The organism is Paenibacillus sp. VT-400, assembly GCF_001029205.1.
GTDB classification, from domain to species: Bacteria; Bacillota; Bacilli; order Paenibacillales; family Paenibacillaceae; genus Paenibacillus; species Paenibacillus amylolyticus.
The window spans coordinates 173,015-230,685 of record NZ_LELF01000038.1 but is presented as its reverse complement, the minus strand read 5'-3'; the positions used below and the strand labels follow the sequence as shown (position 1 = coordinate 230,685).

General features: G+C 46.4%; 50 protein-coding genes and 2 riboswitches (2 of these 52 running past the window's edge). Of the genes, 43 read left to right on the top strand and 7 right to left on the bottom strand.

The genetic code is table 11. The features are described 5' to 3' along the window. A riboswitch (TPP riboswitch) is annotated at positions 1-23 on the bottom strand (it extends 90 nt beyond the left edge of the window). A gap of 145 nt (positions 24-168) precedes the next feature. Both EL84_RS01120 and EL84_RS01115 read right to left on the bottom strand, forming a co-directional pair. Continuing rightward, positions 169-924, bottom strand: a complete 756-nt coding sequence (locus EL84_RS01120; protein WP_047840372.1) for an NAD-dependent epimerase/dehydratase family protein — start codon at positions 922-924, stop codon at positions 169-171. A 17-nt stretch (positions 925-941) separates the two neighbouring features. Then, a complete protein-coding gene (locus EL84_RS01115) occupies positions 942-1,328 on the bottom strand; it encodes a VOC family protein (protein ID WP_047840371.1) in 387 nt (128 codons plus the stop codon). A gap of 174 nt (positions 1,329-1,502) precedes the next feature. Between EL84_RS01115 and EL84_RS01110 the strand changes: the two genes are divergently transcribed. After that, positions 1,503-2,012, top strand: a complete 510-nt coding sequence (locus EL84_RS01110) for a hypothetical protein (RefSeq protein WP_371129103.1) — start codon at positions 1,503-1,505, stop codon at positions 2,010-2,012. Positions 2,013-2,442: 430 nt separating this feature from the next. Here the strand turns inward: EL84_RS01110 and EL84_RS01105 are convergent, their stop codons facing one another. After that, a complete protein-coding gene (locus tag EL84_RS01105; protein WP_047840369.1) occupies positions 2,443-3,678 on the bottom strand; it encodes an MFS transporter in 1,236 nt (411 codons plus the stop codon). 387 nt (positions 3,679-4,065) lie between these two features. On the opposite strand from EL84_RS01105, the gene serS reads away from it, so the two are divergent. From serS to sdaAA, 31 genes are all read left to right on the top strand, one after another. Continuing rightward, on the top strand, positions 4,066-5,364 hold the full coding sequence (gene serS / locus EL84_RS01100; RefSeq protein ID WP_047840368.1) for a serine--tRNA ligase: 1,299 nt from the start codon (positions 4,066-4,068) through the stop codon (positions 5,362-5,364). 272 nt (positions 5,365-5,636) lie between these two features. After that, on the top strand, positions 5,637-6,743 hold the full coding sequence (locus EL84_RS01095; RefSeq protein ID WP_047840367.1) for an Ig-like domain-containing protein: 1,107 nt from the start codon (positions 5,637-5,639) through the stop codon (positions 6,741-6,743). 384 nt (positions 6,744-7,127) lie between these two features. After that, positions 7,128-7,679: a GrpB family protein gene (locus EL84_RS01090; protein ID WP_047840366.1), complete on the top strand. Its 552-nt coding sequence runs from the start codon at positions 7,128-7,130 to the stop codon at positions 7,677-7,679. 4 nt (positions 7,680-7,683) lie between these two features. Continuing rightward, positions 7,684-8,091 carry a DUF2809 domain-containing protein gene (locus EL84_RS01085; RefSeq protein WP_047840365.1) on the top strand — a complete coding sequence of 136 codons (408 nt, stop codon included), beginning with the start codon at positions 7,684-7,686 and terminating at the stop codon, positions 8,089-8,091. A 28-nt stretch (positions 8,092-8,119) separates the two neighbouring features. Then, positions 8,120-8,677: a GNAT family N-acetyltransferase gene (locus EL84_RS01080; protein WP_047840364.1), complete on the top strand. Its 558-nt coding sequence runs from the start codon at positions 8,120-8,122 to the stop codon at positions 8,675-8,677. A gap of 51 nt (positions 8,678-8,728) precedes the next feature. Then, on the top strand, positions 8,729-9,058 hold the full coding sequence (locus EL84_RS01075) for a DUF952 domain-containing protein (RefSeq protein WP_036673184.1): 330 nt from the start codon (positions 8,729-8,731) through the stop codon (positions 9,056-9,058). 68 nt (positions 9,059-9,126) lie between these two features. Beyond that, positions 9,127-9,717 carry a DUF1572 family protein gene (locus EL84_RS01070; protein ID WP_047840363.1) on the top strand — a complete coding sequence of 197 codons (591 nt, stop codon included), beginning with the start codon at positions 9,127-9,129 and terminating at the stop codon, positions 9,715-9,717. Next, positions 9,714-10,292 carry a histidine phosphatase family protein gene (locus tag EL84_RS01065; RefSeq protein WP_047840362.1) on the top strand — a complete coding sequence of 193 codons (579 nt, stop codon included), beginning with the start codon at positions 9,714-9,716 and terminating at the stop codon, positions 10,290-10,292. Before EL84_RS01070 ends, EL84_RS01065 begins: the two co-directional genes overlap by 4 nt. Positions 10,293-10,365: 73 nt before the next feature. Then, positions 10,366-11,082, top strand: a complete 717-nt coding sequence (gene pxpB / locus EL84_RS01060; protein WP_047840361.1) for a 5-oxoprolinase subunit PxpB — start codon at positions 10,366-10,368, stop codon at positions 11,080-11,082. Then, the gene (locus EL84_RS01055; RefSeq protein WP_047840360.1) at positions 11,079-12,110 is read left to right on the top strand and encodes a biotin-dependent carboxyltransferase family protein; all 1,032 of its coding nucleotides are present in this window, start codon (positions 11,079-11,081) and stop codon (positions 12,108-12,110) included. The genes pxpB and EL84_RS01055 overlap by 4 nt, the downstream gene beginning before the upstream one ends. Then, positions 12,110-12,883, top strand: coding sequence for a LamB/YcsF family protein (locus EL84_RS01050; protein WP_047840359.1), 774 nt, complete (start codon positions 12,110-12,112; stop codon positions 12,881-12,883). The genes EL84_RS01055 and EL84_RS01050 overlap by 1 nt, the downstream gene beginning before the upstream one ends. A gap of 86 nt (positions 12,884-12,969) precedes the next feature. Beyond that, a complete protein-coding gene (locus EL84_RS01045) occupies positions 12,970-13,428 on the top strand; it encodes an NUDIX domain-containing protein (protein ID WP_047840358.1) in 459 nt (152 codons plus the stop codon). 682 nt (positions 13,429-14,110) lie between these two features. Continuing rightward, positions 14,111-14,527 carry a pyridoxamine 5'-phosphate oxidase family protein gene (locus EL84_RS01040; protein ID WP_047840357.1) on the top strand — a complete coding sequence of 139 codons (417 nt, stop codon included), beginning with the start codon at positions 14,111-14,113 and terminating at the stop codon, positions 14,525-14,527. 477 nt (positions 14,528-15,004) lie between these two features. After that, entirely contained in the window at positions 15,005-17,278 is a 2,274-nt protein-coding gene (locus tag EL84_RS01035; RefSeq protein WP_082218784.1) for a bifunctional 2',3'-cyclic-nucleotide 2'-phosphodiesterase/3'-nucleotidase, read from the top strand. A 212-nt stretch (positions 17,279-17,490) separates the two neighbouring features. Next, positions 17,491-18,552 (top strand): EAL domain-containing protein, encoded by a 1,062-nt coding sequence (locus tag EL84_RS01030; RefSeq protein WP_047840356.1) that lies wholly within the window; start codon positions 17,491-17,493, stop codon positions 18,550-18,552. A 170-nt stretch (positions 18,553-18,722) separates the two neighbouring features. After that, positions 18,723-20,810: a methyl-accepting chemotaxis protein gene (locus EL84_RS01025; RefSeq protein WP_053061339.1), complete on the top strand. Its 2,088-nt coding sequence runs from the start codon at positions 18,723-18,725 to the stop codon at positions 20,808-20,810. Between the two features lie 186 nt (positions 20,811-20,996). Beyond that, entirely contained in the window at positions 20,997-22,289 is a 1,293-nt protein-coding gene (locus EL84_RS01020) for an arsenic transporter (RefSeq protein ID WP_047840355.1), read from the top strand. A gap of 299 nt (positions 22,290-22,588) precedes the next feature. Further along, the gene (locus EL84_RS01015; protein ID WP_047840354.1) at positions 22,589-24,454 is read left to right on the top strand and encodes a BglG family transcription antiterminator; all 1,866 of its coding nucleotides are present in this window, start codon (positions 22,589-22,591) and stop codon (positions 24,452-24,454) included. A gap of 17 nt (positions 24,455-24,471) precedes the next feature. Continuing rightward, positions 24,472-25,350, top strand: a complete 879-nt coding sequence (locus tag EL84_RS01010; RefSeq protein ID WP_036616777.1) for a ketose-bisphosphate aldolase — start codon at positions 24,472-24,474, stop codon at positions 25,348-25,350. 15 nt (positions 25,351-25,365) lie between these two features. After that, positions 25,366-27,291 (top strand): PTS fructose transporter subunit IIABC, encoded by a 1,926-nt coding sequence (locus EL84_RS01005; RefSeq protein WP_047840353.1) that lies wholly within the window; start codon positions 25,366-25,368, stop codon positions 27,289-27,291. 504 nt (positions 27,292-27,795) lie between these two features. Further along, entirely contained in the window at positions 27,796-28,722 is a 927-nt protein-coding gene (locus EL84_RS01000; RefSeq protein ID WP_047840352.1) for a phosphate ABC transporter substrate-binding protein PstS family protein, read from the top strand. Between the two features lie 115 nt (positions 28,723-28,837). Continuing rightward, positions 28,838-29,773 carry a phosphate ABC transporter permease subunit PstC gene (gene pstC / locus EL84_RS00995; RefSeq protein WP_017690972.1) on the top strand — a complete coding sequence of 312 codons (936 nt, stop codon included), beginning with the start codon at positions 28,838-28,840 and terminating at the stop codon, positions 29,771-29,773. A gap of 2 nt (positions 29,774-29,775) precedes the next feature. Continuing rightward, positions 29,776-30,663, top strand: coding sequence for a phosphate ABC transporter permease PstA (pstA, locus tag EL84_RS00990; protein WP_026081329.1), 888 nt, complete (start codon positions 29,776-29,778; stop codon positions 30,661-30,663). A gap of 12 nt (positions 30,664-30,675) precedes the next feature. Next, on the top strand, positions 30,676-31,431 hold the full coding sequence (pstB, locus tag EL84_RS00985; RefSeq protein WP_036616781.1) for a phosphate ABC transporter ATP-binding protein PstB: 756 nt from the start codon (positions 30,676-30,678) through the stop codon (positions 31,429-31,431). A 182-nt stretch (positions 31,432-31,613) separates the two neighbouring features. Continuing rightward, positions 31,614-32,645: a phosphotransferase enzyme family protein gene (locus tag EL84_RS00980; protein WP_053061338.1), complete on the top strand. Its 1,032-nt coding sequence runs from the start codon at positions 31,614-31,616 to the stop codon at positions 32,643-32,645. 192 nt (positions 32,646-32,837) lie between these two features. Continuing rightward, positions 32,838-33,548 (top strand): response regulator transcription factor, encoded by a 711-nt coding sequence (locus EL84_RS00975; protein WP_047840351.1) that lies wholly within the window; start codon positions 32,838-32,840, stop codon positions 33,546-33,548. Beyond that, on the top strand, positions 33,545-35,035 hold the full coding sequence (locus EL84_RS00970) for a sensor histidine kinase (RefSeq protein WP_047840350.1): 1,491 nt from the start codon (positions 33,545-33,547) through the stop codon (positions 35,033-35,035). Before EL84_RS00975 ends, EL84_RS00970 begins: the two co-directional genes overlap by 4 nt. A gap of 1 nt (position 35,036) precedes the next feature. Next, a complete protein-coding gene (locus EL84_RS00965; protein WP_047840349.1) occupies positions 35,037-36,131 on the top strand; it encodes a LolA family protein in 1,095 nt (364 codons plus the stop codon). A gap of 208 nt (positions 36,132-36,339) precedes the next feature. Further along, complete coding sequence (locus tag EL84_RS31945; protein ID WP_053061337.1) at positions 36,340-37,311, top strand: hypothetical protein; 972 nt, start codon at positions 36,340-36,342, stop codon at positions 37,309-37,311. Between the two features lie 134 nt (positions 37,312-37,445). Further along, positions 37,446-37,570: riboswitch (glycine riboswitch) on the top strand. Positions 37,571-37,850: 280 nt separating this feature from the next. Then, positions 37,851-38,540, top strand: coding sequence for an L-serine ammonia-lyase, iron-sulfur-dependent subunit beta (sdaAB, locus tag EL84_RS00955; protein ID WP_036607511.1), 690 nt, complete (start codon positions 37,851-37,853; stop codon positions 38,538-38,540). Further along, positions 38,530-39,507: an L-serine ammonia-lyase, iron-sulfur-dependent, subunit alpha gene (sdaAA, locus tag EL84_RS00950; RefSeq protein WP_047840348.1), complete on the top strand. Its 978-nt coding sequence runs from the start codon at positions 38,530-38,532 to the stop codon at positions 39,505-39,507. The genes sdaAB and sdaAA overlap by 11 nt, the downstream gene beginning before the upstream one ends. Positions 39,508-39,690: 183 nt before the next feature. On the opposite strand, the gene EL84_RS00945 is transcribed toward sdaAA, so the two are convergent. Next, positions 39,691-41,451, bottom strand: coding sequence for an alpha-glycosidase (locus EL84_RS00945; protein WP_047840347.1), 1,761 nt, complete (start codon positions 41,449-41,451; stop codon positions 39,691-39,693). Positions 41,452-41,678: 227 nt separating this feature from the next. Here EL84_RS00945 and EL84_RS00940 point away from each other — a divergent pair, with 227 nt between their 5' ends. The 5 genes from EL84_RS00940 to EL84_RS00920 all read left to right on the top strand — a co-directional run bounded on the left by EL84_RS00940 (position 41,679) and on the right by EL84_RS00920 (position 46,365). Beyond that, entirely contained in the window at positions 41,679-42,362 is a 684-nt protein-coding gene (locus tag EL84_RS00940) for a response regulator transcription factor (protein WP_047840346.1), read from the top strand. Positions 42,363-42,406: 44 nt separating this feature from the next. Further along, complete coding sequence (locus EL84_RS00935; protein WP_235431469.1) at positions 42,407-43,921, top strand: sensor histidine kinase; 1,515 nt, start codon at positions 42,407-42,409, stop codon at positions 43,919-43,921. Between the two features lie 80 nt (positions 43,922-44,001). Further along, positions 44,002-44,916, top strand: a complete 915-nt coding sequence (locus tag EL84_RS00930; protein WP_047840345.1) for an ABC transporter ATP-binding protein — start codon at positions 44,002-44,004, stop codon at positions 44,914-44,916. Next, positions 44,913-45,629, top strand: coding sequence for an ABC transporter permease (locus tag EL84_RS00925; RefSeq protein ID WP_047840344.1), 717 nt, complete (start codon positions 44,913-44,915; stop codon positions 45,627-45,629). Before EL84_RS00930 ends, EL84_RS00925 begins: the two co-directional genes overlap by 4 nt. Before the next feature lies 1 nt (position 45,630). After that, on the top strand, positions 45,631-46,365 hold the full coding sequence (locus tag EL84_RS00920) for an ABC transporter permease (RefSeq protein WP_047840343.1): 735 nt from the start codon (positions 45,631-45,633) through the stop codon (positions 46,363-46,365). A 93-nt stretch (positions 46,366-46,458) separates the two neighbouring features. Here EL84_RS00920 and EL84_RS00915 read toward each other — a convergent pair whose 3' ends face one another. Next, entirely contained in the window at positions 46,459-47,019 is a 561-nt protein-coding gene (locus EL84_RS00915; RefSeq protein ID WP_152682940.1) for an acyltransferase, read from the bottom strand. Between the two features lie 679 nt (positions 47,020-47,698). Here EL84_RS00915 and EL84_RS00910 point away from each other — a divergent pair. Further along, on the top strand, positions 47,699-50,407 hold the full coding sequence (locus EL84_RS00910) for a PAS domain S-box protein (RefSeq protein ID WP_047840342.1): 2,709 nt from the start codon (positions 47,699-47,701) through the stop codon (positions 50,405-50,407). A 164-nt stretch (positions 50,408-50,571) separates the two neighbouring features. Here EL84_RS00910 and EL84_RS00905 read toward each other — a convergent pair whose 3' ends face one another. Then, on the bottom strand, positions 50,572-51,525 hold the full coding sequence (locus EL84_RS00905; protein WP_036607494.1) for an L-lactate dehydrogenase: 954 nt from the start codon (positions 51,523-51,525) through the stop codon (positions 50,572-50,574). A 545-nt stretch (positions 51,526-52,070) separates the two neighbouring features. Here EL84_RS00905 and EL84_RS00900 point away from each other — a divergent pair. The 4 genes from EL84_RS00900 (at position 52,071) to EL84_RS00885 (ending at position 56,283) form a co-directional block, all read left to right on the top strand. Further along, the gene (locus EL84_RS00900; protein WP_053061335.1) at positions 52,071-52,757 is read left to right on the top strand and encodes a hypothetical protein; all 687 of its coding nucleotides are present in this window, start codon (positions 52,071-52,073) and stop codon (positions 52,755-52,757) included. 135 nt (positions 52,758-52,892) lie between these two features. Beyond that, positions 52,893-53,714 (top strand): serine/threonine protein kinase, encoded by an 822-nt coding sequence (locus tag EL84_RS00895; protein WP_161799397.1) that lies wholly within the window; start codon positions 52,893-52,895, stop codon positions 53,712-53,714. A gap of 634 nt (positions 53,715-54,348) precedes the next feature. Beyond that, the gene (gene map / locus EL84_RS00890) at positions 54,349-55,095 is read left to right on the top strand and encodes a type I methionyl aminopeptidase (protein WP_036607489.1); all 747 of its coding nucleotides are present in this window, start codon (positions 54,349-54,351) and stop codon (positions 55,093-55,095) included. Positions 55,096-55,269: 174 nt separating this feature from the next. Beyond that, positions 55,270-56,283, top strand: a complete 1,014-nt coding sequence (locus EL84_RS00885; RefSeq protein WP_036607487.1) for an NADP-dependent oxidoreductase — start codon at positions 55,270-55,272, stop codon at positions 56,281-56,283. Between the two features lie 120 nt (positions 56,284-56,403). On the opposite strand, the gene EL84_RS00880 is transcribed toward EL84_RS00885, so the two are convergent. Continuing rightward, entirely contained in the window at positions 56,404-56,889 is a 486-nt protein-coding gene (locus EL84_RS00880; RefSeq protein ID WP_036607484.1) for a CcdC family protein, read from the bottom strand. 217 nt (positions 56,890-57,106) lie between these two features. On the opposite strand from EL84_RS00880, the gene EL84_RS00875 reads away from it, so the two are divergent. After that, a protein-coding gene (locus EL84_RS00875) for a HEAT repeat domain-containing protein (protein WP_047840341.1) crosses the window boundary here: on the top strand, positions 57,107-57,671 show its 5' end (the start). The gene runs 590 nt beyond the window's last position; only the first 565 of its 1,155 coding nucleotides appear in the window; the start codon lies at positions 57,107-57,109; its stop codon lies off the right edge, out of view.

Here is a 57,671-nt window from a genome sequence, read left to right as displayed (position 1 = left end):
TTCCGACTCCCCTGGGAAACTATGAAGTTACGGGCATTACTAGGTGTAATTATAGGCCAGCGGGTGGAACGTGTCCAGTCAGGAACTGGATGGGGACACGTATGAACTTATCAAACAGGCCGTTATACATATGTATAACAGCCTGTTTAGATGTGTTATTTTCAATAATTATCGTGGCGAATCATATAAGGCAATCTGGCTGAGTGCAAAAGCATCGGATTTTGGGTCATAGCCTACCTGTTTCTGAGTGGTTTCCAGATTCAATCGTTTAAACCGATTATTCGAGATCCCATGCAGTATGGTGAAGGGCTCCAGATTGGTAGCTGTAATTGCTTTGAACATCAAATCACACAAGTCAGCCGGACTAATATACGCGCTCATATCCCTTGCTTCCAGCGCTGGTCCGTCCGGTTGAAAATCATCATATGCACCTATACGTATTGCTACACTTTGTAAACCTTCGGTATACGCAAAATAGGAAGCGAGCGATTCTCCGAAACATTTGCTAACCCCGTACAAATTCCGTGGGCGTGTTGGCATGTCCGGATAGACTTGAGCATCAATGGGATACCCCTCAATCGTCTGTGCACTGCTCGCCAGAATGACTCTTTGCACACCTTGCTCCTTAGCTGCACGGAATACATTAAATGTACCTTTGATATTGATGTCCAACAACGATTCATAGAATCCGGCATGCGGGGAAGGGTCTCCCGCCAGATGTACTACCACATCCATGCCTTCGCAAGCATGCTGACAGGCTTCAGGGTCTGTCACATCCAGTGTCATGATCTCATGGTCGGTTTCTTGATACGTATGCAGTCTGTCGATATTCAAATCCGTTAGTCGCAGGTGATATGCTTCTGACAAGTGTTGGGACAAGTCCCGGCCAATTTTCCCGGCTGCGCCGGTAATTAAAATGTTCATGAAATCAACTCCAATTCTTAGCGCTGGAAGAACTCAATCCATTCCTTTTCAGGTCCATAGATGAAGAAATAGCGGTAACCGTTAGGCAGTGTAATAATCTCTCCATCAATAAATACGGCTTTGGTGGCTTGGATGCGTTTGTACTCAGAATCAAGATCATCTACATGGATCGCAAAATGGTGTACCGTACCTTCGGAAGGCAGCTTGTCGCTGTAACCTTGAATTAACTCAATCTCAGTCTCATTACTTCCATTGAAGCCAAGGAAGGCGAGCTGAATGACGCCGTTGGTATGGGTTACCCGGTCTTTCAATTCAAGACCAACAATCTCCGTATAGAAACGCAGCGTGGTCTCCAGATCACGCACAGCAATGCCGACGTGGTCAATGCGTTTTTGAAAACTCATAATCCAAATCCTCCTTATACTATGAATCTTTCTACCATTTTAAGGGATATCATAGGGCTGTACTACATGGTTGTCAAATCCGGTTTTAATTTGGAAAAATTATAATTGTTCACAGAATGTTCACTTATGTGGTGGGTTTCCTCATCTCTATAATTACGAAGGTAAACAGAGAGGATGAGAGAATTGCCAACAAGCAAGAAGGAACAAATTATTTTCGGATTAATGATGTGTACAGGAATGGTCTTGGTCATGATGTTCTTCAATCTATGGCACAGTGGGTTACTCGGCAAAATGTCCCCGCTTGAGATACTGCTTCAATTCATATTATGTTTTGTCATCGCGTTTCTGGTGGAGTCTTTCATTGTTGGCCCTGTGGCGAGAAAGATTGCATTTTCTATGCCCTTCGACAAGTCCAATAAGATTCTAGGTGTGCTGGCTATGTCATTTTTTATGGTGATTGGCATGGTTCTGATCATGTCTTTGTATGGAATGATCTCGGCATATCTCGCTGATCAATTAAGTGGGTCATCCGTACTCCGTACGTATCTCCATACAATCGCTCGTAACTTCAGCCTGGCGCTTCCATATCAATTGATCATTTTGGGACCACTCGTACGATATGTATTCGGTAAATTCATCAAGGATAACGGGCCCGTAATGCCTGTCGTTAACAAAAGTGTGTGATTCAGATGGGGCTAAAGTATTTCCTGGGCAATCTTGTGCAAATGAATAGATATTATTCTCACCTTTAATGAAAGGTGAGAGAGAGGCAAAAATAGGGCGCTTGCCACGATGATTACAGCGCTAACGAATCGAGAACACCTTATTAGGCCAGTTTTTAGGGAATGAAAAATCTAACGAATCTCAGCGGCGTTATTATGTCAAAAAACTGCAACGAGACCTTGAATTTGAAAATAATTATCTATAATAACGTCTCCAGGATTCGTTAGATTTCAAATATCCTGAAATGCAGATAAATAGCGTGTGCTAGGTTCGTTAGAACAGAGTAACGCTACAAAAAAATGTCCACTGTCAGGTCATGACAGTAGACATTTCAATCTCAATCTCAATAATAGGTAATTCTAATTCTCAGGACTGCATCGAAACATAACTGTTAAGTCGCAGAATTTGCTATATGTTTGTTCTGCCATTGATACGTGATCACGCTAATAACAAGCAGGCCAACCGCAAAGATGGCAAGCATCCATGCAGATTGATTAACTGCCAGATGATCCAGACTCCATCCCGTGGTCAAAGGCAGAATGGCACCGCCAACCCCACCTGAGGCAATCAAAATGCTGGGTGTGGATTCTTCGGTTCCGGGCAGCAGTTTGCTGGCGAAGACAAGGGCAATGGAGAAAATGCCTGACATCGCAAGCCCAAGCAGCAAGATGATGAGAAATGCAGACCAGATTTGGTTTGTAAATGGAAATACCATTAACAAGAGAACAGATGCGAGACAACTGTACAGTACATAGACGCGGTATTGGAATTTCTCTGCGACATACCCGGCGAAGAGTCGTCCCACAGACATGGCAATCCAGAAACAGGTGACACTAAGCGCTGCTCCGGCTTCCTTCATGTTCATTTTCTCAATCAGAATCGCTGGCATGAAGTTCGCAAGACTCATCTCTGTGCCAACATATAGGAAGAAGAACAGAACGAATAATACCAGAAGAGTCCTGTTACGGCCACGATAGGTTGGACTGGGTGTACTTGCAGATGCGGGATGCATCTCACCCGATGTCCTTGCGGTGTGGGCATGTACTGAACCGTTATTTGAACTCCGTCGCTCCAGAAATTTATCCAGCTCTCCAAATGATCCTTTCGCCCAGAAAACAAAGGTCAGCGCTGCACAGATCGCAACAACGAGAAAGGACAAACGCCAGTATCCGGCAGCAATCAGACCGCTGGCCATGAGCGGCATGACCATCGCTCCGATCCCGAATAATACTTCCAGTCGACTCATGGCAACGGCTGTATTGTCTTTGATTGCAGCGATGATAATGGTGCCAATAACAGCTTCAACCATTCCGAATCCGAAGCCGGCAGCGGGTGCAATGACGAACATCCAGCCCCATGGTGGCAACAGCATGTAGGATAATTCGGCAATACAGAGTAAAGCTGTGGCGATTAACAGGCCCCCCCGTTTACCAAAGCGTCTGTTCAGCCATGGAGATAACAATACACCACCGAGGAATCCGGCAAATTGAGCAAAGATCAGCGTCCCGCCCTGACTATAATCTTTGCCGTAATGTTCAAGTGCAACCGGCAGAATGGAACCGAGCACAACGTGGGCAAGTCCAATCAGGAAATAGGACAGACATCCGATCCAAAGTAATTTTTTCATAAAGAACTCCTTCTACTTATATACATAATTGACGATCACAATAAAGCGCAATCTTGAAGACAAAGTCTATCATAACAGGACGTGTTAAGTTGTGCCATGAATTCCTGATCGATACAAAAGGTTGCAATCTGGTCCGGCGTTCGTATATACTGAGACACAACAATTACAGATCGGACCATGCCGTTGAAGAGAATCCAACTCGGAGGCGTTTTCGCCAGGGGAGCGATATTTCCCTAAGTTAACCGGAACCGCCCGTTATCGCGGACCAAGAGGCTGAAAGCAGGATATCCTGATTCAGCAAGTTGGGTGGCACCGCGAGCAGAGCGCTCCTCGTCCCAAGGGATGAGGGCGCTCTTTGTATTTTTACAGCCAAAGGAGACGGTGACCATGTTAGAAATGAAGTGGATTCGTGCACATGCAGAAGAGGTTCAGGCCGCAGCAGACGGGAAAAAAATCAAGATCAACATTCGCACATTGCTGGAGCGGGATGAGGAACGCAGAGCACTTTTACAGGAATCGGAAGAAGGACGCAGATTGCGCAATACGTTATCCGCGGACATTGGCAGACTCATGCAAGCCGGGAATCGGGAACAGGCCGAGGGTTTGCGGGCTCAGGTGAAACAGATCAATGAACAGTTGGAACAGGTGGAAGCGAGGCTCGCCCCTGTGCAGGAGGAAGTAACCAAGCTGCAATGGCTGGTACCCAATATCGTATCCCCGGATACCCCCAATGGCTCGTCGGATGCGGATAATGTAGAGCTGCGACGTGTGGGAGAGGTGCCAACGTTCGAGTATAATACCAAAGATCACGTAGAACTTGGGGAGTTGCATGATCTGATCGATATTCCCCGTGGAGTTAAGATTGGTGGTACGCGAAGCTATGTATTAAAAGGCGCTGGCCTGTTATTACATCGGGCAGTACAGCAACTTGCGCTTGATCTGCTGCTGAAGCACGGCTTCACACCGATGGAGGTACCGCTGATGGTCAGGGAGGACGCACTGGTGAACACCGGATTCTTCCCAACAGGTCGAGATCAGGTCTATGAACTTGAAGGGGAGAACAAGTGGCTGGTGGGAACTTCTGAAGTGCCGCTGGTCTCGTATTATGCGGATGAGATTGTTGATGTTCAAGAGCCTGTGAAGTTGGCCGCGGTATCGACGTGTTTCCGCAGTGAGGTTGGCTCCGGCGGACGGGATGTGCGCGGATTGTATCGTGTGCACCAATTTGCCAAAGTTGAGCAGGTCATTCTCTGTGCCCCTGATGCAGAAGAATCGGAGCGCATGTTGCAAGAGATTACGGGACACGCCGAAGAATTGCTGCAATTACTGGAACTGCCGTATCGTGTTGTCGCTGTATGTACCGGAGATATGTCGCAGAAAACGTATAAACAGTATGACATCGAGACCTGGATGCCAAGCCGCGTTGCATATGGAGAAACGCATTCGTCGTCGAATCTGCATGATTTTCAGGCGCGCCGTTCGAATATTCGTTGCCTGGATGCCGAAGGCAAGTTGGCCTATTGTCACACGCTCAATAATACGGCGGTGGCATCGCCGCGTATCCTGATTCCGTTGCTTGAGAATCATCAGCAGGAGGATGGAAGCATTCGCATTCCGGTAGCCCTGCGGCCCTATATGGGCGGGGCCGAGAGCTTGATTTTGCCAGAGCAGGACGAAGTGAAGTAGAGAGGTTAGGTAACGCTTTAGTAATTCAAAAAGGGGATGTTCCAAACGGCATGTTGCATGTGACGATGGGCATCCCCTTTTAAACTGAAATAGTATTTACATAAACCAAGCTCCTACTATGTCGGGCTAAATTCAAAAGTTTTTATAACGATTACACGCTGATCTCATGAATTGTTCCAAGACTCTCACTCACGTTATTCAACTTTATGCAATTCGTATCCGATATAATATAATAGAAGTAAAATATTGGATTATGGGAGATGGATATAGAAATGAGTAGAATCAAACTGGCGCTTCGAGGCACACTTGCTCTAATTATGGCATTAACAATACTGGTCCCTTCGTTGGCCTTGGCGGCTACCGGTGACGTGAAATCGATTGAAATAACCAATAGCAGCCCGCAGAAGATGAGTGTTTCCGAAACAGCTGCGCTTCAGGTGATGGCAACGGTAGAAGGTTTTGATAACAAGCAGGATGTTACCGAAGGCGTGACTTGGTCCACCAGTAATGCAGCAGTCGCTACGATGGTGAAAGGCAAAGTCAAGGCTGTGGCCGCGGGCGAAGCAACGATTTTTGCAGAAGTAGACGGGTCTAAAGCCCAGTTGGTTGTCCAAGTGCAGGAGAAGATCAAAAGCATCAAAGCTTCACCGAAATCCTACAGTTTTGTTAAAGGCAGTGAAAGCACCCTTCCGAAAGTAAGTATTACCCGTGCGAATGGTAAGGAAGAGGATGTGACGTCTGAGATTGTGTGGTCCGTATCCACTTCTTCGGCTGTGCTGGAAAACGGTAAAATCAAAGGCGTTACACCTGGCAGAGTATTGCTGCAAGGCAAATATGGAACAACGATTGTGAAAGTCCCCGTTGCTGTGACGGATGAAATTACCAAAGTTGAAGTCACTCCTGCCACAATGCAGCTGAACATCAAGAAGTCCAAGGCGTTGAAGGTCATCGGGACCTACGCAAATGGCAAAACGATCAACCTTTCGAAACAGATCGTATGGACCTCTTCCAATACAAATGTAGCTATCGTGAAAAATGGAACCGTTAAGACGCTGACCGAGGGACAAGCCACCTTGACAGGAACTTATCAAAATCAGACAATAAAGGCAGAGGTTACCGTTGTACCTTTGCTCAAAAAGTTGATTACAGGCCAGAAAAAACTGGTTTTGTCCCCACAGGGAAGTACAACGCTGAGTGTGATGGCCCAGTATGATACGGGCAAGACCACTGTTGTGACCAACAGTGCGGTGTGGAGCAGCACAAAGCCGGGCGTAGCGACAGTAACAAATGGCAAGATCGTGGCTGTAGGCAAAGGGAAAACGTCCATCACGGCCAAGTGGGGCAACAAAAAAGTGACGATCCCTGTTACGGTAAAATAAATCTTCATATAATCAAGCATCTTGCATGAATCAAAAGTTAGTTTCAGTACATGACACGTTAAAATCATCAATATCATCAAGGTAACAGACAACTAGGGGCGTAGACATACGCTCCTTTTTTGGATATATAGAAATATGTATCTGAAATGCCTTCTGCTTTAACAACTATATAAGGGGATTGGATGGGAGGAATATGAAAGCTTCGATTATAAGCTCAGACTCTAACTCTAGTGATCTGGCTTACCTGAAATATCTTCTTTTATCCCTAAGTTCCACACTTACATTTCAACGGAGTACTACGATTAAGCGCATGAAGCAACGCACCTATCAAAAATACAGAGAAGGTTACCATTTAAAATGTCATGGTGAAGAGGAGATACCTGAATGAAAGATCCAATGCAACCGGAAAATTGGCCTGCCTGGGCGACAGAGTCGGTAGAGATTGCTCCGGCCAACCCCAATTGGGATGCGCAGGCTCAGGATGAAATCCGGCAACTCAAACGTCTTCTAGAGCAGTTTAATATTCATCAATTCGAACATATCGGAAGCACGTCCATTCCAGGGTTACCCGCCAAGCCCATTATTGATCTGATGGCAGAGGTACAGTCATGGGATGACATGGATCTGATCGCGGATCAGCTGAATCCGTTGGGCTGGAACTACGTTCCGCCTGAACTGGATGGACGGGAGTACAGACGATTCTGGGTCAGGGTTAAGGATGGCAAGAGAGCTGTACACCTTCATCTGATGCGCCCGGGAGAAGAACGCTGGGATCGTCAAATTCGGTTTCGGGATGTGCTGAGAAAACGCCCAGATCTGGTGGAAGCTTACGCCGTCCTGAAGACAAAGCTTGCTGATGAGAACAAGGAAGATAGGGAATCGTATACCGCTGCCAAAACGCAATTTATTTTACAAGTGCTTGATGAAGGCGTGTGATTGATTGAAAAGCGTACTTATCAAAGACAGGCTGATCTATTTCTTCGCAGTCATGATGACCATGGCGGCAGGACTCGCATCCAGACACTTTGGTGATCGATTGCCGGATTGGGTGCATGAACATTTCGGAGATGCATGTTGGGCGGGCATGATTTATTTCGGAGTACGCATGGTGTGGCCTCATCGCAGCTTGGTATGGGCGATGTGTTTGAGCTGCGTATTCAGCTGGATGATTGAGTTCTCGCAGTTGATTCAGACGCCTTGGCTGATTGAGGTACGCTTTACCGTATTAGGTGCTCTTATTTTGGGACATGGTTTTCTGGGGATCGATCTGATTCGATATACGGTCGGTATTCTGTGCATGGTTATGATAGATCGTTATTTCCTGAGAAATAAGATGGCTGGATCATGAACTCAAGTGAATCATGGAGGTGTGCTGCATGAATGTAGAAAAACTTTTTGCCGAATTGCCCGAATTCGAAACACAGCGGTTAAAACTGAGGCGGCTTACGATGGATGATCTTGATGAATATTATGCGTTTGCCTCTGATCCGCGAGTGAGTCAGCAAAGCTTGTGGAACTGCCATGAGACGGTGGAGGATTCAATTCAATATATTCAGCGGGTGCTGGATAATTATGAACGGAAAACGGTACATATCTGGGCTTTTGTTTTAAAGGAAACAGGGACCTTGATCGGGAGAGGTGGCATTTTTCATCTCAACGAACCCATGCAGAGTGCTGAACTAGGGTACGCGATAGCCAGCAGTCACTGGGGTAAGGGGCTCGCAGCAGAAGCGATGCAACCTATCGTGGATTATTGCTTTCAGGAACTGGACTGCAATCGGTTGGATGGGAAATGTAATGCAGGCAACATAGGCTCTGCACGCGTAATGGAGAAGCTGGGCATGTCGTACGAAGGTTTGTTACGCAAACAGTTGAAGGTCAAAGGTGTATTTACAGATCAAAAATTGTACTCCCGTATCCGGGATGATCTATAATACTTCCAATGACACATAGGGTACATCGCAGAAATTGAAGGAGGCGGAACCATGATCTATAGTATTATTTCCCGTTCGTTGTGGGAGCAAGTGTCAAAAGGGACTGAGTATGCACCAGATAGCCTGGAGACAGACGGATTCATTCATTGTTCCACGAAGGAACAGATCCCATGGGTAGCCGGGCAATATTATGCAGGCCGCACAGATCTGTTATTACTTAGTATTGATGAGAAGGCGTTGAAGCCAGAACTGGTGTATGAGGATCTCTACGAATTGAATGAACTATATCCACATATCTATGGAGAGCTCAATCTGGATGCGGTTCGCAAAGTCATTCCATTTGAACCGAATGCAGACGGTACGTTTTCATTTCCTGAATAAATAACATGTGACGCTTCTATTTGGACGTGATCTGGGGACATTATACTTTTTCGAAGGGTGGTTAACGGATGGATATGAATCAGGTTTTTCTGGAGACAGCCGAGAAGCAATTCTTGTATTACAAGCAGCTCGGGGAAAAAGCCATGGCACAACTGGATTCCGAGCAATTGTTTCAATCCTGGAATGAAGACGCGAACAGCATTGCGGTAATCGTAAAACATCTATGGGGCAATATGCTGTCCCGCTGGACGGATGTACTGACAACAGATGGTGAGAAACCGTGGCGTGAACGGGACGCCGAGTTCGTGAATGATATTTCGTCCCGGGAAGAGTTGCTCTCCAAATGGGAGGAAGGCTGGAATTGTCTACTCGAATCCATTCGTTCGTTTACCCCGGAACAATTGTCTCATATCATATATATTCGGAATGAAGGTCATACCGTGATGGAGGCCATTATTCGGCAATTAGCACATTATCCGTATCATGTTGGGCAGATTGTATTTGCCGCGAAAATGCTTAAAGAAACAGCTTGGGACAGTCTCTCGATTCCGAGAAACGGGTCAGATCAATATAATGGCGGCAAATTTTCCAAACCGAAGGCACGCAAACATTTTACAGAAGATGAACTTCATATAGAAAAAGGTGAGGAACAACAATGACTCAAATTGCATTGATTCGCCATGGAAGTACAGCGTGGAATAAGGAAAAACGTTCCCAGGGACAGACGGATAATCCGCTGGATCAGGAAGGCAGGGAACAGGCGGTATTACTTGCCGCGAGACTGGCCGACGAATCCTGGGATGCCATCTATGCAAGTGACTTGGAACGTGCAAGTGAGACAGCTCGCATCATTGGTGATCGCTTGGGTATTCAGGAGATTCATCTGGACCCTAGACTTCGCGAGATGGGTGGAGGACAGGTCGAAGGAACGACGGAAGAGGAACGGTTAGCCAAGTGGGGAGCGGATTGGAGTACTCTGGATCTGGGACGTGAGCTTGTAGATGCAGGGACTGTTCGAGGTAGTGCGGTGCTTGAAGATATTGTACGGCAGCACCCCGATGGAAGAGTGATTGTTGTCAGTCACGGAGCCGTTCTGCGTAATACACTGCGAGGTCTGGTGCCTGAACTGGATATCAGCGTGAAGCTGTCCAACACATCCATTACCCGGATCGCCAAGAATGAGAATACGTGGCAATGCGAACTGTACAATTGCAGCGTGCATTTGGATTCTTAGAGAGAGTCTCAATAGATGGATGCCCTGACGTTAAAACGCTAGCAAACTTTGTGGACAAAGGGGGAGATGGCGCATGACCGAATTGACGTATGCATGGACGGAGGAGATCCTATCTCCGCTGGGTGAGACAGCGGTTATCATCCAGTGTGGAGATCAATTGTCTGACGCTGTGCAGCGCAGAGTGATGTCTGTATGTGCTTTGCTGGAAAAAAGCACTTTGCCAGCCATGATCGAATGGGTGCCTTCTTACACGTCCGTTACAGTATTTTATGATCCGTTCATCTCCTCTTACCCTCAGTTATGCAAGATTCTACTTCAACAGTTGAATCAAATGAAGGAATCCGTACAAGACAAACCCAGAACGGTCACGATTCCCGTATGTTATGGTGGCGAGTGGGGCCCTGATCTGGACTACGTTGCCAGTGAACATGGACTGACCGCAGAGGACGTTATTGCGATTCATACATCCGGGGATTATCTCGTACATATGATTGGGTTTGCACCGGGTTTTCCGTATCTCGGCGGGTTGTCTGAACAGATTGCTACGCCCAGACGGGCAACGCCAAGGCTTCGGGTTGAGGCGGGTACAGTAGGTATTGGTGGCAAACAGACAGGAATCTATCCAGTGGACACACCCGGAGGATGGCAATGTATTGGACGAACGCCACTCCGGTTGTTTTGGCCGGAAGAGAACGTACCGAGTTTGCTGGCAGCAGGTGATCGGGTTCGATTCAAACAGATTACGATGCAGGACTATCTGGCCTTGAAGCGGAAGGAGGGCGAACGATGAGTATCGAAGTGATTCGCCCTGGTCTGTTATCTACCGTTCAGGATGAAGGCAGAACCGGCTATCGCCGGTATGGTATTCATCCTGGCGGGGTCTTGGACACCTTTGCAGCCAGAGCAGCCAATATGCTTGTGGGCAACTCCCGACATGCGGCAGTGCTGGAGATGACGATGACGGGACCGGAGCTTCGATTTCAGGAGAGCCAGCTAGTCTCATTATGTGGAGCTGATTTGACGGCAACGGTGGATCATCTGCCTGTACCTTTGTGGCGTCCTGTGCTGGTGCGGGCAGGAAGTGTACTGAAGTTTGGCCCATGTCGTCATGGTTTGCGTGGATATCTGGCGATTGCGGGTGGAATAGCTGTGCCTGAAGTGATGGGCAGTCGAAGTACAGACCTCAAGACAGGTCTTGGCGGTGTGGAGGGCCGAGCCTTGCACGTGGGGGATCTGTTATCCATAGGTGAACCTTCTGGTGAAGCGCAAGGTTGGATGCAGCGTATGGAGCAGCAGGTAAAGCAGAGTAAGCGGGACCACCGAATATTGGCGCCTGCGTGGCTTTTATCTGAACGTGAAAGACCTGACTATTATGGGCAACCTGTTATTCGTGTGATGGAGAGCAAGGATAGTTCGCTGTTCAGCGAGACGAGTCTGGGACAATTCTATGCCGAAAAATACGTGATCTCTCCACAATCCGATCGGATGGGCTATCGCTTGCAAGGCTCCAGACTGGAGCTGGATCAGCCCCTGGATCGGCTGTCTGAAGCCGTTACCTATGGCACGGTGCAGGTGCCACCTGATGGTCAGCCCATCATCTTGATGGCGGACCATCAGACGATTGGAGGTTATCCTGTCATTGCACAGGTAGCTCGGGTGGATATACCAATCCTGGCTCAGGCTAGGCCAGGAACCCAAATTTCTTTTAAAAAGATTACGCATGATCAAGCCGGACAGTTGTATATGGAACAGGAAATCAATATGCAGTTCATGGATAAGTTGATACGCAGAAGAATGGCAGGAATGGGGGGCGCTTAATGAATACCTCGAAAACCTTGGATATCAATTGTGATCTGGGCGAAAGTTATGGTATATATCGCACGCTGTCGGACGAGGCCATTCTACCCTTGATTACATCAGCCAATATTGCCTGCGGATTTCATGCAGGAGACCCGGCTACAATGCGGCTGACGGTGGAGAGGGCATTGGAGCATCAGGTTGCGATTGGAGCCCACCCTGGGTTGCCGGATTTGCAAGGATTTGGCAGAAGACGTATGGACATTACGCCACGGGAAGCATATGACATGGTGGTGTATCAGATCGGTGCGCTGGATGCCTTTGTCCGTGCAAGTGGGGGGCACATGCATCACGTAAAACCACATGGTGCTTTATACAATATGGCCGCAGAAGATGCGAAGCTTGCTGAAGCCATCGCCGAGGCGATCTATCAAGTGCAGCCTGATCTGTATTTGTATGGTCTGGCGGGCAGTGAGTTGATTCATGCCGCGGATCGCATCGGTCTGCGTAGTGTGAGCGAAGTGTTTGCGGATCGAACCTATGGGACGGACGGAAAGTTAACTCCTCGCAGCCAAGCTGGAGCCCTCATTGAAGAATCGGGACAAGCGATTGCTCAAGTGCTTCGGATGGTGAAAGACGAAGTCGTTGTATCCACGGATGGTACGTTGGTTCCCATTAAGGCAGAGACTGTCTGTATCCACGGTGACGGTTCGAACGCTCTCGCATTTGCTCAAGAGATTCGTCGTGTGCTGGAATCGGAAGGCATTAAATTATCTTCGCATACCACGGGATGATAACCATGTTCAGCAGAACAACAGTAGTATCAGGTTGTTCGGATTGAACTTTGAAATTTTGGAATGACAAGGAGTGAATGAACAGAATGAAACCCATACGCAACTCGGCGAAGGCTGTCATTGTGCAGGATGGACGATTGCTGGTCATCCGGCTGGAAGACCAATATGGTACCGCTTATGTGTTCCCAGGTGGAGGACAGGAGAAAGGTGAAGAACTCAAGGATGCGGTCGCGCGCGAATGTCTGGAGGAGATTGGTCAGGCCGTGAACGTGGGAGAGCTGTTACATATCCGGGAGTATATCGGTAAAAATCATGAATTCGCCGAGTGGGATGCAGACATCCACCAGGTTGAATTTTATTTTGCGTGCAGCCTGATAGATCCGGAGGCAACCGTTTTTGAAGGCTCCAATCCAGACGACCACCAAGTCGCCGTGGAATGGATTGCCCTTGAAGAGCTGTCCCAGATTCGTTTATATCCAAAAACCATAGGTGAGTTGCTTCTTCAATCGGGCTCTTCATCAATCTATCTTGGAGATCTGAATTAAATCAGTCATGAAGAATTTAAGCGATAACCCCTTTATGTAAACATTTTTATAAAGAACTTTTCCAATTTTGTCACGTTAGCGTATCGGTTCATGGATTCACCATAGGTGAGGTGGGTACACTATAAGTACAGGCTTATTACAAAAGCATTTGCATTAAGCTGTCTCTAGTAATAAGGGATTAATGAACTGTCATTAAACACAAAGAGATAGTAACAACTACACTTCTCTTGTACTTTTTATTATTCACCCTTAATTGGAAGAACGGTAGACGTAGTGGAGGGGACGGAATCGATTCTGAGGAAGCGAAGTGTTCGCATGTATCTTGGGTTATCAATCATATATCCTTTGGAATTAAGCATTCACACGATAACGGAGAGGACAGAAGAAACCTGAAAAAGCGAAGCGATCGCCTAAAAGCTTTCTGAAAGAAAGCTACATCGGAAGCATACGCTATCACCGGATTTTTCCCTTGAGAAAAGGGAATCAAAAAATCTGGGGATAACAGCGATTGGAAGGTTATTCTGTCATCGTAGTGTCAGTGTAAATCGTCTTTAATCCAATGTATACGATGAAGAGATCAGGATCATTGCAAGATAACAGCGATCCAAAGAACGATCCGCACCCGCAACGGCCTTCTACAGAGTTCTTCCAACATCCCCCCAAACCGAAAGGAGCACTTCCCATGAACCAGACTGAATTGGAACAAAACATTGTAAAAGCATTGGAAAATAACCCTTTTTGCAGCTTCTCCACTGTGGAGAATGGTAAACCAAAATCCCGCTATATGGCGCTTTTCAACGATGGACTGAACATTCATCTGGCAACGAACCGCCGTACACACAAAGTAGAGGAACTGGAGAATAATCCGAATGTTAGCCTGCTACTAGGTTATGAGGCTGGTGGTTCCAAGGAAGTAGTTGAGATTGAAGGAACCTGTGAAGTGACAAAGAACGAAGGCTTGCGTGAGCAAGTGTGGAACGACGAACTGAAGGCGTGGTTCGATGGACCTAATGATCCTAACTATGTCATTCTGGACATTACCCCGACTCGTATTGAATACACGGGGAAAGATCATGAACATCATGTGTGGGCACAATAATCCGAATATGAACATAACCTCTGCAAAGTAGCGTCCTTATGCGAAAATACGCGCAGAGTTTAATCCAACCGTGAAAGCCATTAAGGTTTCACGGTTTTTGGTATGGATGAATAACGCTGAATTGGATATACATGTAAGGCACATGTAATATACGTATTTTAAAGATAATAAGCACTATATACCTACTAAAATGTTGAAAAAAATGTCGAATTCACGCATGATAATGTAAACTCGCCTAGGTATGTGCGGGTAATGTAAAAAATAATGCTTTTCAATGACTGAACATTGCGTTATGATTTGGAATGTAAACGACAAGCACAGACATAAATAGATGTTCATGTGAGATAAACTTACCTGAAATTCCGATGCATGTCATCAGAGCGTCAGTACGCACAACCCATGAAATCTATCTTTTTTCTGCACTCTTCGTTTGCCCATTAATGCATGATTCAATGTACATAACCGGGAGGGGTTATTTTGAAAATGAGAAAAAAAGTATTATCAAGCCTGACTGCCGTTTTGATTGCATTAAACGTGCTTGCGGTATTTCCGGTACCTGTGTCGGCTGCGGATGCTGCCAAAGTTAAACTGCGGATCATGGAGACCACAGACATTCATACCAATCTGGTTAACTATGATTATTATTCCGACAAAGAGACAGACCAATATGGACTCGCTAAAACAGCAACACTGATTAAGAAAGCCCGTGACGAAGCGAAGAACAGCCTGCTGTTTGATAACGGGGATCTAATTCAGGGGAATCCGCTGGGAGACTACACTGCCAAAATTGATCCATTGAAAAAGGGTGAGACTCACCCTGTATATAAAGCGATGAATCTGCTCGATTATGATGCAGGTAACATCGGTAACCATGAGTTCAACTATGGTCTGGATTTCCTGGACATGACGCTGGAGGGAGCGAACTTCCCTTACATTAATGCCAATGTCTATGTAGACGATGGTGATGATGATGAGACAAATGACAAGAACTATTTCACACCGTATGAGATTTTGGATAAAAAAGTAACGGATGAGACTGGCAAAGAACATACGATCAAAGTAGGTGTGATCGGATTTGTACCGCCACAAATCATGCAATGGGACAGCGCTAATCTTGAAGGTAAGGTCATCGCCAAAGACATTATTGCTACTGCGAAAAAATTCATTCCTGAAATGAAAGCCAAAGGTGCCGACATTATTGTAGCTATTCCTCACTCCGGATTTGAGGAAATTCCTCAAACGGATCTGATGGAGAACTCTGTTCTGTATCTGAGCCAAGTTGAAGGCATTAATGCTATTCTGTTTGGACATGCCCACAAAGTGTTCCCAAGTGCTGATTTTTCCGGCAAAAAAGGGGTAGACCTGGAGAAGGGCACCATTAACGGCGTTCCTGCTGTAGAGCCAGGATTCTGGGGGGATCACCTGGGGATTATTGATCTGGATCTAGAACAAGTGGATGGCAAATGGAAAGTGGTCGATTCCAAAACGGAAGCACGCCCAATCTATGACACAGCGGGCAAAAAACCACTGGTAGAGGCTGATCAGGACATCATTGATGCGGTTCATGAAGAGCATGAAGGTACATTGGAGTATGTTCGTGGTCCGGTGGGCGAGACGACTGCACCTATCAACAGCTTCTTCGCTCTGGTTCAGGATGATCCATCCATTCAGATCGTAACGAATGCACAGAAATGGTATGTCGAAAAACATATGCAAGGTACGGAATATGAGAAAATCCCTGTATTGTCCGCAGGTGCACCGTTCAAAGCCGGTGGACGTTCAGGCGCTTCGTATTACACGAATATTCCTAAAGGCACCATTGCCATCAAAAACGTTGCTGACCTGTACGTGTATCCAAATACGGTACATGCTGTAATGGTTAACGGCGCAGAACTGAAAGAATGGCTGGAATGGTCTGCAGGTCAGTTCAACCAGATCGACCCGGCTAAAGGTGGACAACAACAACTGATCAACAATGACTTCCCAACGTACAACTTCGATGTTATCGATGGTGTAACGTATCAGATTGATGTGACACAACCAGCCAAGTATGACGGCAAAGCAACCGTTGTAAATGCATCGGCAAGCCGGATCAAGGATCTGAGTTTTAACGGTAAACCGATTGACCCAGCGCAAAAATTCATCGTAGCGACGAATAACTACCGTGCTTCTTCGTCCAAGCTGGCTAACCCGGACGGTAAACGTATTGTTCTGGCTGCACCGGATGAGAACCGTCAAGTGATCATCGACTACATCCGTGAGAATAAAACGATTAATCCGGCAGCGGACGGCAACTGGTCCCTGGCACCAATTAAGCCATCTGCTGGGTTAACCGCAGCAGCGCTGAACGATCTTGAAGTTGTGTTTGCTTCTTCCCCGGATGCAAAAGATCTGGTTGAAGCAAACCCGGCGATGTCTTTCATTGGTACAAATGATGATGGTTTTGCTGAATACGGCATGAAATTGACTGGAGAAGCAACAACAACTCCGAAACCAGGTACGGAGCCTGCTCCTACGCCTACAAAGCCAACTAAACCTACGGAGCCGACTACTCCAACCAAACCAACGACCAAGCCACAGCCTGAGAAACCAGCGGGCGGCAAAGTGGTATATGTGGTGAAAAAAGGCGATAACTTGTACCGCATAGGTTTGAAATATGGTGTAGACTGGCGCAAGCTTGCGACAGCTAACCAAATCTCAAATGTGCATAACCTGAAAGTTGGACAGAAAATCGTGATTCCCGCTTCTTAAAGTTTAATAAGTTGAGGGAGACCGACAGTCATCAGACTGTCGGTCTTTTTTTCTGCAAATTTGAATATATTTGTTCCAAGAACCGTCATACAGGAAGTCATCAAAACAGTAGAGATTAATTTTAAGACCCATGATATAATATTTACAAACTTTGGGTATATACAAGTGAACATTAATGGACATGGAATCTAAATTGGCAAGGGGGGTCCTACATGAATTGCAGTGGCTGCAGTCCAATCTATCCTATAGAGGGCCAAGGTACCTTGTACTTGCGTCCCATTTCCCCCGCTTTGCTGGAAGCGCTACAAACGCCGGGAAGACTTATCGAGACGTCGGATGACATGATGTGGATGGATTTTTCGAATCTTGAGACGGTTCAGAATTTAATAAAAGAGATCGGCGAAATTGATCCGACATTACGTGATTCCCTAACCGTTCAGATTCTGCCTATTTACGAACAGGTTAATGAAGAAAGCTGGATTAGTCTAACTATGCAGGAGTCTCGTTTCAAACATGCGGAGCTTGTTTCCATTATTCTGGAGCATCAATTCAGCAGTCATATGCAACCCATCGTTGATGCATCGGAGCAGATTATCGGATATGAGTTTTTGCTTCGTCCTGCTGAGAATGGAAAATCCTTCAGTTCCTATGAATTATTTGAAGTTGCGCGTGAGACCGGACTACATTCTTTTCTGGATCGATTGGCGCGTATTACTGCTATTGAGACCAGTGCTCTTTTTCTGCCGCATGGTGTCAAACGCTTCGTAAATTTCCTGCCTTCCTCCATATACAATCCCGAATATTGTCTGACACATACGTTTGAAGCGATTGAACGTCTTTCGCTGGACCCTAAAGATTTTGTGTTTGAAGTCGTGGAAACAGAGCAGATTCAGCATATGCCCATCTTGCAGCAAATATTTGAGGTATATCGTTCCCGTGGAATGTCGGTTGCACTGGATGATGTGGGTGCCGGATATTCGACAATAGAGTTGATGAATCGGTTAGAACCGGATTTTGTCAAAATAGATCGAAGTCTTATTGACCGTTGTGATCAGGATTCGACCAAACAAGAGAAAATTCTTCATATTGTTGAGATGTCGAGTCGATTTGGAGGGCAAGTCCTTGCCGAGGGGATCGAACGAATGGAAGAGTTTGAATTCTGTCGTTCCATAGGTATTGAGCTTGCACAGGGCTACTATTTTGGTAAACCCTCTGCGCAACCTCCAGGCGGTCCTTACTCTAATACTTCATCTAATTCATGGAATAATTATTAACCTGTACCTTGTACAAGTCGCTTCTGATCAGAGGTGGCTTGTTTGGCGTGCCTGCACATTTTTCTCTCAAATAAATACCCTCATTTAGCCGATATATAAGATAAGCCTTTTAGATTGATCCATACATACAAAGAAAGAGGACATTTTTACATTTTGAGGGGGAGAAAGACATGAGTGAAACTCAGGATAATAAACCAATGAAAGCAGCGAAACCTACCAAACCAAAACATAGTCAAAATAAAAAGAAGAAAAAGAAAGGTTTTGTCTGGAATATAAGGAACAAACTATTGGTCTCCTTCCTGGCCGTTCTACTCCTGCCAAGCTTGGCAGTCGGCTTAATCACACTAACGATGGCTGAAGATGGCGTACAAGGACAATTAGTGGATAGTGCCATGCAAAGTGTGAGCACTGCCAATACCATTGTAGAAAGCCAAGTGAATTACAAGATTCATGACATTAACTATTTCGCGGATGCTCTTGATCCGAGGCTGATCAAAGGGGAGAACGATAGTCCCGAGCTTCAGTTGAAGCTGGAGCAATATCTGGGCTTGCATCCCGATGCCATGAATATTTTTGTAGGAACAACAGACGGAGTCATGGTTCGAGGTAAACCAACAGCGAGCAGCACACGGGGAGATGCTTTTGACCCTAGGGAGCGGGAGTGGTACAAACTAGCGATGGAAAAGCCAGGTACAGCTGTTGTATCAGCTGTATCTGTTAATACCGATGGTGTTGCAGTTGTGTTTATCTCCAAAACATTAAAGGATCAATCCGGTGTCATCGGTTTATCTCTGGACCTGACAGACCTGCAAGAGCAGACATCCATTAAGGTGGGCAAAGAAGGCTACGTCATTATTATGGATGCAAACAAAAACTATGTCGTATCCCCTGTAGCAGATGCAGGTACGCCGGAAACGAGTGGCTTGCTGGATGAGATGTATGAAGGTCCAGAAGGTCAATTCGATTACGTGTTCAACGATCAGCCGAAGATGATGATTTTTTCAACAAATGAAGCAACAGGCTGGAAAATTGCAGGCACGATGCTCAAGAGTGAAGTAACTAATGCAAGTAAGGATATTCGCATGGCCACATTTATTGTTATTCTGGCGGCTACGTTCCTTACACTCCTCTTTATTATCTGGTTTACACGCTCCATGCTGCGTCCAATTAAACGACTGCAGGAATCTGCCAGAGCCGTGAGTAAAGGTGACTTGACCGTGAAAATGGAAACAGGGCGTAAAGATGAAGTCGGAGAACTGGCGAAGTATTTTGAACGTATGGTCGATAACCTGCGGATGATGATTCTGGGCGTACAGGAAACGACAGAGCAGGTATCTGCTTCTTCTCAAGAGTTGTCTGCCAGTGCAGAACAAACTACCAAAGCGATTGAACATTCAACACTGGCCATTCAGGAACTGGCTGAAGGTGCAGAGCAGCAGGTAAACAGCGTGAAAGACGGATCGGGACAGATGAGCCGAATGGCAGAAGATGTTCGAATGATGTCGGAGCGTGTGCAGTCGATTACGGCGAATATGCGGCATACGTCCGGAGCGGCTTCGTCTGGGAATGAGGCAGCAGGACAGGCTGTGGAGCAGATGAACAGTATCCAGGAAACGGTGGAGCAGCTAGGGACGGTGGTTCAATCTCTGAATGCACGTTCCGTTGAGATTGGTAGCATGGTTGACGTCATTGCATCCATCTCCAAACAAACGAACTTGCTCGCATTAAATGCTTCTATTGAAGCGGCAAGAGCGGGGGATGCGGGTCGTGGGTTTGCAGTTGTAGCTGGTGAGGTACGTAAACTGGCAGAAGAATCCGGAAGTTCGGCAGCGCAGATCGGTGAGGTGGTTCATAATATCCGTCAGGACATGGATGCCGCTCTAATCGCTATGAATGCGGCTCAGACTCGGGTAGGAGAAGGAATTCAGGCCGTGAATACGTCAGGACAATCCTTTGCTCAGATTCGGGAGGCGGTGGAAGATGCTGTTCATACATTGGATGACTTGTCCGCAACAACGAAGCAACTGGAGAGTGGTGCATCCCACGTTGCCAAGGCGATGAGTGATATTTCGAATGTGACCCAGGAATCGGCTGCGAATACAGAATCCGTGTCTGCATCTTCGCAAGAACAACTGGCATCGGTAGAAGAGATTGCATCATCCTCGGCACACCTGAATAGCATGGCAGAACAATTACAAGGATTGCTTGGCATGTTCAAGATGGTGGAGGATACACCGAAGGATAAGGGTAAAGAATAATTCCTGGCATTGAACACCATAACTTACCACACATTTTATATTAAAAGAAAATAAAGATAGACAATATTCCTGTTGCCCTGTATAAATATATCGTCTGGTCATTCCGCGCATAGAGCGGTGTAATCTTACAGTATAAGATCGAATTAACGAAATAATATATTGATACAGGGTACAGCAGGAGGCTCTATGGTATACGTAGCAATACTGATTTTTGTAGTAACGATCACCTTGGTGATCTGGCAACCTCGTGGATTGGGTATCGGTTGGACTGCCTCTGGTGGGGCATTGCTTGCCCTGCTATGTGGAGTTGTCAGCTTAAACGATGCCTCGGATGTAGCATCCATTGTATGGAATGCAACGCTGGCCTTTGTTGGCATTATTATGATTTCTCTCATTCTCGACGAGACGGGTTTCTTCGAATGGGCTGCCCTTCATATGGCAAGGCTGGCTGGAGGAGACGGTCGCAGACTGTTCTTCTACTCCATTCTGCTGGGAGCCGCGGTGTCTGCCTTGTTCGCGAATGACGGTGCCGCGCTCATTCTGACGCCAATTGTGCTGGCAATGGTGCGTGCATTGAAGTTTGATGAGCGCATGGTGCTGGCTTTTGTGATGGCGAGTGGATTTATCGCCGATACCACGTCGTTACCGCTGGTCGTTAGCAATCTGGTTAACATTGTGTCGGCCGATTTCTTTGGCATTACATTTGTGGAGTATGCGGTACGCATGGTTGTGCCCAATCTGTTCTCAATCGTAGCGAGTACGGGGATGTTGTTTTTGTTCTATCGCAAAAGCATACCCCTTCGCTACGACATCTCCGCGGCACGTGACCCGAAGGAAGCGATCCGTGATCCACGGATGTTCCGAATCGCCTGGTTCATGCTTGGGCTGTTACTCGTGGCTTATGCATCTAGTGAGTTTCTGCCGATTCCCGTGTCGGTTATCGTTGGCTCTGTTGCGTTGCTGTTCGCTTTGTTGGCACGCAAGAGTGAGGCTGTTGATCTGAAACGGGTAATTAAGGAAGCGCCATGGTCGATTGTGGTGTTCTCGGTGGGCATGTATATCGTCGTATATGGACTGCGGAATGCAGGGTTAACGGATCATCTGAGCCGCTGGCTGGATGCCATAGCAGAGCATGGTCTGCTGGCTGCTTCGCTCGGGATGGGCATTATCGCTGCTGTATTATCATCGGTGATGAACAATCTGCCGACCGTGTTGATTAACCTGCTAGCCATCCAGGGCGCGCATACCGAAGGTATTATCCAGGAAGCATTGATCTATGCCAATGTCATTGGTTCCGACCTGGGTCCCAAAATGACCCCAATTGGATCACTTGCCACATTGCTGTGGCTGCATGTGTTGTCCCGTAAAGGTGTGAAGATCACATGGGGGTATTATTTCAAAGCAGGTATCATCCTGACGATCCCGACACTTTTGATCACGTTGGCCGGGTTGGCGTTGTGGCTCTGGATTTTAGGTTAGTACAATCGTAATTACATTTGGAACCAGAACAAACCGTTAAGGGCCTAGTGTTTGTAGGGATCGCGCTTATTGTTATGGATGTAGTGGTACTATACACACAAACCAACCTTTTTAGAAGGTTGGTTTTTTTTTGTTCTGTTTTCCTTCCCAAACGATTCTTAAATAGAATACTAACTTAGAATTTTAAAAAAGTGGGTATCATAAACGAATACACGATCACTTCCTAACTATTAGGAAAGAGTATAGGCTTGGTGGATATAAAGCGCTTGCATTAGTATGTGTGTAAGGAGGAAAGCCAAATGAGAAAACGTTACATTAAGCTATTAGAGCATTTAAAACAATCTGAGCATGATTTTGTGAGTGGAAGCGAATTAGCTAATCTATTTGATGTAACGACTAGAACGATTCGCAATGACATCAAAGAAATGAATGAAAATTATTTAGATAAAGCAATGATTATTGGCAATACTCGCAAAGGATACAAATTAGTCGGGGATTTATCCAGCCTGTATAAAAATGAAGATGATGACGAAGAAAGAGCATTTCATATTATCAAAGCACTGTTATCGCAGACTGATTTTATTACGTATGAGGATCTGGCTAGAACGCTTTATTTTTCGACTCAAACGATCCGAAAAGACGTGCAAAAATTATTGCAAACGATTCAAGCAGAAAAGCAGAACATCGAAATTGAAGCGATTATCTTCCAAGGTATCCGGCTTAAAGGAAGCGAAGTTGAGAAACGGATTTTGCTCAAAAAACTAGTCACTACCGATTGTCTCAAACACATGCCGATAGACGAAGCACTGCAATACTATTTTGGCGATTGGTTCAACGAATCTTCTATTCATTTTATCTACGCTTGTATTGAAGAAGAGGTTGCCAAGTATAATGTATTGCTAAGTTTTCAAGAATTATTCTCGATCTGTGTGAATGTTTTGATCAGTCTTAAACGAGTAAGTCTTGCACAAAAAATAACTGAACAGGATATGAGGTTGGATCATACAAGCTTTGAAGAATTAAAAATAGCCCAATCTATTCTGATCCGTCTGGCTCCAGAAATGGATATCCCTTTTGATGAATATGAGTATCAGTATTTAGGTTACCTGCTAATCGCATTGCAGATCTTACCTAAAAAGAATGAAGAAATCGGGCATGAACACGTGAATGAAATGGAACAAAAAATCAAATCAGTGATCCAAAAAGTTGGAGAGCAATATGGATTCATTAGCTACAAAAACCAAGGGTTACTTGATCGATTATTAGCTCATATTACCAAATCATTATACCCATTAAAGTATTATTTCCCTGTCGAAAATCCTTTTATTGCTCAAATAAAATCAGAATATACCAATGCTTATAATGTCGCAGTTGTGTTGGCAAAAGAATTGCAATTTTGCTTAAATATCAAAATACCCGAAAATGAAATCGGTTACTTGACGTTACACATTATGGGCATTATTGAGAACTCTCAAGATAACAGAAAACGGATTGCAATTATTTATGGCAAAAATCTATTAGTCGGCAAGCTATTGGAGCGTAAGATTAATCTCTATTTTCCGAATATTAGAATCGATAGTCTATTAGCTAATCATGAAATACATCTTCTTCCCGAAGGAATTGAAACGATTATCACAACGAGCGAGATTGCCGAACAACAGCAGTTAAATGTACAAAATATCATTCTGGTAAGTGAAATGATTACAAGTGATGATATGAAGAATATTTCGATTCAGTTAAATCGTGGACTACTCAAATATTATTTATCACCAGATGATGTTTTTTTCCTAAATGAAGACAATCCAATTGATTTGTTAAAAAAACTTACAGAACTAGGCGATATTCAGCATTTATATACCAGTATTGTGGAAAGAGAAAAAATGTCGAGTACCAATATTGGGAATTTGGTCGCGATGCCCCATCCATTTGATTGTGGAGATAACAAAAAACTACGTGTACTGGTAGCGATTAATAAGCAGAAAATGCTATGGGGTGATCAGATGGCGCAGATCATTTTTCTGTTTATTCCGCCGAAAAATCAGAAGGTGAATAACACCAAATTTTTCGAAGAAATTTACGATGTGTTTAAACAGACCAATATGACAGAAAAACTACTCCATATCACCAATTACGATGAATTTTTGGAAGTCTGGTCTTCCAAATAAATCTAGGAGGAATTCAAATGTTAATTAATATGAAAGATTTACTTAAAGTAGCGTATGAAAATAAATTTGCAGTCGGATCATTTAATGTAGCCAATAGCGAGTTCGTCAAAGTGGTCATTACAGCCGCAGAGGAGCAGAATTCGCCTGCAATTATGCAGATTCACCCGAATGAAATTGATCTAGTCACTGATGGGTTTATAGCTTATGTGCGAGAAGCGGCATCCAAGTCCAAAGTACCGTTTGTTATTCATCTGGATCATGGAGCGACGATCAAAGATATTACGCGTTCGATTCGCAATGGGTATACATCAGTCATGATGGATGCATCTCATTTACCTTTTGAGGAGAATATTGCGGCAACCAAGGAAGCGGTTGAACTGGCTCATCTGGTCGATGTATCTGTAGAAGGTGAACTAGGTACGATTGGGAGTAATGAAGGCAGCTCGGAAGGTGGGGCTGACGAGATACTGTATACGAATCCAGAAGAAGCGGCGATTTTTGTAGAACAAACAGGTATCGATACACTTGCTGTCGCTGTAGGTACTTCACATGGTATTTATCCTCAATCCAAAGATCATTCGATCAAAATCGATCGTTTGAAACAAATTCATGAAAAAGTAAAAATTCCGTTAGTGCTGCATGGTGGATCAGATAATCCTGATGAAGAGATTAGAGAAGCAGTGAAGCATGGGATAGCGAAGATCAATTTATCAACCGATATGAAGCGAGCATTCTACAACCAATTAAGAGCGACACTCGATGCAAATCCGAAAGCATATGAACCGGATCAACTGATGCCTGAGGCGACCAAAGCGGCAACAGAACTGGTGAAGAAAAAAATGGATCTGTTCGGTTCTACGGGTAAAGCATCCCTTTATAAACTGGGAGAAATTTAAGAGGAGAGATCCATCATGAAGATTTCTAATGTCTTAAAACCAGAAAATATCATATTAGATGTCACCGCTACGACCAAAGCCGAATTAATAGATGAATTGTCGCAAAAGTTAAACGATAACGGCTATTTAAGCGATATTGAGCAATTTAAAAAAGATATCTGGGCACGTGAAGAACAGGTTCCTACAGAAGTGGGATTCGGAATAGCCATTCCACATGCCAAGTCTACTGGAGTGCAGTCCCCTGCCATTATTATGGGCAGATCATTAAGCGGTATTGAATATAGTACCGAATCATGTAATTTATTTTTTATGATTGCAGTCGATCAAAGCTCTTCATCAGAGCATTTGCAAACATTATCCAAAATTTCGACCTTTTTGATGGATGAACTATTTAGAGCGAAACTTATCCTTGCTCGAGATCAAGAAGAGATTGTCCGTTTATTTGAACAGGCAGAAGAGCAAGATGCGCAGGCACTTCAACGTCCTAAAAAGCATGCTGGAAAAAAAGTGGTTGGAGTTACAGGCTGTCCTACAGGAATTGCCCATACGTTTATGGCCGCGGAAGCATTGAAAAATGCGGCCAAGGAACTCGGTGTACACATTAAAGTGCAAACCAATGGATCAACAGGTGTTGGAAATCAATTGACTCCTGAAGATATTGCTGAAGCTGATGGTATTATTGTGGCGGCAGATGTCAAAGTCGATATGGATGTTTTTGGCGATCGTCCAGTGATCAAAACCTCTGTCAAAAATGGAGTCCATCATGCACAAGAGTTAATTGAAGATGCGATTGCTGGAAAAGGTGTCGTTTTGAATCAAGGCAACAGTAATCTTAAAGAAGCAAAAGAAAAAACACGTTTAAAGCAGCCTAAAATATACAGCCATATTATGAATGGTGTATCCTTTATGATTCCTTTTGTAGTGGCAGGCGGTATATTGATTGCGCTTTCGTTTATGTTTGGTATTCATGCGGCTGACCCAAATAGCCCGGACTATAATGCTTTCGCCGCTTTTTTAAGTACAGCAGGGGGTAGTGCTGCTTTTGCATTGATGGTTCCTGTATTAGCAGGGTATATTGCGTATAGTATTGCTGACCGTCCAGGATTGGCACCTGGTATGATTGGAGGTATGCTGGCGACTATTGGAGGTTCCGGCTTTTTGGGAGGTATGCTGGCTGGATTTATCGCCGGTTATACGATCATAGCTCTGAAAAAATTAGTCAAAGGCATTCCTGACTCACTGCAAAGCCTGTCACCTGTGCTGATCTTGCCATTAGTAGGTTCATTTATAACCGCCTTGATTATGTATTTTGTCATCAACAGTCCGATGGCTTGGATCAATGAGTCGTTACAAGGTTGGCTAAATGGTTTAACAGGTTCTAATGCTATTTTATTAGGAGCACTTCTGGCAGGAATGATGGCATCTGATATGGGAGGGCCGATTAACAAAACAGCATCTGCATTTGGACTGGCAATGTTCGCCAATCAAATCTTTGAACCTTCTGCTGCTCTGATGGTTGGAGGTATGGTTCCGCCACTGGGTATTGCATTAGCCACAACATTATTTAAGAATAAATTTTCAATCGAAGAACGTAATGCAGGCAAAGCCGCTTATATTATGGGTGCGTCGTTTATTACAGAAGCCGCGATTCCTTTTGCCGCAAATGATCCCTTGCGAGTTATTCCATCCAATATTGTAGGTGCAGCGATTGGTGGAGGAATGAGCATGGCTCTAGGTATTTCGTTACAAGCTCCTCACGGTGGAATCTTTGTTATTCCCATTGCGGCAAGTAATCCATTATTGTATATTGTCTGTATTTTAGTTGGTTCCATCATTACAGCTTGTATGATTGGATTGTTAAAGAAACCTGTATATCAACCAAAAAGTAATTCAAGCGACCCGTCAGATAAAAAAGCCTTAACAACTATGAAATCTGCATAAATTCTCTAACCAGCTGGTGCCATGCACTGACTGTGAGGCAGTTTTTGTTTGTTCTATATAACGGATTGATTCAATATCTACATTAAGTATTTACACAAGGCCAGCCTTTTATAGGGTTGGCCTTTTTGCCTACTTCCCAGGCAGGAGATTGAAATGCCTGAGATCCAACGAGCGCTGACACAGCGCAGGGAAACCGCGATCAGAAGAACGATCCGTAACCGGAACGGCCACTCAGGGTATCAGCTTACTTAATATATCTATAAGTAAATTTTTTTCATGGAAATCTGGACACAATACGGATTAAAACAACGTCCGTTCCCGAAACGACCTCTTCAGCGCTAGATTAAATCCCAGATATTTCAAAATGCTGCCGATATTTTTAACATTGCGTTTACAAAACACTGATTTTAAGATGACATACCGAAACTACAATGAGTAAAGAGTTGATGGTGAACAAACAAATTCACAAAACGCCATCACTACATTGGGGGAGGAAAACAAAACATGTTTAAAAAGTTGCCGTTTATTTTGATGACCTTAACGTTCGTACTGGTACTCGCAGCATGCGGATCGAAAAATGACGCTGGTACAGAGGGTGCCGCAAGCAATGGATCAGGAGAAGCTGCTACTGAGCTTAGCGGTAACATTCTGGCAGTCGGATCGACAGCATTGCTACCTCTGGTAGAACAAGCTGGACAGAAATTTATGGCAGTTGATGAATATAAGAACGTAACGGTTCAAGTTCAAGGTGGCGGTAGTGGTACTGGTTTGACACAAGTATCTGACGGACAAGCTACAATCGGTAACTCTGATGTATTTGCAGAAGAGAAACTGGAGGACGAAGCCAAAGTAAAAGAACTGGTTGACCATCAAGTAGCAGTAGTAGCTATGGCGCCAGTTAGCAACAAAGATGCAGGTGTAGAAGATTTGACGAAGCAACAACTGGTCGACATCTTCTCCGGTAAAGTAACAAACTGGAAAGACGTTGGCGGCGCGGATAAAGCAATCGTTATTGTAAACCGTCCGAGCAGTTCCGGTACTCGTGCAACTTTTGAGAAGTATGCATTGGGTGCAAAAATGGGTGATATCCAAGGTTCGATTCAAGAAGATTCTTCTGGTAACGTAAAAAAATTGGTATCTGAAACGCCAGGTGCTATTGGTTACCTCGCCTTGTCTTACTTGGATGACAGCTTGCAAGTGTTGAAATACGAAGGTGTAGAAGCAACAGTTGAGAACGTAGAAGCAGGAACTTATCCAGTGTGGGCTTACGAGCACATGTACACAAAAGGTAAGCCAGATGCAGCAACACAAGCATTCCTGGACTACATCTTGAGTGACGAAATTCAACAAAATGACGTGACAGAACTGGGATACATTCCAATGTCAGGTATGAAAGTAAAACGCGATGCGGCAGGTAATGTGGTTGAGTAATCTTTGAACTTGCGCATACAGCGAAAGAGGCGGACTTAGGTCCCGCCTCTTTACGCGGTTTGCTCTAAAATAATCCCATATTTTGCATTAATTCTACTATAGAAGGATGGTTGTTATGGAACAGACCGAAGGGGGAACGGTAATGAATAACAAGTTGAAACCGCGCCGGCCCTTAAAAGAGAAACATTATTGGGAAGAGTGGACGGGACGGATCTATACGTCGATTTGTGTCGTTTTCCTGATCGTTGTCATGTTTTCCATTGTTTATTTTGTAGCGTCCAAGGGACTATCCACATTTTTCCAAAATGGAATAAGCATCAGCGAATTCCTTGGTGGAAAGACGTGGAATCCGACCGGAGAACCTGCGTTCTACGGGGCATTACCGTTCATCACTGGTTCTTTCATTACAACCTTGCTTGCAGCATTGATCGCAAGTCCGCTTGGCCTGTGTGCAGCGCTCTTCATGACAGAGATTGTCCCGGGTAAAGGCAAAAAGATCTTGCAGCCTGCGATTGAGCTCTTGTCCGGAATTCCATCCGTTGTATACGGATTTATCGGTCTGAGTGTCATCGTACCTTTGCTTCGCAGTATCTTTGGTGGAACAGGCGTCGGGATTGCAGCCGGATGTCTTGTTCTCGCGGTAATGATTCTTCCTACGGTAACAAGTATTATGGCAGATGCATTGTCCGCGTTGCCAAAAGGATTGCGTGAATCCTCCTATGCACTCGGTGCCACTCGCTGGCAAACCATCTACCGTGTCATTATTCCAACAACTTTGCCAGCTTTGTTGACAGGTGTCGTTTTGGGTATGGCCCGTGCTTTTGGTGAGGCACTTGCTGTGCAGATGGTTATTGGTAATGCACCGCATGTTCCAACATCCTTGCTTGAATCAGCTTCAACATTAACAAGTGTAATTACACTCAGCATGGGTAACACCACGATGGGTTCTGTTCATAACAATGCACTGTGGAGTATGGCGCTTGTCCTGTTGGTGATGACCTTTGTCTTCGTCATTCTGGTTCGCCTGCTTGAAAGGAGAAACCGGGTATGAAAATGAAGGCAAAGACGGTAGATAAAATTGCAACATCCGTTATCGTTGTACTGGCCCTGTTCATTGTTATTCTATTGCTCGGTCTGCTTGGATTCATCATGTATAGAGGCATTGGGCATATTAGCTGGAACTTCCTGACGAGCGCACCACAGTTGCTTAAGGGTGGCGGCGGGATTGGTCCACAGCTCTTCAACTCCGTATTCTTGCTTGTCCTGACCTTGATTGTTACCATTCCACTCGGATGGGGCGGCGGGATTTACATGGCGGAATACGCCAAACCAGGCAAGATTACCAGCTTCATTCGTCTGGTCGTTGAAGTATTGTCATCATTCCCATCCATCGTTATCGGTTTGTTTGGTCTCTTGCTGCTAGTAAATCAATTTGGTCTTGGGTTCTCCCTGATCTCGGGTGCCTTGGCTCTGGCGATCTTTAACTTGCCACTAATGGTACGGACAACGGAGCAGGCCTTCCGGGCTGTTCCGAAGGAACAGAAGGAAGCAGGTCTGGCGCTTGGACTGTCCAAGTGGAAGATTATCACTTCCATTCTACTGCCTGTGGCATTGCCGAGCTTGATCACGGGTACGATCCTGGCATCGGGCCGGATCTTCGGTGAAGCAGCTGCGCTGATGTTCACCGCAGGTATGAGTAGTCCACCTTTGGACTTTACAGATTGGAATCCGACGAGTCCAAGATCACCGCTTAATCCTTTCCGTCCGGCAGAGACACTTGCTGTCCATATCTGGAAAGTGAATAGTGAAGGTATTGGGCCAGATTCCAAAGAAGTGGCAGCAGGGGCATCGGCCGTGCTTGTCATTCTCGTGCTGGCGTTCAATCTAAGTGCACGCTGGATCGGTCGGGTTGTATTCCGCCGCATGACAGCTTCGAAATAAGGAGGAACCAACATGGCCATACCTTTTGGTACGGAACAGTTAAGCATATATTATGGACATTTCCAGGCGGTCAAGCAGATTAGCCTGACGTTTCCTGAAGCAAGCGTAACGGCTCTTATTGGGCCGTCTGGTTGCGGTAAATCCACGTTCCTCCGGTCGCTGAATCGGATGAACGACGAGATTGCCGGTTCCCGTACAGAGGGACATATCTGGATGGACGGTAACGATCTGAATGAGCCTGGAACCGATGTAATCAAGCTTCGCCAGAAGATTGGCATGGTGTGGCAGAAGCCAAATCCTTTTCATAAGTCCATCTACAACAATATCGCGTTTGGCCCCCGCTACCGTGGTACGAAGAGTAAGAAGGCACTGGATGAAATTGTGGAAAAAAGCTTGCGCCGTGCTGCGCTCTGGGACGAAGTGAAAGACAGACTGCATGAGTCAGCTCTGTCTCTCTCTGGCGGACAACAGCAGCGCCTATGTATCGCTCGCGCTTTGTCTGTTGAACCACAGATTCTGCTGCTCGATGAGCCGGCATCTGCACTTGACCCGGTATCTACGGGTAAAGTTGAAGAGTTGATTACCGAGCTCAAGAAGGAGCTGCGGATTGTTATTGTTACCCATAACATGCAGCAGGCGGCACGCATCTCGGATTATACAGCTTATTTCTATCTGGGAAGCATGATTGAGCACGGGGATACAGAGCATATTTTCACGAACCCGGACAATCGTCTGACGCAAGAATACATTATGGGTCGTTTCGGTTAATTGGATCATGGAGTGTAACATAGAGTAATAGACAAAGAGATTAAGAAATAATAGAGACAAAAGAAAGCACAATGCCTGGACGGTTGTTCGGGGATTGTGCTTTTTTAATTTATAATTTTAGTGGGATTTTCTGTATGCGGGATAAACATTATGCTACGATATTTAGTGTGGAGAACGTTTACATGACTTCGAAGGAGATGTTGATAATCACTACGGATCAGATGTCTTACGACCATATGGCAGCTCAGATTATACAGAACTACACTATTGAGAAACCTGTCGTTTCATATATTCGTCATAATGAGAATCTGACATATCATGTCGTTGATGAAGCAAGCGGGCAGAAGTATCTGCTACGTATCCATCAAGCCGCATATGCAAGTATGACCGGCATTCAGCATACGCTTCCTGCGCTGGAGGCAGAGATGAACCTGCTTCATGAGTTAAAGGCAACGACAGCATTGCGCGTGCAGCATCCGGTACGGAATGTATCGGGTGAATGGGTCACGGTATGGACAAGTGAGGCAGGTAAAGAAATCTGCTGTACAGTACTGGAGTGGATTGAGGGAAGGGACATCCAGCAGGGAGAACGCCTGACAACAGAGCAGATCTATGATCTGGGGGCACAGCTGCAGATGCTTCATCAATATGGGCGTGAGCAGAATCAGACAGATCGAACAAAGGTGCGGCCGGCATATGGCAATAGCCATGAGAACTTGGTCATGCTCGGGCAGCTAGATGAAGGCGTCCGACTGGGGATTTTTACAACGGAAGACTTCGATCTGCTTCGTGAGACGTTTGAGAACATTAATGAGCAGTTAGAAACATACCCGCAGCACGCAGGGACATGGGGGATCATTCATGGGGATATTACTCGCAACAATCTGCTGATAACGGAGCAGGGGATTTCCATGATTGATTTTTGTCTACACGGTTATGGATATTATCTTTTTGATGCCGGAGGGGCAGCACTTATGTTCAATCGGGAGGAACGTGACATATTCTTATCCGGTTATACCCAACAGATCGCACCACTGACGGATCGTGATATCCGGTTAATGGAAGGGTTTATGTTGATCTTTACACTGGGTTATTATGCCTTTCAGATGGCGAATGAGTCGAGGCACGAATGGATGAAAGATCGCATGCCGAAGCTATGCAGCAAGTATTGTAGACCCTATGTACAGAACGAGAGCATCTTCTATGAGTTATGAGGTGTTTCCTTTTTTAGGAGCTATAACTTAGGATTAAGATTGTGAATATTACCTGGGCGTCCTGAACAATCGGGGTGCTCTTTTTGCATGCATTAGATAGCGATCGTAATGGACATTTATGAAGAAAGTATAAACTCTGAGGAGAGTCAACTTTTCTTAGCTACAATATAGTCATGGGAGGATGAAGCAGCGATGAGAGACAGCGAGAATATATTGCTGGTGGAGGATGATCCGGAGATTGCCCGTATTTTGAGAGACCATCTACGTCATGAGGGTTATGGTGTAACTTGGGCATCAAGCGGTTTGGAGAGCTGGGAAGACTTTAGGGAGGGAACCTATCAATTAGTCTTGTTGGATCTGATGCTACCGGAAATGGATGGGTTCACGGTATGCAAAAACATTAGACTGATCAGCGATGTTCCGCTGCTCATGATGAGTGCTCGAATCGAGGAAGAGAGCAAAGTCAGGGGGCTTGGGCTGGGAGCTGACGATTATATTACGAAGCCCTTCAGTCTAACGGAACTTACAGCTCGCATTAAATCTCATCTGAATAGGTACCGCAGATATCAGGGCGTAGAGCCGGATTCGACAGATAGACAGTATAACGATGGGTTATCGATTGATTATTTGAATCAGCGCGCACAGGTTCATGGAGAACATGTGGCACTAACCAACAAGGAATGGGCTTTGCTCATACTACTTGCTTCTCATCCTGGCCGGGTGTTTACCAAGGCGGAACTGTATGAACATGTCTGGAGTCAGCCAGAGGCGGGGAACTCGAGTACAGTCACAGTTCATGTGAAGAGCCTTCGGGCCAAGCTTGGTGACGAGCCCCATCATCCACGCTGGATTCAGACGGTGTGGGGCAGTGGTTACCGGTTCGTGGGGGAGCCTGAGGAATGAAGTTGAAGTACTGGTTAATGCTTGCCTTCCTCATTGTAATGCTGCTGCCTGTCGCTGCTGGGTGGGCGCTGTACTCCCTGTATAACTATTACAATGATCAGCGTGCCGTAACGGAATATGTGGAGTTGTCCGGACAATTGGCTCCTATTGAACTGGCTTTATCTGACCCGGAACTGTACCAGCTGCACTCGCCTGATGCTTTCGCTGCACTCTCTGAATTGGAGAATGGCCGGGTGAACTTTGCTCTGTATTTACCAACAGGGATTCGGGTGTACACATCAGAGGGGAGTACATGGTCTGCTGGAGCTTACACCGTTGGGGGGGCGGAGCTGTATCGTAATTTGTACAACTTACAGATTCGTCATCGTACATTTTCGTTGAAGAAACCCGTATGGGAAAAGGGTGAGTTGGTCGGCATTTACGAAATCGTCATGCTACGTGGAGATTGGCTGGAAGGCATATCCTTGCGGACTACCTGGGTCATGGGTCTCGCTGCTACTTTCTTTATTCTGTTATACGGAACAGTGCTGTGGTTGCTATCCCGAAAGCTCTTTCGGCCGATGAAATATCTCATAGAACGAATGGATGCTTTTGCACGGGGAGAGGCTGCTACGGATGTGGTACCTGTTCGTCATGATGAAATGGGCATCTTGCTCCAACAGTTTGATGCAATGCAAGACAAGATCAGACATACTCAGGCCGATGTGGAGAGGGAGCAAAAAGAAAAAGAGCTCATGATCGCCTCGTTATCCCATGATCTGAAAACACCGTTGATGTCCATTAGTGCCTATACGGAAGTACTTAACGGTGATCGTCAACTGAAACGCCTTGAAAGGCAGGAATATCAGGATGTGCTGCTCGGAAATGTGGAGCGGATGAAACAGATGATTAGTGAACTTGAGATGTATACGGCGTTGGGTTCCAGTGAATCGGAGATGGCCATGGTTAAGGTGGAAGGTGAAGAGTTTTTTGATATGCTGCTTGGGAGCTATGAGGGACTTGCCGAGCGTGGTCAGATTGACGTGAAGATGGATGTCCGCACAGATCAACTGTACCGAGTTCATCCCGAACAACTGATGCGCCTGACAGATAATCTGATAAATAATGCACTACGCCACACAAGGACGAACGGTGTAATGGGACTAGGGGTTATTGCTTCAGATTGGGAGCTTCCTGAATGGATTATTCCTCCGCTTGGAGCTGAATTGGATAACTACAGGGCGGGAGCAACATTGATCATAGTACAAAACGAAGGTCCTGCTATTCCTGAGGAACAGCTCATTCGTATCTTCGAACCCTATGTTCAACACCAGAATCAGGAGGAGAAGACATATGCAGGTGGTTCGGGATTGGGATTGAGTATAGCCAAACGGGTTGCAATAAAGCACGGAGGGGATATGCGCATGTGGTCATACGAAGGATATGGAACGCTGGCAGCATGCCGATTGCCTGAACATGGAGAATGTAAACGCAGAGAGGGTGGATAAGATGATGAAAAAAGGATGGATGATGCTGGGTACTGCTGTGTTGGCAGGCGCCCTGCTTGGAGGTTGCGCGGAGAAGGATATGCTGGCTATGTCAGGAGATGAGATGATTGAGAAGGTTGTCTCAGCAGAAACAGAACCCGCCTCGTATTATGCGGAAGGTGTGATGAAGATATGGGCGGATGACAAGCTGACTAACACGATGCAAATTAAGGAATGGGTAGATGGTGAAACCGGACGAAAGCGCACGGAAACATCAGAGAATGGCAATGTCAGTTACGCAGTTAATGATGGAAAGAAGATCATCATATATGAAAAAGAAACAGGGGCAGCATATTCCATGGATGCATCATCCGTGTCACAACAACCTAATCAAACCCAGAAGCAAATATTGCTCGATCAACTAGAGCGGTTACGTACTACGCATGATGTGAATATGATGGGACAGGAGAAACTTCATGGACAGGACGTCATTCATATTGAATTGACACCAAAAGAAGAAGGCGCATTCTCCATATCTTCAGAGTATTGGGTAGATCCCAAAACGTGGATGATTGTCAAAGTAAACAGCGCATATGGGGATGGAAAATCAGAAATGGTCTATGATCCGATTCAGTATGACCCTGAATTCACAAAGGATACTTTCGTAATTGACATCCCTAAGGAGGTCGATGTGAAGGACTTGAACGATATGATGCAGAATTCCGAAGTGACCCTAGAGGAAGCGGAAAAAGCGTTGGAACAGCCGTTCCTACAGGACATGAGTGGAGAATTCGAACTATCACGGATCGAAATGTCTACATCGCGCGGTGAGCTGAGCAGAGATGAAGTAACCTTGTATTATGTAAGTAACGACAAGGTAGAAGTCAGCCTGACTGTATTCAAGATGCCGGAAGAAAATGTGGACGATACACTAATACCGGATGAAGCCGAGATTAAGGTTCGTAACACCGAGGGTTCATATATGAAGAGCATTCGGAACATATCATGGAGTGAGAATGGCTTGCGGTACTCCATCATGGGTGAAAACGAAGGATGGACAAAGGCAAAGCTGCAAGCTTGGGCGGAAGAACTGACCCTTCCCAATCCGTCTAGATGAGCTAAAGAATAATAATAAGGTTGCCGCAGAAACGAAGCGGCAGCTTTTTTTGTATATTCTCCTTTTGGTGTGGTGGATATCTATTCGATCTCCTTTCAGTCCATTCCAAAAAGGCAAGAGGGCAACTTCACGTTTACAGTTCAATATGCATATTCATAGAAGACAATCTTGATTTGGTGATGCAGGCAGGAGAAGGGGGCATCGCAGGATGGCTGTTTTATCAACAGGGCCAATAGAAAATAATATAGTGGTGGGAAGCGGCGAGCGTCCTACACAGAGAATTACAGTGAAATTAGACAATTGGAGTCTCACTAGTTTCTCTACCGTTCTGGTTCAAGGCTATTATTTGAATGGTGTTCGCACACTATACGTTGAGGAATTGTTTAATGTTTTGCCTAACCAGGTTATAACAAATGACTATTATGCAGATTTGGATGCATTTGAGTTTATATTTATCACAGGTGATGATACGGAGGATGAAGTTCAGATTTCCGTATGGGGGAAAAACGAGAACGGTCAACTGGTAACGGCACATCGTTTGGTGTCTGAGGAATTGTTAGGAGCGGACCCCGGTCTAGTCGGGGTAACGGGTGCGACCGGAGTTACTGGAGATACGGGAGTGACAGGCGTAACGGGGACGACCGGAGTTACTGGGGCTACAGGTGCAACAGGCGTAACAGGGGCGACTGGAGATACTGGTGTTACAGGTGCAACCGGATTGACGGGAGCAACAGGAGTCACTGGGGCTACAGGTGCGATCGGATCAACAGCAGCTTCTGCTCCTGCGGATTCTTCCTTGTTTGCTGATAGCCAGACCACGGCGTTGGGTCTTTCATTAGTAGCTGAAACGACGATTCAGACACTTAATGTACCTGTAGTGGCAGGTCAACGCGTGAAAATCGATAATAGTACACAAATAGCAATAGTTGTAGGGGCTAACTGGAGTATTGCGTATAACATTAATCTGAGACGTAATGGAGTTTTAATTAATCAATTGCAGCTCTCACGAAGCGGTAATGCTTCGGGAACGTTGAGGTTTCTTTCCTCCAACACTTACGTGGATACATCCCCGGCTACAACGACTAATGCATACACGATAAGTATCCAATTTACGACAACTAGCAACGTCACGAGTGCCTCAGCGGAAGTGAGAAATATTAATGCTATTCGTTTCAGTTAAAATAGACATCGAACTTATGATAATTACACGTTACTTTTGTTGACATATATGATATTGTACATTACTCTATGGGTATACTTGATCAAAAATTTAGAAATATACCAATTCGAATTGAATTAAAATAATACAGCGGATGATAACGAGCGGGAGAGACCTGGATTAGCCGAGCACAATGGCTAGTGCTCAGGCACCGAAGGAGCAAGCTGCTGCGCACCCGGCGCAGTGGTTAATCTCTCAGGTAAATGTACCATCGTTGGACGCAACTCTGGAGAGTGCGTGAACTGCGCCACCCAAGGGGTATATGATCAGTCAGCCCGGTGAACTTGTCTATAATCGCAGGCAATGCACCCTTGTCGTGAGACACTGCTGATCGTGAAACTCTCAGGTATCGAGGACAGAGAGAGGGCCTAAGGCCTTCTTCTGTCCTTTTTTGATGTCATCATATCCAAAAAAAAGGGACATTGTAGATGAAACTCCTGGATCGAAATGACGAATACATTTTACAAATATGAATCATGATTAATAATGGAGGGTTACAAGTGCGATTTAAAGATGTTTTCTCAATTATTGGTCCGTCGATGACGGGGCCTTCAAGTTCACATACAGCTGGAGCGGCAAGGTTAGGGAGAATTGCTCGACAGTGGCTAGGATGTACGCCAGATCGTGCCCGGCTGACGCTGTACGGTTCATTTGCAGATACGTATCAGGGGCACGGAACAGATCTGGCACTGATCGGTGGTCTGCTGGATTATGTCACAGACGATCCGCGTATCCCGGATGCAGAGCAATACGCAGAGGAAGCGGGGATGGAGGTTGAGTTTTATACAAGTGGCCTGCCTGCTCCTCATCCAAATACGGTCAAAATTGAGTTGTGGCATGGAGAACGTGCCTGCTCCTTAATCGGTGCATCCATTGGTGGTGGAAGCGTATCGGTGCATTCGATGAATGATTTTCGTGTTCAGATTAGTGGTGAGTTTCCAACACTCGTTCTGCGACATGCAGACAAAGCAGGGGTGCTTGCGTCGGTAACGTCCACGATCAGTTCATCCGGGGTTAACATCGGGTATATGCAGGTGGACCGGAAAGCCCGTGATGGCGAAGCACTTACCGCGATGGAAATGGATGGTGTGCCTAATCCTGATATGCTCAAGCGTCTAAAAGAGCTGGACCATGTGCTGGACATTCGTGTTATCGATTTGAAGAGAGGAGTTGATTCGGATGCGGTTTAAACATTTACACGAACTGAATACGATCTGTACAGCAGAATCCAAAACCATTGCTCAGCTGATGATCGAGGAGCAGGTTCAGGAGACCAATACACCGGAAGCGGATGTTGTGAAGCAGATGTCTGAATATTATCAGGTGATGAAGGAAGCGGTACGCAAAGGGTTAACGGAAGATACGACATCACGCAGTGGATTAACAGGTGGAGACGGCAAAAAAATGGCCGAGTACATTCGCAAGGGTGAGACTTGTTCAGGAGATGCTTCCGCACTTGCCATGGCGTATGCCCTGTGTGTATCTGAAGTGAATGCCTCCATGGGCCGGATCGTGGCAACACCAACAGCCGGTTCCTGCGGCATTATCCCGGGGGTGTTTATTAGCTCACAGGAGCGATTTGGCTGGACGGACGAACATTTGGTGAACGGATTGTTCTGTGCGGGAGCGATTGGTTATGTAATCGCCAACAATTCATTTATCTCCGGCGCCGAGGGTGGGTGTCAGGCGGAAGTGGGTTCCGCTATTGGCATGGCTGCGGGTGCCATGGTTGAACTGCGTGGAGGTACACCGGAACAGGTCGTTCATGCCGTTGGTTTGGCGTTAAAAAATACACTGGGCCTTATCTGCGATCCGGTCGCAGGCCTTGTTGAAATCCCGTGCATCGTCCGTAATGGACTGGGTTCAGTTACGGCGCTGGCTGCGGCTGATATGGCCCTGGCCGGAGTGCGTAGTGCCATTCCGTCAGACGAAGTCATCGATGTCATGCTGGAAGTAGGCAGTGCAATGCCGAGCCGCCATCGGGAGACAGCCCAAGGTGGACTGGCCCAGACACCAACCGGCCGAAAAATGATGCAGAAGCTGGCTAAACCAAAGGCCAAGCGTGCCGAGCCTGAGCCTGAGTCGAAGCCAGCGGATTCTGACACAACTACAAGTGGGGCGGACAATGCTCAAGTGGACAAGGATACTCGGGTTTAAGCTGAACCGGGACCACCGATATATAAATCAGTGACATTATGATGTATAACGGCGAATACAAAAATACAAAAACAAGCGTCCGCGAACCCGAATCCGGGTTATGCAGGACGCTTGTTTTATGCTGCCAGATGAAGCGAAGATAGGCTACCTAGATGTGGCTCAGATATATGTGTATTTATAACTCTAGTCCTGGCTCACAGCCGTACTCAGTACGGCATATCCATACGCAGGCAGTTCAATGGCAAGTACTCTATCTTCCTTGGCGGTACGATGGTTTCCGCCGAATAACTCGGTCCATTCCTCGTCACCGGCCTCCAGCTCGACAATAGCTGTCTCTTCTGATCGGTTGAACAGAACCAAAATGCGTTCCTCCTCATTTTGCCGCTCAAATACCAGTTGGCTGCCATCATGACGAGCCTGCAGGAAACGAACGGTGCCTTCTGCACGCAGGGCAGGATGAGCATGACGCAGGGAGATCAGTTTCTGATAAAAGTCGAACAGCTCTCGGTCCTGCTTCGCTTCATCCCATTCCATGCATTTACGGCAGCCCGGATCATGTTCGCCGTCCATGCCAATCTCGTCTCCGTAATAGATACACGGAGCACCCATGTAACTGAACTGGAATAACGCAGCTAGCTTCATCTTGCGCTGGTCGCCTTCACACAGCGTGAGCAGCCGCGGGGTATCGTGGCTGTCCAGCAAGTTAAACGCCACTTCGCTGGCCTGAAGCGGGTAACGGGACAACTGTCGCCCGATGGAGTTCGCGAATTGTTCGGCGTGCATTGTATTTTTCACAAAGAAAGCATTCACGGCATCGGTAAACGGATAGTTCATGGACGCATCGAACTGGTCGCCTTGCAACCAGGAGGAAGACTCGTTCCATACTTCGCCCAGAATGTAGGCATCCGGATTAGCGGCTTTGACTACACGGCGGAAATCACGCCAGAATGCATCGTCCACTTCGTCTGCCACATCCAGCCGCCATCCGTCCGCACCCACTTCCTTGATCCAGTACTCGGCAACCTCCAGCAGATAGGCCTTAACTTCAGCATTCTCCGTATTCAGCTTTGGCATGTGCGCTTCGAATCCGAAGGTCTCATACGTTGGAATGCCGTCCTTCACGTCCAGCGGGTATTCGTGTACATGGAACCAGTCTTTGTATTTGGATTGTTCTCCGTTCTTCTGCACATCCACAAACGGCGCAAATGTCTTCCCGGAATGGTTGAACACAGCATCCAGAAGTACGCGAATTCCGCGTGCATGGTACAGCTCGACCAGTCTTTTCACGGTATCTGCGTCACCAAAGTGCCGGTCCACCCGCAGGTAGTCTTCGGTATCGTATTTGTGATTGGTAGTGGCTTCGAAGATGGGTGTGAAGTAGATCGCATTAATGCCAAGATCGCTGATGTAATCCAGATGGTCGATCACGCCCTGAAGGTCACCGCCGAAGAAATTGAAAGGTGTCGGCTCACCACCCCACGGCTCTACCTTTTCCGGACTAATATCCGGGTTGCCGTTGGCGAATCGTTCAGGGAAAATCTGATAGAACACCGCATCCTTAACCCATGCGGGGGGTGTGAATACAGCTCCGGCATGAATATAAGGGAACTGGAACATACGGCCCGGGTCGTCCGGTTCTTCTTCCTGGAAGTCCGTCTCGGTCATCCAGATCTGTTCGTCTCCGTTTTTGAGCAGAAAAGAGTATTTCAGTCGGTGATAGGGAGGTTTCACTTCACCCTCGTAATAATCGAACATGGAGTCAGAGGTAAACTTGGTTAAGGGAACTAGCGCTTTGGTTGCATTCCACGCATATTTATCCCCGGTCAGGGCATGTACCTCTGTCAGATCATTCTTTTTGGTACGCAGGCGCAGATGGATTGTATCTTGGTCATAGGCATAGGCCCAGTTTCGTTTCGGTTGATGATAGATGGCTTCCAGCAGCATAATGAATTTCCTCCCGTCAGGTGTAGCACTGATATGTACTTGGTAGACTTGATTAATATGACATTCCCCACGTTAATGGATAAGCTATAATTAGCATGTGTGGTAACGTAAAGGCTTCAACATTTGCTCAACAAGACATGAATCCATATGATATAGACAGCTTTTATCATGATGATGCTCAGATATATCATTAACCCATTGGGGGCAGAAAGGAAACGAATATTCGGATGAAAACCAAACTGTTATATATTGAAGATGATACGGAAATTGCGACTTGGGTCAGAGCCGATCTGGAGGAGCGCGGTTATGAGGTGGTATGGCTCGGCAGTGGTGAAGGTGCAGCGGAGGCTGCTGTCGGTTGTTCACTCATTATTCTGGATGTCATGCTGCCTGGGCTGGATGGATTTACGGTGGGCCAGCGACTGAAAAAAGAACATCCCGCCGTGCCCATTGTCATGCTCTCGGCCAGAACGTCCATTGACGATAAGTTGCACGGTCTTGATTTTGCCGATGACTATGTGACCAAACCATTTCACCCCGATGAACTGGCTGCCCGGATTGAAGTACAACTGCGTAAGGCAGGAACAGCGGTATCCACGGATACAGCCCTGAAGCTGGATCATCTCTCCATCTATGAGAAGGACAATCGGATCATCAATGAGGAGACGGGGGATGAGATTATTTTATCGGGAAAACAGTTCCACATCTTCGCCTACCTGCTACGACATATGGGCATGATTCGAACCAAAGAGCAGATCTATGAAGCCGTTTGGAACGAGCCCTATCTGGATGGAGATAAGACTTTGATGGTACATATTCGACATCTACGCGAAAAGCTGGAGCTTGATCCGGCCAATCCTGCAATTATTCAGACAGTCCGTGGTGTGGGATATCGTGTGAAGAAGCCATGATCCGGTGGTTCAGGGAACGGAAGATCATGAAGGGAGATCAAAGCATGGAGCAAAAGCAATCCGGGCGGCGCAAGCTTCGCTTTGGGCGGTCCTTGATGTCCAGATACATCCTCCTGATCTTGGCGGCTGTATTATTTGTGCCCGTTGTACTTCCGATTATATCCGTTATATATATTGTCGTAGTGAATAACACGGACACGAATATGAACCGTGCCGCGCCTTACGGTGATGTTACCCGTATCAGTGACCTCTGGTCACATGAAGCGAAGAACCTGGATGGTGCTTCGGATAATGAGATTAAGGCCCGGTTGGAGCTATTACATGGCTCGTATCCCAAATCTTCCATGTATCGTGTGAATGTGAACGGGGAGACCCTCTTTATTCTTGGGGGTGAAGATGTAACGCTTCTGAATTCCACGTCTCCGGATGGCAGGACAGACACGACATTGAGATGGTCACTGGATTCCGGGCAAACGACAGAGACTTATATTCCAGCCTTATGGAATGCAAACAATACGGTGCAATTCATGAAAGAAGCTTCCTCTCGCGATCCACTGACCGTAGTTGCATATATTGGCGGAGATGAACAGGACAGAGGACAGGGCTTCATGGTCATTGAAGTGCCGCGATCACTTCTGCAAATTCAGAGTAACGGGCTCATGGAACTCTTGTATCTTGGTATCGTAATGACCCTCATCTTTCTGATATTCATCATTATGTCGATTCTCTTTTTCGCACGCATTCGCAAACGACTTATTCGTTTGCAGACGGCCATGATGACCACAGGCAAGGAAGGTCTCCCACTTCCGGTAGATATCCGCCGGTCAGACGAGATTGGTCAACTGGAAGAATCCTTCAATCAGATGGTGCATCAACTATCCGACAGCCGCCACCGTGAACGCGAGGAAGAACAATTGCGCAAACGTCTCATTGCGGGGCTTTCCCACGATCTGCGTACCCCGCTAACGGTGATTCGTGGACATATGCATGCTTTGCACAAGGAAGAGCTGAGTGAGCAAGGTGACCGTTCATTACATCGCATGGAAGCAAAGATGGAGGACCTCGGGGGGCTCATCGACAACATGTTATCCTACAATTTGCTCACAAGTGGGAAATATACACTGAAGCTGGAAGAGAAAGATATACTGCGGATCGTCAGGGAAACGGCGGCGGCCTGGTACCCGGTCTGGGAGAAAGAGCAATTTGAGATTGATATTGACCTGCCAGAGGAACCGCTGATCTGGCATATGGATGAACAGGGCACGCGCCGTATTCTTGATAATTTGTTCCAAAACGTGATCCGTCATGCCGCCAGCGGGAAATATATTGGTATATCTACTCAGGAGATTCAGGGTGAGACGGCAATCGTTATTCAGGATCGGGGTCCGGGAATGCAACCGAATTCCGACACAAAAGGCACAGGTCTAGGCTTATCCATTGTAGACCTGTTGATTCGTGAGATGGGTCTGCGCAAGCGGGTAGACAGTTCCGATACGGGTGTCCAGACATATATCTACAGTGGTAAGGGAAACAGGGAAAACAACAAACCGCTGAAATAGCTTTTTTAAACTAAACTTAAACTAGAGACTACTTTGGCTTTAACCTTGGAAGGTTACGATAGTTCCGAGGTGATCATACAGTGAGTGAAAATATTATTCAAACGGCGAATTTATGGAAAACATACCGGGACCGTGCAGCGGTCCGTGAACTTGATCTGCATATTAAAAAGGGAGATATCTACGGCTTCCTCGGTCCCAACGGCGCCGGCAAAACAACAACGATTCGCATGCTTCTCGGCTTGATTAAACCAACCAAAGGTGTGATCCGTGTCTTCGACAAGGATATCCGCAAGGATCGCATGGATATTTTGCGCCGTGTGGGTTCCTTGGTCGAATACCCATCCTATTACGGACATCTGAACGCAGTAGAGAATCTGGAAACTTTGCGCCGCATCATCAATGTACCAAAATCAAGAATTGCTGAAGTGCTGTCCATTGTAGATCTGACCAAGGATGCCAAACGTTCAGTGAAGGGGTATTCCCTTGGGATGAAGCAACGTCTGGGTATTGCCAGCGCTTTGTTGGGTGAACCGGAGCTGCTGATTCTGGACGAACCAACGAATGGGCTTGATCCTGCCGGTATTCAGGAGATTCGGGAACTGATCAAACGCATGCCTCTGGAACATGGCATTACCGTTCTGGTTTCCAGCCACTTGCTGAGTGAAGTCGAACAGATGGCAAGTCGTGTTGGTATTATCCGTGAAGGCAAGATGGTGCTTCAGGATACTATCGCAAGTCTGCATAGTCAGACGGGTAGCTCTATCCGGTTAACGGTTTCCGAGCCGGAAGAGGCTATGAAGCTGGCGAGAGAACAGGGACAATTTGGTCAGCAACAAGGTGCTGCGTTAACGTTCCCTTATATGGATAACAGTTCAGTGGCACTGCTTGTGCGCCGATTAATTGAACAGGATCATGATGTGTATCGTGTAGAGGAACAGCGTCAGTCGCTGGAAGATCTGTTCATGCGGGTCATTGGCGAGGGGGCTTCCATATGACCGGGCGTGCATTATCGTCAGACTGGCTCAAGATTCGGGGGAAAGGGATCTGGTTTCTTGTCTTTCTGGCCCCTCTTGGATTGACAGCGATGCAGGCGCTTAATTTTGGCTTACGGCTGGACTATCTGAAAGAGCAGTATGCAGATAACCTGTGGGGCGGATTATTGGGCAATGTGGTTGTCTTTGTGCCCTTGTCTCTGATGCTGGGAGCAACCATTCTCAGCTCCATGATCGCCAATGTTGAGCATGAACAGGGATCGTGGAAACAGTTGCTCGCGATGCCCATTCCCAGACCAGCCGTGTATTTAGCCAAGTTCCTGCTTGCCTGTGTGCTGCTGGTGATCTCCTGCCTGCTGCTAACCGCAGGAATTGTGGGTCTGGGTCTGATCCTCGGATTCCATGCCAGCGAAATACCTTGGACACATGCGATCAAGCTGGGGCTATTGCCTTTGGCTGGTGCACTTCCGGTGTTGTCACTGGAGTTGTGGCTCACGATGGTTAACAAAAATCAGGCGCTTCCCGTCACCCTGGGCATTGTTCTCGCGATAACGGGTATGTTCTCACTCAGTATCTCACCGAGCTTTCCGCTCGCTTGGGCACAGATGGCCTGGAATGGGCCTAATCCATACCTGTATGCAGGCATGGGGGCAGGTCTAGGGTTATTAATCCTGTTGCTGGGTATGGTGCATTTTAGCCGGAAGGATGTGGCCTGATATGAGCTTTGCGACAACGTACTTCCGAATCTTGTCCGCTGAACGATTGAAAATGAGCAAATCGCCCATATGGCTCCTGATTCTGCTGAGTCCACTCATTGCGCTGCTCATCGGACTGTTGTCCACGCCATCGGGCAATTGGCAGGTATTGATGACCACGATGGTTTTCCTGCACGGATTGTTATTGTTACCGATGCTGACTGGTGTGTTTACGTCCTTTGTCTGCCGTTTCGAACATGCAGGTGGAGGGTGGAAGCAGATGCTGGTTTTACCGCTCACACGTTCAGGTGTATATGCAGGTAAACTGACGATTGTACTCATGCTTCTGGCGGGCACGCAAGTATTGTTGCTGATGTCCATTCTGCTGGCAGGCATGTTTCACGGCATTACGATGCCAGTACCTTGGGGATTCTTGGTAGGTAAACTGCTGCCTGGCTTGCTGGCCTGTATACCCCTGGCTGCCCTGCAGATGTTCGTTTCATTGGTGTGGAGCAGCTTTGCCGCACCGCTCGCACTGAATTTTGCATTGACCATACCGAATATTCTCATTGTAAACTCGGCGACATATGGGCCGTATTATCCATGGGCACAACCGATGATTCTGATGACACCCGTGGACGGCGCAGGTTTCGGAGCCTACAATGTTCCACTGATCACAATGCTGGCGGTTGTTGGAGGCAGTGCTGTTATTTTTATTGGAATCGGCATGATGTATTTTGCGAAAAAAGAAATCTGAATAATCCGTTGCACCCTTGGTTATCGTAAGTCAAAATCCTCTTTAAGCAAAACATGCAAGCTCTATTGTATGTATGCTTCAGGAGGATTTTTTCTAATGTCTGACCCACCCATCATGAATGGTCAACTCCCGAATGATTTTGGCTGGTGCCCCGGCTACAAGTGTATTTTCGGGTACATCTTTGGTTACCGTGCTTCCTGCTGCCACAACTGCATTTCTGCCAATGGTCACTCCGGGCAAAATAAGCGCGCCTGTACCAATCCAGGCATTATCCTGAATCACAATCCGCTTGGCAGTCTGGCTCCCGTCATCCAGCGAGTCAATCCGGTGGTAGGCACTGTCGAATATGCTTGTTCGAGGACCAATCATGACATTATTGCCGATGGTCACTTCAACGTTAGCGGCAATCCCCACACCTGCATTAATCATGACGTCATCGCCAATCGTTAATCGCGCGCCTTTGACCACCGTTAACTGGGTTCCCCAAGGTTTGCCTATGATGTTAAGTCGTTTTCCTACCTGCAAATCACCCAATTTATTCAGATAAACCTTACCCCTGATTCGTGGCAGCAGGCCCATTGAGGGCTGGATTTTACCAAAGATGGCCAAACCTCTTAGTTTACCGTAAACAATTTTAACTCTGTTGGGCAGCATGATTCATCCGTCCTCTCCGTAATCAAAAAAACTTTTTTTAAAGATTATAGCCTTTTCGATACAAAATGTATCGTTAATTTTATATCGAGGCATCATAAGAGCGGCTTATCTCTCTTTCTTTGAGAAAATTTGTTTCAGGTGGGGGTCGGGTTCATCCTCTCAACTCCCTAACGAACCTGAGGAGTACTATTCAAGGATTTGAAGTGATCTCAGCAATCTAAGGAACCTGAGACATGTTATATCCAATGAAACAACCGTTTGCAGCGTATATAACAGGAGATTATGGAGATTAACGTGTCTGATGTTCCTTAAAATTTACAAAGGGCACATGGACGCCAAATAAGATGTCCTGAGTTCTTTAGAAAATCGTTTAGCCATCCGCCAGAATCAGCTGACTTGGAATTGAACTTCAAGCTTGTTAGAGGCTTACATTGATCCTTGTATAAATTGTCTGCCTTTGAAGGCGCCTCCTAAGTAAATCAAAATTCCAAGTATTACCTCACACATCATGTGAATTGAATCATAGATTGTAAGCAAAATGAGACGAGAATCTGGTAAAATAAAAAAAGCTGTTTCTAGGCAGGCTTACATGGTTATTCGAGGGTAGGCCCATTTTTGTAAGGGATAATTAATCCCTCCTGTTAGATGAAGATATTGGCTGAGAAAAGAGGGGTAAGCCTTGGATATTAATAAAACGGAAACCCTGAAGCGCATTATTTCTGAGGGAAGTTCTTACCAATCACTGTTTTTTAACCATCCGGATGCCATTTATGTAATGGACATCCATGGAAACTATATTGATGCTAATCCCTCGGTAGAGCGGATATCTGGGTATACACTGGATGACTTGATTCGTATGAATCAGAGTGAGATCTGTCCTCCGGACAGTGAAAATTCACGCAAACAATACATTAAAGAGGTACTGGCTGGACGTTCAGTCAGTAATCCCATTACTTTTTATCATAAAGATGGTTCCCTGAAACAGGCAGAGATAACGTATGTGCCTATAACGGAGGGAAAAGAAGTTGTAGGAATCTATGGCATTGCCAAAGATGTTACCGATATCCTGGAAGTGCAACGTGAGCTTAAGGAGGCACAGGAGAAATATCAGGTGCTGGCTGACCATGCACAAGATCTGATTACAACTTGTGCTACGGATGGCGAGTTGTTATACGTTTCCCCTTCCGTGTACACCTTACTGGGTTATAAGCCGGAGGAAGTCATAGGTAAGTCCTTCAAGGATTATTGTTATTCGGGAGATTATCCGGACCCTATGGATCTTTCCAAGATCGGCAATGGCTGCAAGATGCGTGTGTTGCACAAGAAGGGACATTATATCTGGATGGAGACATTGGCGAAACCTGTGGCTGGAGAGCGTGGCAAGAGTGTCCAGATTGTAAGCATCAGCAGGGATATCACCCAACATAAGGATGCGGAAAGACGTCTTCGGGAAAGCCGTCAGCGATACAGATCGTTGTTCGAACATAACCCGGCAGCTGTGTATTCATTGAATCTGGAAGGTAAATACAGCGCAGTGAACAGCAAACTGGTGCAAATGTTGGATATTCCGCGCAATAAGCTTATTGGCCAATCTTTTTTATCCAATCTGGATAAATGCGAAGTGCAACATGGCAAACATTATTTTGACATGGTGAAGCAAGGCGAACCGCAATATTATGAGACCCGAGTCGTCAATTCAAGTGGTCGGAAAATTGAAGTATCTGTTACGAATGTGCCCATTATTGTGGATAAGGAAATGGTGGGCGTTTATGGGATCGTGTCCGATATTACCGAGCGCAAGGAATACACGGAACGGATTCAGGAGCTCAGCAAGCAACATGAGCTGATTCTCAACACGGTTACGGAAGGAATATTTGGTTTGGATGCGGATGGAATCACCATGTTTATGAATCCAGCAGCAGCTTCGATGTTCGGTTATGAGGCGAAAGAATTCATTGGCAAAAACTCACATCCCATCATCCATCACACCCGTGCAGACGGAAGTCATTTGCCACAAGAAGAATGCCCGATCCACATGACCGTGTTGGATGGACGGATACGTTCAATCAAGGAAGATGTGTTCTGGCGTAAAGATGGCAGCAGTTTTCTGGTGCAGTATCAGGTGACGCCGATTATTGAACAGGGACAGATTCAGGGCGCGGTGGTTGTATTTAATGATGTGACTGGCGAACGTGAAATTGTACGTGCCAAAGAGACAGCTGAGCTGGCAGCTCAGGCCAAGTCGGAATTTCTGTCGATGGTTAGCCATGAGATCCGGACACCGATGAACGGGATCGTGGGGATGACAGAATTGTTGATCGGTACCGATTTATCGGAAGAACAGCGTGAATACGCCGAGATTATTCGAGACAGCGGCGATGCTCTGCTGAACATCCTTAATGATATTTTGGACTTCAGTAAGCTGGAATCCGGGAAAATGGCACTGGCTTATGAACCATTTGCATTACGCAAGATGTTGGAACAGGTTGCCGAACTGTTTAAACCGCGTGCAGATGAGAAACATCTGGAGATCAGATATCGTCTCAATCCGAGCATCCCTGAGTTCATGGTCGGTGACGCCATACGTATTCGGCAGATTCTGGTGAACTTGGTTGGCAATGCGCTCAAGTTCACAGATCAGGGAAGCATTGAGGTTGCCGTGGATATTATCAAGGGCAGAAAGCCTGAAGACAGTGTTCTTGATTTTGCGGTGCAAGATACGGGAATTGGCATCCCCGCTGACAAGCTGGATCAGTTGTTTCAGTCCTTCTCTCAACTACACCCGGTGATTAACCGGAAGTATGGTGGTACCGGACTGGGACTGGTCATCTCCAAGCGACTCGTGGAGATCATGGGAGGCAGTATCAGTGTCGAGAGTATAGAAGGGGAAGGCTCAACCTTCCGGTTTGCTGTTCCTGCGGCGAGTGTAGATGCTTCAGCAGAACAGACAGCAAGTCAGTTCCATCATGATCGCACACGTCAGAGTGATAAGGTGGCCATGCGTATTCTGGTGGCGGAGGATCATCCGGTGAACCGGAAGATTTTGCGAGAATATCTGGAGAAGCTCGGATACCACGCAGATGTATGTACCAATGGTGTGGAGGCAATTGATGCCATCTCTCAGAATGCTTATGATATTGTCCTGATGGATATTCATATGCCTGTGATGGATGGACTGAAGGCGACAGACCTGTTACGCCGCCTAATTCCACAGGATCGCATACCTCCAATCATCGCAGTTACAGGCAATGCCAAACGTGAAGACAAGGAAGCTTGCCTGGAGATGGGTATGCGTGACTTCATTAGCAAACCGGTTATGCTGAGTGAGTTGAAGCGGGTGTTACAGCAATGGGGGCCAAGGGACGAACCTCAGCTTGCACCAAATTGAACAACTACTCAAATCAATTATGAAATTGATTCATCTGGCTGTGAAAAATAATAAACGCAAACATGCCAATAATCCTCCTCGCATGGAGTATTATTGGCATGTTTGTGTCGGCAGGATTTTGAAGTTGAGCCGAAGCATACAGTGTGGAGTTGTACACGAATGGCTTATACCAGTGTCAGACGATTGATGTTACCTGATAGGATTTCACAGGAATTGTTGAATTTCTCACGTTCCGTTGCATCCAGATTCAATTCGATAATCTCCTGAATGCCATTGCCACCGATGATTGCTGGAACACCGACGCAAACGTTGTGTTGTTCGTACTCTCCGTCCAGAATAGCCGATACGGCGATGATCTTGTGTTCGTCATTGAGGATGGAACGAGTGATATGCGCGAGGGCATTGCCGATTCCGAATTGGGTAGAACCTTTACGGGTAAAGATCTCCCAGCCGGCATCCTTTGTTTTGCGTGCAATATCCTCCAGATCCAGATGTTTGAAGCGCTCCTTGTGCTGATCCATAATGTGCATAATCGGTTTGCCACCGATGGTCACATGCGACCAGGCCACGAACTGGGATTCTCCATGCTCCCCGAGAGCATAACCATGCACACTGCGTGGATCGATGGAGAAGACTTCAGACAGCAGTGTTTTGAGTCGTGAAGAATCAATGGACGTGCCTGTACCGATGACGTGTTCGCGCGGGAGGCCGGATAATTTCCATACCATATAAGTTACTATGTCAACCGGATTAGCAGCGACGACAAAAATCCCGTTAAATCCACTGTTCATGATCGGGACCACGATGTCTTTGGCAATCGACTCCGCTTCCTCCAGAATATCCAGCCGTGTTTGTCCTGGCTTGGGATTCGCCCCGGCAGTTAAGATAATCACATCCATATTGCCACAATCGGCATACGTTCCTGCATATACTTTGGTGCGGTTATGTGTGAAGTCCATACAATGGGAAAAATCCAGTGCCTGTGCTACAGCACGGTCATACGTCCGGTCCACCATCATAATTTCCCTGCATATCGATTGATTAATCATGGAATACGCACAACTCGAACCGACAAGACCCGCCCCGATCACCGCTACTTTGCCTGATTTGCCTAACACTGCCGTTCAGCCCCCATTTAGATTGAAATTTATCCGTTACTAATGCGTCCTATGTTAAGTATAGTCCTTTATTTTATGCTGGAATGCACTTCTACGTTACATAAGATAACACATGAAAAAGCTGTGCAGCAATGATATCCGCTATCGCGGGAGCGTATTGGAGTAACGGAGTTAAAAAAATTGACATGAATAATCCATAATCATAAGATTTGACGGCGTTTGCACCTGTGTCATTCGACATGACAGCATTCATGTTTGTTGTCGGATGGGGGGTTATTTGTGCGGATCATATACCTGACAAAACTTCTTAGGAATCCGCAGAAACAGAACAAAACCGCCAAAGGGATCTGCCGAGAAGCTGACGAATACATACGGACAAGCAAAAGATAAGCATACTTGATCCATGAGACAGGTTGCCCCGATCCGATGACGGTTCCATAAAGGAACGCTGAAGCCATAATGTTTTTATCCAAGAATCAATTTCATAACTCACTAAAGGTATTATGAAATTGATTCCCAAAAGACTTCATTCCGGGAGGGAATTAATGATGATTGAAGAAGCAGGAGCAACGACGGAAACGGCCAAGAGCCTGGGCATAGGTGCCAGTACTCTTCGTAAATATGCGGCGGCACTGGAAGAACAGGGATACCGGTTCGAACGGTCCGCCAACAAATCCAGACTATTCAAGTCCGACGACATCGAGTGCATTGAACGCCTGATGACTGAACTCAGAGAGCATAATCTACCCTTGGCTGATGCTGTGGTGACTGTATTGGCTCCAGAAGCACCTGTAGCTGTAGTAGAAGTGGATGTACCGGTGGTGGGAATTGAAGGTCTGTCAGAGGCGGAATGTGCAGCGACAGTCATGTCATCTGTACTCCCTGAAGAACCTGAAATAATGGGTAATCTGAGATCCTATGAAGGTCTGGGGCAACTGGTAAGTGAGGTGACTTATGGTGCTGTAGAACAACAGCAGGATGATCGGGTACAGCTGCTGCAACAGCGGGTCGATGAACTGGAGCTGACCCTTCAGCATCTGGCGGAGACACATATGGCGCTTCAGGAACAGATGGAGAAGCAGCGCCTGTGGATGAATGAGAAGCTGGAGGAAGAGCGGGATCGTGAACTCGTGACTAACTTGCGCAGTTTTCAGGGAAGAAAACGCAAACCCAAAGGAGTATCCCTGCGTATGTTGTTCGGGTTCCTGCCCAAGAAGCATAAGGAAGCTTGAGCAACAGGCATTTACCCATCGTGATTTTGCATTATGGGCCTGATATAATAAGCTCCATACAACATGAAGACTGGCAACGAACTGCTCAGTATAGATAAAGACTGAGTGGATCAGGAAGCTGGCGTGGGAGGATCTGTGGAGCTGCGACGAAGTTGGCAAAGATTGCTTGGACTATGGACGTATCGTCCTCGGCGGAAAGGCACGACCATTGCTGAGCGTTATACAATACAGGAATTGCTGGGTATGGGGAGCTATGGGCTGACATACCTGTGTACAGATGACCAGAACGGCAGGGAAGTGGCGTTGAAGGAGTCCAAGCCTAGCAAGGGCAGACTCTCTGCGCACCTGTTGGAGCGGGAGGCGGACGTGATGAGACGTCTGCATCATCCGGCGATCCCTGATCTATTGGATGTGTTCACATCCGGGAGACGAAGTTATATCGTTACCGAGTATATTCGTGGACATACGCTGGAAGATTGCATATTTGAGCAAGGTCTTCGATATACGGAGCGGGAATGTGTGGAATTGGCAGGTCAACTGCTGGCTCCAGTGGCTCATGTGCATGAGCAGGGATATATTCATGGAGATGTGCGGATTCCCAATGTTATTTTACGTGAAGGGACGGTGCATTTGATTGACTTTGGCCTGGCGAGACGCTTGGGGGAGCCGTTGTTGCCGGAGCTAAAGCGACGTATGCGTGAAGTCCCTGAGCCTGAAGATGAACCGGCTACACCGGATCATGATTTGCAGGATATCGGCCACTTTCTTCTCTTTATGCTGTATTCGGCTTATGAGCCAGAGAAGGGCCGTGAACCCGCCAGCTGGCAGGAGGAACTGAAGCTTACGCCGGAATTGCACCAGATGTTGGAGCGACTCCTTGGACTCCGTCCAGGTTATGAGGGTGGAGCGACGGAGTTACAGGCAGAAATTGAGAATGTGTTGCTGAAATTACAATGAATAAGCTCTATAGGCGGATCTATATTTGTTATCCGTGACCTCTTCGTATGATATCTGCAGGGGTCTTTTTCCTTTTTACTATATAGAAACAATAAAGGGGTGTTCTGTTAGCCGTGTGTATGGCTAGCGAACACCCCTTTATTACATATTGATTTATTGTAGCGTCTAATAAGCTGGTGTGTGATCATTACTCTTTAAAAGCAGTCGTGAAAGCCGCTTAGCTGGAGCTATATTTTCTGCTTTTGTAATACCCGGAGCCACTACGGCTATCCCGGTATTTCACATCTGAAGAAGAATAGCGCTTGTAGGAACGCTTGCCTGAGGAGCTGCTGTGACGTTTATATGAGCGCCTGTCGGAGGAGCTATGACGTTTGCGGTGAGATGAAGATTTGGAATCGATAAGTTTGCCGATAATCTTTTTGAACATGAGCTTTCACCCTTTCGACTTCAACTGTTTTAAGCATATACGTGGCCAGATATGGAGGGGTTTCGATTTTTTCATGGATAATTGTATTCATTGGACAGGAGCTTGGCGTATAATAGGATGTTGCTGATCGCACGGAATTTTTTATTTTGAGTGTTTAGCGTTACAATAGAGGACAGGATAAGATTTTAACGGACAGGAGTAGTTGTTATGATTACAATAAAGACCAAAGAACAGATTGAATATATGAAAAAAGCCGGAGAAATTCTCGCCGCATGCCATAGAGAAATTGCCAAAATGATTCGTCCAGGCATTACGACACAGGAGATCGACCAGTTTGCAGAAGCTTTTATGAAGAAAAATGGCGCTACGCCGGAACAAAAGGGATATAACGGGTACCAATATGCGACATGTGCGTCGGTTAATGATGTGATCTGTCACGGGTTTCCGGGAAAATATGCACTGAAAGACGGCGATATCGTTACAATCGACATGGTCGTTAATCTGAATGGCTGGCTGGCGGATTCGGCTTGGTCATATGCCGTAGGTGAAGTGACTCCGGAAGCACAACATCTGCTGGATGTAACCAAAAACTCTCTGTACAAAGGCATTGAACTTGCCGTGGTGGGCAACCGGATCGGAGATATCTCCAATGCGATTCAAGTGTATGCAGAAGGTGAAGGCCTATCGGTTGTGCGTGAGTTTATCGGACACGGCATTGGTGAGAAGATGCATGAGGAACCACAAGTCCCTCACTACGGTCCGCCTCATCGGGGTCCGCGTCTCAAGGAAGGCATGGTTATTACGATCGAACCGATGCTGAATATTGGTACGTTCCGAAGTAAGCTGGATTCAGATGGATGGACTGCTCGTACTTTGGATGGAAGTCTGTCTGCCCAGTATGAACATACGATTGCGATTACGGCGGATGGTCCAGTGATTTTGACAGCACAATAATAGCCAAAAGCAGCTACAATGTGACGATATTTGCATATTTCAAGGCGGCCCACGTTTGTGAACCGCCTGTTTCGGTTTAAACTATTAAGAAGTGATAACACAGAGCCAGTGGTAAGTGATCTCAGCTGACAAGGGTTAACCTTGCGTCCACTTGGCAACAAGGAGGTAATTTTGGTGTCTTTAAATAAACAGATCGTACTTGCTTCTCGTCCCGAAGGTGCCCCATCCAGAGAGAATTTCAAATTCATTGATGCACCTCTTCCTGAACCGGAAGCTGGGCAAGTCCTGGTACGTACATTATATTTGTCGGTTGATCCATACATGCGGGGCCGCATGAAAGATACAAAATCCTATGCTGCACCGTACGCGTTAAATGAAGTGATCAAGGGTGGAGCCATTGGACAGGTTGTGGAATCTTCGGAACCGAATCTGCGCAAAGGTGACCTCGTATCCGGTATGTGGGGCTGGCAACAATATGCCGCAGTGAATACGGCTGATCTTTCGCTAATTGATACCGAAGAAGCACCAATCACGGCTTACCTGGGTGCGCTGGGCCTGACGGGTCTGACGGCTTATTTTGGTATGGAGGACATCGGCAAACCGAAGGACGGCGAAACGGTTGTTGTATCGGGAGCAGCCGGAGCGGTAGGCATGATTGCAGGTCAGATTGGTAAAATTGTGGGAGCACGCGTGGTTGGTATTGCAGGCTCTGATGAAAAATGCGCTTATTTGAAAGAAAAGCTGGGCTTCGATGTGGTGTTGAACTACAAGAAGGAGCAGGATATGTCAGCGGCCATTGAACGGGCTTGCCCGGACGGCGTAGATGTCTACTTTGACAATGTTGGCGGTGACATCTCGGATGCAGTCTTGCGCCACATCAATCGGAATGCACGTATTCCGTTATGCGGTCAGATCTCGTCTTATAATCTGGAGAAGCCGGATATCGGGATGCGACCACAGACGTTGCTGTTAACAAATACAGCATTAATGAAAGGTTTCCTGCTGGGTGACTATACGAAATCCTTCAAGGAAGGCCGCGCCAAGTTGGCGAAATGGATCAAGGAAGGTCATATCCAGTATGAAGAAAACATTGTGGACGGGTTCGAACAGACGCCGGAAGCATTCATGGGTCTCTTCTCGGGAGATAATCTGGGCAAGCAACTGGTTAAGGTTGCAGATCCTGAATAGATATTGAATGGTTTACATGTACAATTAGGTTGAAAACGAAAAGACACGTTCTGCACACCGAGGGTGCAGCAGAACGTGTCTTTTTTATCTGTAAATCTGTGCGTGGTCTATGTAGGGTGACTAGTGTTCGGCGACCAGCACTTCTTTGTAGTGTTTGTACATATATACACGCCAGCGTACAATCATGCCAAAAGCCAGCAGGAAGAACAATCCGCCTGTTTGCGGAATACTTACATATCGCTGAATGACTTCATGCAGGATCAGGCGTACGGCCAACAACCCAAGCAAGATAAAAGCAAAGCTGCGAGAACGCGTTGCAAAAATTTCTTCACCTACTCGTTCAAACCGTGTACTGCGAATGAGGGGATAGGAGAAGAGGAACCAGCCCACCAGAAACGCAAAGAATGCCCAGAGTAGAGGAACATGTGTTGCCGGTACAACAAACATGAGAAATCCTGTGCTCATGCCGAGCGGAGGAATAAGGATTTTACGAATGGTCACCGGTCTGTGACTGGCTTTCATGCGGATGAAGATGGCAAGCAGTGCCATGACAAGCATGCCCACGGTTGCTCCGATTTGCAGGTAGTACGGACTGATTTGAGCCACGTAGAACTCCCTCTTTCTGGAATAATATGTTATCCGGAGATCCGGAACCCAATACGAATTGCCGGAATTTTCAGTTCCTATTATATCACAAACGCAGAAAGCCGATAGAAAGCTTAGTGTATCATATACCCGATATGTATTCACAGGGTGTATTTGAAAATTTTGTATTATTGTGCCCGTTGTAAGGCTGTTTATTCGATTAAGGGGAAATCATGCAATGATTGGACAACAATGGATGTATATCAAGCTTATCGGCTCACATCATAGAGGGTGGCTTGCAGGTAATACAGATTGGTTAGTACATGTGGTCAGCCTCATATGTGCAAGTGTACTAGCTTTTTTGCTGGTTATCTACAGTTACATCTTATGGATGAAATATAGCAGTAGACACAGTGAAAAGGTTAAGACGGTACTGATGCAGGAATTACTTTCCGAAGATTCAGTGTTACAGCAGTATCTGGGCCAAGGAGAAGTGAAAGCTGACTTATTGAATATGAGTGGAGATCAACAGAGTGTTTTGCAGCAGCTGTTATTGCAACGGCTTGCTCAAGGTCCGGTAGAGCACGAGACTCTGCGAATTCGTCTGTTATCCTGGCAAGTCTTTGGAAGTTCATACCGGTCGGTTCTGAAGACGGGAAAGTGGAGTGAACGGGTCAACACGTTGTTATATATTGAACAGTTTCATATGATAGAGCTTCTGCCCAGGTTAGAGGATATGTTGCGGGTTACTTCCTGTACGCCGCTTGAACGCTTCATCATATTGCGCATATATGCCAGAACCG

Bases quoted from the DNA above. Each gene is read 5' to 3' on its own strand.
- EL84_RS01115 (WP_047840371.1), bottom strand. From the start codon at position 1,328: ATGAGTTTTCAAAAACGCATTGACCACGTCGGCATTGCTGTGCGTGAT.
- EL84_RS00920 (WP_047840343.1), top strand. From the start codon at position 45,631: ATGAGCTTTGCGACAACGTACTTCCGAATCTTGTCCGCTGAACGATTG.
- EL84_RS00970 (WP_047840350.1), top strand. From the start codon at position 33,545: ATGAAGTTGAAGTACTGGTTAATGCTTGCCTTCCTCATTGTAATGCTG.
- sdaAA (WP_047840348.1), top strand. From the start codon at position 38,530: ATGCGGTTTAAACATTTACACGAACTGAATACGATCTGTACAGCAGAA.
- EL84_RS00925 (WP_047840344.1), top strand. From the start codon at position 44,913: ATGACCGGGCGTGCATTATCGTCAGACTGGCTCAAGATTCGGGGGAAA.
- EL84_RS01020 (WP_047840355.1), top strand. From the start codon at position 20,997: ATGGTATACGTAGCAATACTGATTTTTGTAGTAACGATCACCTTGGTG.
- EL84_RS01075 (WP_036673184.1), top strand. From the start codon at position 8,729: ATGATCTATAGTATTATTTCCCGTTCGTTGTGGGAGCAAGTGTCAAAA.
- EL84_RS01015 (WP_047840354.1), top strand. From the start codon at position 22,589: ATGAGAAAACGTTACATTAAGCTATTAGAGCATTTAAAACAATCTGAG.
- EL84_RS01040 (WP_047840357.1), top strand. From the start codon at position 14,111: ATGAACCAGACTGAATTGGAACAAAACATTGTAAAAGCATTGGAAAAT.
- EL84_RS00940 (WP_047840346.1), top strand. From the start codon at position 41,679: ATGAAAACCAAACTGTTATATATTGAAGATGATACGGAAATTGCGACT.
- EL84_RS01000 (WP_047840352.1), top strand. From the start codon at position 27,796: ATGTTTAAAAAGTTGCCGTTTATTTTGATGACCTTAACGTTCGTACTG.
- EL84_RS00935 (WP_235431469.1), top strand. From the start codon at position 42,407: ATGGAGCAAAAGCAATCCGGGCGGCGCAAGCTTCGCTTTGGGCGGTCC.
- EL84_RS01030 (WP_047840356.1), top strand. From the start codon at position 17,491: ATGAATTGCAGTGGCTGCAGTCCAATCTATCCTATAGAGGGCCAAGGT.
- EL84_RS01065 (WP_047840362.1), top strand. From the start codon at position 9,714: ATGACTCAAATTGCATTGATTCGCCATGGAAGTACAGCGTGGAATAAG.
- EL84_RS01090 (WP_047840366.1), top strand. From the start codon at position 7,128: ATGAAAGATCCAATGCAACCGGAAAATTGGCCTGCCTGGGCGACAGAG.
- EL84_RS31945 (WP_053061337.1), top strand. From the start codon at position 36,340: ATGGCTGTTTTATCAACAGGGCCAATAGAAAATAATATAGTGGTGGGA.
- EL84_RS00980 (WP_053061338.1), top strand. From the start codon at position 31,614: ATGACTTCGAAGGAGATGTTGATAATCACTACGGATCAGATGTCTTAC.
- pstC (WP_017690972.1), top strand. From the start codon at position 28,838: ATGGAACAGACCGAAGGGGGAACGGTAATGAATAACAAGTTGAAACCG.
- EL84_RS00915 (WP_152682940.1), bottom strand. From the start codon at position 47,019: ATGCTGCCCAACAGAGTTAAAATTGTTTACGGTAAACTAAGAGGTTTG.
- map (WP_036607489.1), top strand. From the start codon at position 54,349: ATGATTACAATAAAGACCAAAGAACAGATTGAATATATGAAAAAAGCC.
- EL84_RS01055 (WP_047840360.1), top strand. From the start codon at position 11,079: ATGAGTATCGAAGTGATTCGCCCTGGTCTGTTATCTACCGTTCAGGAT.
- EL84_RS01050 (WP_047840359.1), top strand. From the start codon at position 12,110: ATGAATACCTCGAAAACCTTGGATATCAATTGTGATCTGGGCGAAAGT.
- pxpB (WP_047840361.1), top strand. From the start codon at position 10,366: ATGACCGAATTGACGTATGCATGGACGGAGGAGATCCTATCTCCGCTG.
- EL84_RS01070 (WP_047840363.1), top strand. From the start codon at position 9,127: ATGGATATGAATCAGGTTTTTCTGGAGACAGCCGAGAAGCAATTCTTG.
- EL84_RS00965 (WP_047840349.1), top strand. From the start codon at position 35,037: ATGATGAAAAAAGGATGGATGATGCTGGGTACTGCTGTGTTGGCAGGC.
- pstB (WP_036616781.1), top strand. From the start codon at position 30,676: ATGGCCATACCTTTTGGTACGGAACAGTTAAGCATATATTATGGACAT.
- EL84_RS00975 (WP_047840351.1), top strand. From the start codon at position 32,838: ATGAGAGACAGCGAGAATATATTGCTGGTGGAGGATGATCCGGAGATT.
- EL84_RS01025 (WP_053061339.1), top strand. From the start codon at position 18,723: ATGAGTGAAACTCAGGATAATAAACCAATGAAAGCAGCGAAACCTACC.
- EL84_RS01010 (WP_036616777.1), top strand. From the start codon at position 24,472: ATGTTAATTAATATGAAAGATTTACTTAAAGTAGCGTATGAAAATAAA.
- pstA (WP_026081329.1), top strand. From the start codon at position 29,776: ATGAAGGCAAAGACGGTAGATAAAATTGCAACATCCGTTATCGTTGTA.
- EL84_RS01080 (WP_047840364.1), top strand. From the start codon at position 8,120: ATGAATGTAGAAAAACTTTTTGCCGAATTGCCCGAATTCGAAACACAG.
- EL84_RS01005 (WP_047840353.1), top strand. From the start codon at position 25,366: ATGAAGATTTCTAATGTCTTAAAACCAGAAAATATCATATTAGATGTC.
- EL84_RS01095 (WP_047840367.1), top strand. From the start codon at position 5,637: ATGAGTAGAATCAAACTGGCGCTTCGAGGCACACTTGCTCTAATTATG.
- serS (WP_047840368.1), top strand. From the start codon at position 4,066: ATGTTAGAAATGAAGTGGATTCGTGCACATGCAGAAGAGGTTCAGGCC.
- EL84_RS01120 (WP_047840372.1), bottom strand. From the start codon at position 924: ATGAACATTTTAATTACCGGCGCAGCCGGGAAAATTGGCCGGGACTTG.
- EL84_RS01110 (WP_371129103.1), top strand. From the start codon at position 1,503: ATGAGAGAATTGCCAACAAGCAAGAAGGAACAAATTATTTTCGGATTA.
- EL84_RS01105 (WP_047840369.1), bottom strand. From the start codon at position 3,678: ATGAAAAAATTACTTTGGATCGGATGTCTGTCCTATTTCCTGATTGGA.
- EL84_RS00945 (WP_047840347.1), bottom strand. From the start codon at position 41,451: ATGCTGCTGGAAGCCATCTATCATCAACCGAAACGAAACTGGGCCTAT.
- EL84_RS01045 (WP_047840358.1), top strand. From the start codon at position 12,970: ATGAAACCCATACGCAACTCGGCGAAGGCTGTCATTGTGCAGGATGGA.
- EL84_RS00900 (WP_053061335.1), top strand. From the start codon at position 52,071: ATGATGATTGAAGAAGCAGGAGCAACGACGGAAACGGCCAAGAGCCTG.